The sequence below is a fragment of the Pantanalinema sp. genome (assembly GCA_036704125.1).
In the GTDB taxonomy this organism is placed as follows: domain Bacteria; phylum Cyanobacteriota; class Sericytochromatia; order S15B-MN24; family UBA4093; genus JAGIBK01.
The window spans coordinates 1-51,194 of the sequence record DATNQI010000079.1 but is presented as its reverse complement, the minus strand read 5'-3'; the positions used below and the strand labels follow the sequence as shown (position 1 = coordinate 51,194).

Annotated in this window: 50 protein-coding genes, 2 tRNA genes, 1 other RNA gene and 1 pseudogene; 24 read left to right on the top strand and 30 right to left on the bottom strand. The window is 68.7% G+C overall.

The window, feature by feature from the left end:
- Both V6D00_12780 and V6D00_12775 read right to left on the bottom strand, forming a co-directional pair.
- Positions 1-545, bottom strand: a 545-nt coding sequence (locus tag V6D00_12780; protein ID HEY9900048.1) for a carboxypeptidase regulatory-like domain-containing protein, incomplete at its 3' end; no start/stop codon positions are given.
- Positions 517-2,013: an S-layer homology domain-containing protein gene (locus V6D00_12775; protein ID HEY9900047.1), complete on the bottom strand. Its 1,497-nt coding sequence runs from the start codon at positions 2,011-2,013 to the stop codon at positions 517-519. The genes V6D00_12775 and V6D00_12780, both read right to left, overlap by 29 nt.
- 334 nt (positions 2,014-2,347) lie before the next feature.
- On the opposite strand from V6D00_12775, the gene V6D00_12770 reads away from it, so the two are divergent.
- From V6D00_12770 to V6D00_12745, 6 genes are all read left to right on the top strand, one after another.
- Positions 2,348-2,563 (top strand): hypothetical protein, encoded by a 216-nt coding sequence (locus V6D00_12770; protein HEY9900046.1) that lies wholly within the window; start codon positions 2,348-2,350, stop codon positions 2,561-2,563.
- Between the two features lie 79 nt (positions 2,564-2,642).
- Entirely contained in the window at positions 2,643-3,746 is a 1,104-nt protein-coding gene (locus tag V6D00_12765; GenBank protein ID HEY9900045.1) for a DUF1385 domain-containing protein, read from the top strand.
- 37 nt (positions 3,747-3,783) lie between these two features.
- The gene (gene rseP, locus V6D00_12760) at positions 3,784-4,881 is read left to right on the top strand and encodes an RIP metalloprotease RseP (protein ID HEY9900044.1); all 1,098 of its coding nucleotides are present in this window, start codon (positions 3,784-3,786) and stop codon (positions 4,879-4,881) included.
- A gap of 51 nt (positions 4,882-4,932) precedes the next feature.
- Entirely contained in the window at positions 4,933-6,219 is a 1,287-nt protein-coding gene (gene hemL, locus V6D00_12755; GenBank protein HEY9900043.1) for a glutamate-1-semialdehyde 2,1-aminomutase, read from the top strand.
- 11 nt (positions 6,220-6,230) lie between these two features.
- Positions 6,231-6,851: a M23 family metallopeptidase gene (locus tag V6D00_12750; GenBank protein HEY9900042.1), complete on the top strand. Its 621-nt coding sequence runs from the start codon at positions 6,231-6,233 to the stop codon at positions 6,849-6,851.
- Positions 6,852-6,985: 134 nt separating this feature from the next.
- Positions 6,986-7,963, top strand: a complete 978-nt coding sequence (locus tag V6D00_12745) for a hypothetical protein (protein HEY9900041.1) — start codon at positions 6,986-6,988, stop codon at positions 7,961-7,963.
- Between the two features lie 71 nt (positions 7,964-8,034).
- On the opposite strand, the gene V6D00_12740 is transcribed toward V6D00_12745, so the two are convergent.
- Positions 8,035-9,441 carry a phosphatidylserine/phosphatidylglycerophosphate/cardiolipin synthase family protein gene (locus tag V6D00_12740; protein HEY9900040.1) on the bottom strand — a complete coding sequence of 469 codons (1,407 nt, stop codon included), beginning with the start codon at positions 9,439-9,441 and terminating at the stop codon, positions 8,035-8,037.
- A 63-nt stretch (positions 9,442-9,504) separates the two neighbouring features.
- Positions 9,505-10,131 (bottom strand): type II secretion system protein, encoded by a 627-nt coding sequence (locus tag V6D00_12735; protein HEY9900039.1) that lies wholly within the window; start codon positions 10,129-10,131, stop codon positions 9,505-9,507.
- 131 nt (positions 10,132-10,262) lie between these two features.
- Between V6D00_12735 and V6D00_12730 the strand changes: the two genes are divergently transcribed.
- The 6 genes from V6D00_12730 (at position 10,263) to V6D00_12705 (ending at position 15,354) form a co-directional block, all read left to right on the top strand.
- Positions 10,263-10,736, top strand: coding sequence for a hypothetical protein (locus V6D00_12730; protein HEY9900038.1), 474 nt, complete (start codon positions 10,263-10,265; stop codon positions 10,734-10,736).
- 100 nt (positions 10,737-10,836) lie between these two features.
- Entirely contained in the window at positions 10,837-11,529 is a 693-nt protein-coding gene (locus V6D00_12725) for a hypothetical protein (GenBank protein HEY9900037.1), read from the top strand.
- Between the two features lie 112 nt (positions 11,530-11,641).
- Entirely contained in the window at positions 11,642-12,526 is an 885-nt protein-coding gene (locus V6D00_12720; GenBank protein ID HEY9900036.1) for a L,D-transpeptidase family protein, read from the top strand.
- Positions 12,527-12,639: 113 nt separating this feature from the next.
- Positions 12,640-12,713: transfer RNA gene (locus tag V6D00_12715), tRNA-Asp, on the top strand.
- Between the two features lie 148 nt (positions 12,714-12,861).
- Positions 12,862-15,210, top strand: a complete 2,349-nt coding sequence (locus V6D00_12710; GenBank protein HEY9900035.1) for a hypothetical protein — start codon at positions 12,862-12,864, stop codon at positions 15,208-15,210.
- A 70-nt stretch (positions 15,211-15,280) separates the two neighbouring features.
- Positions 15,281-15,354 (top strand) — tRNA-Met (locus tag V6D00_12705).
- A gap of 105 nt (positions 15,355-15,459) precedes the next feature.
- Here the strand turns inward: V6D00_12705 and V6D00_12700 are convergent.
- Together V6D00_12700 and ppc are read right to left on the bottom strand one after the other, a co-directional pair.
- Positions 15,460-15,960, bottom strand: coding sequence for a cytochrome c (locus tag V6D00_12700; protein ID HEY9900034.1), 501 nt, complete (start codon positions 15,958-15,960; stop codon positions 15,460-15,462).
- A gap of 97 nt (positions 15,961-16,057) precedes the next feature.
- On the bottom strand, positions 16,058-18,862 hold the full coding sequence (gene ppc / locus V6D00_12695) for a phosphoenolpyruvate carboxylase (protein ID HEY9900033.1): 2,805 nt from the start codon (positions 18,860-18,862) through the stop codon (positions 16,058-16,060).
- A gap of 73 nt (positions 18,863-18,935) precedes the next feature.
- Between ppc and V6D00_12690 the strand changes: the two genes are divergently transcribed.
- Positions 18,936-19,250 carry a hypothetical protein gene (locus V6D00_12690; GenBank protein ID HEY9900032.1) on the top strand — a complete coding sequence of 105 codons (315 nt, stop codon included), beginning with the start codon at positions 18,936-18,938 and terminating at the stop codon, positions 19,248-19,250.
- Here V6D00_12690 and radA read toward each other — a convergent pair.
- Genes radA through V6D00_12670 form a run of 4 tightly spaced genes read right to left on the bottom strand, consistent with a single transcriptional unit; the run spans position 19,247 to position 23,687 of the window.
- A complete protein-coding gene (gene radA / locus V6D00_12685; protein ID HEY9900031.1) occupies positions 19,247-20,653 on the bottom strand; it encodes a DNA repair protein RadA in 1,407 nt (468 codons plus the stop codon). The two genes, V6D00_12690 and radA, sit on opposite strands and share 4 nt — an antisense overlap.
- 40 nt (positions 20,654-20,693) lie before the next feature.
- Complete coding sequence (locus V6D00_12680; GenBank protein HEY9900030.1) at positions 20,694-21,557, bottom strand: sugar ABC transporter permease; 864 nt, start codon at positions 21,555-21,557, stop codon at positions 20,694-20,696.
- A gap of 1 nt (position 21,558) precedes the next feature.
- Positions 21,559-22,476 (bottom strand): sugar ABC transporter permease, encoded by a 918-nt coding sequence (locus tag V6D00_12675; GenBank protein ID HEY9900029.1) that lies wholly within the window; start codon positions 22,474-22,476, stop codon positions 21,559-21,561.
- Positions 22,473-23,687, bottom strand: coding sequence for an extracellular solute-binding protein (locus tag V6D00_12670; protein HEY9900028.1), 1,215 nt, complete (start codon positions 23,685-23,687; stop codon positions 22,473-22,475). The genes V6D00_12675 and V6D00_12670 overlap by 4 nt, the downstream gene beginning before the upstream one ends.
- 242 nt (positions 23,688-23,929) lie before the next feature.
- On the opposite strand from V6D00_12670, the gene V6D00_12665 reads away from it, so the two are divergent.
- From V6D00_12665 to V6D00_12635, 7 genes and pseudogenes are all read left to right on the top strand, one after another.
- Positions 23,930-24,682, top strand: coding sequence for a HAMP domain-containing sensor histidine kinase (locus V6D00_12665; GenBank protein ID HEY9900027.1), 753 nt, complete (start codon positions 23,930-23,932; stop codon positions 24,680-24,682).
- Between the two features lie 45 nt (positions 24,683-24,727).
- A complete protein-coding gene (gene trpC, locus V6D00_12660) occupies positions 24,728-25,492 on the top strand; it encodes an indole-3-glycerol phosphate synthase TrpC (GenBank protein HEY9900026.1) in 765 nt (254 codons plus the stop codon).
- Positions 25,489-26,139, top strand: a complete 651-nt coding sequence (locus V6D00_12655; protein HEY9900025.1) for a phosphoribosylanthranilate isomerase — start codon at positions 25,489-25,491, stop codon at positions 26,137-26,139. Before trpC ends, V6D00_12655 begins: the two co-directional genes overlap by 4 nt.
- A 21-nt stretch (positions 26,140-26,160) precedes the next feature.
- A complete protein-coding gene (locus V6D00_12650) occupies positions 26,161-27,240 on the top strand; it encodes an HD-GYP domain-containing protein (GenBank protein ID HEY9900024.1) in 1,080 nt (359 codons plus the stop codon).
- Between the two features lie 16 nt (positions 27,241-27,256).
- Positions 27,257-28,144, top strand: coding sequence for a 50S ribosomal protein L11 methyltransferase (gene prmA / locus V6D00_12645; protein ID HEY9900023.1), 888 nt, complete (start codon positions 27,257-27,259; stop codon positions 28,142-28,144).
- Between the two features lie 329 nt (positions 28,145-28,473).
- Positions 28,474-28,611 (top strand): annotated as a pseudogene (locus tag V6D00_12640) (transposase).
- A gap of 131 nt (positions 28,612-28,742) precedes the next feature.
- Complete coding sequence (locus V6D00_12635; protein HEY9900022.1) at positions 28,743-29,318, top strand: cupin domain-containing protein; 576 nt, start codon at positions 28,743-28,745, stop codon at positions 29,316-29,318.
- 197 nt (positions 29,319-29,515) lie between these two features.
- On the opposite strand, the gene V6D00_12630 is transcribed toward V6D00_12635, so the two are convergent.
- Positions 29,516-30,058: a hypothetical protein gene (locus V6D00_12630; protein HEY9900021.1), complete on the bottom strand. Its 543-nt coding sequence runs from the start codon at positions 30,056-30,058 to the stop codon at positions 29,516-29,518.
- A 288-nt stretch (positions 30,059-30,346) separates the two neighbouring features.
- Between V6D00_12630 and V6D00_12625 the strand changes: the two genes are divergently transcribed.
- Positions 30,347-31,711, top strand: coding sequence for a septal ring lytic transglycosylase RlpA family protein (locus V6D00_12625; protein ID HEY9900020.1), 1,365 nt, complete (start codon positions 30,347-30,349; stop codon positions 31,709-31,711).
- A 59-nt stretch (positions 31,712-31,770) separates the two neighbouring features.
- On the opposite strand, the gene V6D00_12620 is transcribed toward V6D00_12625, so the two are convergent.
- From V6D00_12620 to ffs, 4 genes are all read right to left on the bottom strand, one after another.
- Positions 31,771-32,526, bottom strand: a complete 756-nt coding sequence (locus tag V6D00_12620; GenBank protein ID HEY9900019.1) for a hypothetical protein — start codon at positions 32,524-32,526, stop codon at positions 31,771-31,773.
- Between the two features lie 68 nt (positions 32,527-32,594).
- Positions 32,595-33,278: a Crp/Fnr family transcriptional regulator gene (locus tag V6D00_12615; GenBank protein ID HEY9900018.1), complete on the bottom strand. Its 684-nt coding sequence runs from the start codon at positions 33,276-33,278 to the stop codon at positions 32,595-32,597.
- 1 nt (position 33,279) lies between these two features.
- The gene (locus V6D00_12610; protein HEY9900017.1) at positions 33,280-34,173 is read right to left on the bottom strand and encodes a J domain-containing protein; all 894 of its coding nucleotides are present in this window, start codon (positions 34,171-34,173) and stop codon (positions 33,280-33,282) included.
- A gap of 41 nt (positions 34,174-34,214) precedes the next feature.
- Positions 34,215-34,313: signal recognition particle sRNA small type (gene ffs / locus V6D00_12605), an RNA gene on the bottom strand.
- A gap of 172 nt (positions 34,314-34,485) precedes the next feature.
- Between ffs and V6D00_12600 the strand changes: the two genes are divergently transcribed.
- The 3 genes from V6D00_12600 (at position 34,486) to V6D00_12590 (ending at position 38,633) form a co-directional block, all read left to right on the top strand.
- A complete protein-coding gene (locus V6D00_12600; GenBank protein HEY9900016.1) occupies positions 34,486-35,595 on the top strand; it encodes a trypsin-like peptidase domain-containing protein in 1,110 nt (369 codons plus the stop codon).
- Positions 35,592-37,505, top strand: coding sequence for an ATP-dependent DNA helicase (locus V6D00_12595; protein HEY9900015.1), 1,914 nt, complete (start codon positions 35,592-35,594; stop codon positions 37,503-37,505). The genes V6D00_12600 and V6D00_12595 overlap by 4 nt, the downstream gene beginning before the upstream one ends.
- 102 nt (positions 37,506-37,607) lie before the next feature.
- Entirely contained in the window at positions 37,608-38,633 is a 1,026-nt protein-coding gene (locus V6D00_12590; GenBank protein HEY9900014.1) for a LysM peptidoglycan-binding domain-containing protein, read from the top strand.
- A 106-nt stretch (positions 38,634-38,739) separates the two neighbouring features.
- Here V6D00_12590 and V6D00_12585 read toward each other — a convergent pair whose 3' ends face one another.
- The 15 genes from V6D00_12585 to V6D00_12515 form a co-directional block, all read right to left on the bottom strand.
- The gene (locus tag V6D00_12585) at positions 38,740-39,027 is read right to left on the bottom strand and encodes a hypothetical protein (GenBank protein ID HEY9900013.1); all 288 of its coding nucleotides are present in this window, start codon (positions 39,025-39,027) and stop codon (positions 38,740-38,742) included.
- A 172-nt stretch (positions 39,028-39,199) separates the two neighbouring features.
- A complete protein-coding gene (locus V6D00_12580; protein ID HEY9900012.1) occupies positions 39,200-41,317 on the bottom strand; it encodes a flagellar biosynthesis protein FlhA in 2,118 nt (705 codons plus the stop codon).
- A gap of 5 nt (positions 41,318-41,322) precedes the next feature.
- Positions 41,323-43,233 carry a flagellar basal-body MS-ring/collar protein FliF gene (gene fliF, locus V6D00_12575; GenBank protein HEY9900011.1) on the bottom strand — a complete coding sequence of 637 codons (1,911 nt, stop codon included), beginning with the start codon at positions 43,231-43,233 and terminating at the stop codon, positions 41,323-41,325.
- 22 nt (positions 43,234-43,255) lie between these two features.
- On the bottom strand, positions 43,256-43,642 hold the full coding sequence (gene fliE, locus V6D00_12570; GenBank protein HEY9900010.1) for a flagellar hook-basal body complex protein FliE: 387 nt from the start codon (positions 43,640-43,642) through the stop codon (positions 43,256-43,258).
- A gap of 32 nt (positions 43,643-43,674) precedes the next feature.
- A complete protein-coding gene (gene flgC / locus V6D00_12565; GenBank protein ID HEY9900009.1) occupies positions 43,675-44,082 on the bottom strand; it encodes a flagellar basal body rod protein FlgC in 408 nt (135 codons plus the stop codon).
- A gap of 14 nt (positions 44,083-44,096) precedes the next feature.
- Positions 44,097-44,516 (bottom strand): flagellar basal body rod protein FlgB, encoded by a 420-nt coding sequence (gene flgB / locus V6D00_12560; GenBank protein ID HEY9900008.1) that lies wholly within the window; start codon positions 44,514-44,516, stop codon positions 44,097-44,099.
- Between the two features lie 182 nt (positions 44,517-44,698).
- Positions 44,699-45,424, bottom strand: a complete 726-nt coding sequence (locus V6D00_12555) for a sigma-70 family RNA polymerase sigma factor (GenBank protein HEY9900007.1) — start codon at positions 45,422-45,424, stop codon at positions 44,699-44,701.
- 15 nt (positions 45,425-45,439) lie between these two features.
- A complete protein-coding gene (locus tag V6D00_12550) occupies positions 45,440-45,787 on the bottom strand; it encodes a rod-binding protein (GenBank protein ID HEY9900006.1) in 348 nt (115 codons plus the stop codon).
- A gap of 12 nt (positions 45,788-45,799) precedes the next feature.
- Complete coding sequence (locus V6D00_12545) at positions 45,800-46,924, bottom strand: flagellar basal body P-ring protein FlgI (protein HEY9900005.1); 1,125 nt, start codon at positions 46,922-46,924, stop codon at positions 45,800-45,802.
- A 12-nt stretch (positions 46,925-46,936) separates the two neighbouring features.
- Positions 46,937-47,545 carry a flagellar basal body L-ring protein FlgH gene (locus tag V6D00_12540; protein HEY9900004.1) on the bottom strand — a complete coding sequence of 203 codons (609 nt, stop codon included), beginning with the start codon at positions 47,543-47,545 and terminating at the stop codon, positions 46,937-46,939.
- Between the two features lie 20 nt (positions 47,546-47,565).
- On the bottom strand, positions 47,566-48,309 hold the full coding sequence (gene flgA, locus V6D00_12535; GenBank protein ID HEY9900003.1) for a flagellar basal body P-ring formation chaperone FlgA: 744 nt from the start codon (positions 48,307-48,309) through the stop codon (positions 47,566-47,568).
- A 16-nt stretch (positions 48,310-48,325) separates the two neighbouring features.
- A complete protein-coding gene (gene flgG, locus V6D00_12530; GenBank protein ID HEY9900002.1) occupies positions 48,326-49,093 on the bottom strand; it encodes a flagellar basal-body rod protein FlgG in 768 nt (255 codons plus the stop codon).
- Between the two features lie 21 nt (positions 49,094-49,114).
- Positions 49,115-49,852: a flagellar hook-basal body protein gene (locus tag V6D00_12525; GenBank protein HEY9900001.1), complete on the bottom strand. Its 738-nt coding sequence runs from the start codon at positions 49,850-49,852 to the stop codon at positions 49,115-49,117.
- A gap of 3 nt (positions 49,853-49,855) precedes the next feature.
- Positions 49,856-50,098, bottom strand: coding sequence for a hypothetical protein (locus V6D00_12520; protein HEY9900000.1), 243 nt, complete (start codon positions 50,096-50,098; stop codon positions 49,856-49,858).
- Between the two features lies 1 nt (position 50,099).
- The coding region (locus tag V6D00_12515) for a flagellar hook-length control protein FliK (protein HEY9899999.1) at positions 50,100-51,194 on the bottom strand (1,095 nt) is incomplete at its 5' end.

Here is a 51,194-nt window from a genome sequence, read left to right as displayed (position 1 = left end):
GGCTTGGTGCCCGTGACGCCGCCGCTCACGTCGTAGATCTTGACCCGGTAGCTCGCGCCGTTGCGGTGGGTGGACCAGTGGAACGGCAGGGGCATGGCCGCGGAGTAGGTGTTGGACTTGCCGGACTCGGGATAGATGAGGCCGTTGTACGAGACGTCGAAGGCCGCCAGGCGCGCGCCGGCCATGCCGAGCCGGACGCCGTTGCTGGCCCAGGTGCCGACCTCTTTGGGGCCGATGGTGGTGCCTCCCACCGTCACGAGGCTCGGCTTCACGTCGAAGCGGACCCGGTACTCGCCGCCCTTGAGGTTCTCGAAGCGGTACTGGCCGCTCGCGTCGCTGACGGCGGTGCCGTTCGCGGTCACGTCCGTCCAGACGGTGCCGTTACCCGACTGGAGGGTGACGGTGACGCCCGGGGCGGGGCGGCCGTCGAAGCGCACCTCGCCCACGATCGTTCCCGCGGGGACCCCGCTGAGGAGGTCGCACCCCGCGAGGATCAGGGTGCCCAGTCCCAGCGCGCTAGAAATCCGTCGAGGTCGTGATCGCATAGCCGAACCCATCGTAGTCGCCGGCCAGGAGGTTGGATTGCATGTTCATCTCGAAGGTGAACGCGGGCAGGAGGGGGTTGGGGATGCCGAACTGGAGGGTCCAGCCGGCCTTGGTGCCTCGCACCGAGCCGGGGCCGGTGCTGCCGCTCTTGGTCGAGAGGGTCTGGGGCTCCTTGGCGCCGAAGAGGATCGAGGGCCGCCAGCCTTGCGAGGGAAGGAAGATGTAGCCCGTCGGGGTGAGCTCCTGGACGGTGCCGTCGAGATCGGTGTCGTAGGTGAAGCCCGCGCAGATCTCGGAGTCCCAGAAGGAGGAGATGATGCCGTTGACCCCCATTCTGGGTTGAAACTTGGTGCCGACCATCTTGAGGCCACCCTGGAGGCTCAATCCCAGCTTGTCGCTCCCCAGGTTGAGGGCCAGGGCTCCGTTGTAGTTCGGATCCGTCGCAAAAGTGACGTCGCCGACGGAGTTGTGCTCCATGTCGCCGATGAGGCGGATGTCGCCGAAGTTGCCGAGGTCGTAGGAGAGGCCCGCGAAGAGGAACCTGGTGTTGATCACGCCTCCGACCCCCAGCGAGCCGAACTTGCTCTTGGCGCCGACGCCGATCTCGCTGCTGTCTCCGGTGTTCGTCAGGTTTCCGCTCGGCGCTCTGAGCCCCGAGCCGATGATGCCGTCGTTGTAGTGGTGGGCGAAGCCGCCGAGCCCGATCATGGCGCCGGGGGCGAACTGGCCCACCCGAAAGCTGGAGATGCCGAGCTTCGGGTGCTTGGTGGTGATCGCGACGTTGCCGTTGAGCTCGATGGCGCCTTCGGGCTTGCCCTGATCCGATTTATCGCCGCGGGTGAACAGGGGGACGCCGCCGCTGGATTTCGCCGCGTTGCCGCCGCCGATCGAGGCCTTGTAGCTGGTGGTCTCGTCGATATCGCCGCCGAAGGCCGCCTCGAAGCTGGTGACGGCGTAGGGCTTGAGGCGGTCCTGGGGATCGTCCTGGATCGTGACGCCCACGTTGCCCGACACCTTGCCGCTGCCGCCGGCGTTGTTCTTCAGGTCCCGGACGGCGCCCTCGAGGGCGGTGGTCTTCTGCTCGACCGCGACCAGGCGCTTGTGGAGATCGAGCAGCTCGACCCGGAACTCGTCCTTGAGGCGCTCGACCAGCTTGGTGTCGCTCGGCGTCGCGGGGATGCCGCGGCCCTCGAGGCTGTCGAAGCGGTTCATCACCGCTCCGAGCACCGCGGCCAGTTCGTAGCGGCTGACGGCCTTCTGGCCCCGGAAGGTCATGTCGGGGTAGCCGCCCATGACCCGGTACTTGTCGACCAGCGACTGGATGGCGCCGTAGGCCCAGTGGTTGGGAGCCAGGTCGATGAGCTGGGCGGCCTTGACGGGCGCTTGCGCCCAGGCGGCCGAAGGCGCGAGCACGGCAGCGCCCGCCGCGGCGAGCGCGATCCAGTGGCCCAGGTACCTCGATCTCAATGAACTGCCTCCTAATCGGTCTTCGCGGGGGTGGCCCCAGGCTAATGCCCGGGCGCGATCGCGGTCTGTGACGCATGCCGCCAGTCGACGAGCGCGCCGGGGGCGCGCCGGGAAGCGAGGAGGCATGGGATCTTCGGCATTATTCCGCGCAACGCCCCGGTTATAACAGCAGGCTGAGGATCGCCCGCCATGGGCCAGCTTGCACGAAAACCCCCGCCCGCTTTCGGCGAATGCTCCCTACCCCCGTCAGGGGTCGGTTGTTACGCTTGGGGCGTCTAATCCCTCGAACGACGCCGCGCGCGGCGGCCGAATCTGGCTAGAGGAGCAGCTCGTCATGGAAGAGGACCTGATCTGGCTCGAACCCGACCTCGACACCATCGACGCCCCCGAAGACCACGAGTGGAGCCAGGAGTGCGAGCACTTCGTCAACGGCGAGTGCCTCCAGTACGGGGCGCCGTGCCCGGCCATGGGCAACGTGGCGAGCATCCACTGCCTGTTCGACGACGCCCAGGTCGTCGCGGGCGACCCCGAGTTCCTGGAGGCGTCCTAGGCAAGCCCCGGGCCAGGAGGTATCATGGCCCGGCCTCCCTTGCCCCCTAGCGCCTGCGGCTGTTCTCCTGGAGTGCGACTTGCTCGACGTTTCCACCGACGTGCGCCTGGGCGATCTGGCGCAGCGCGGGCCCACCCTGCATCCCGACGACCACCTGAGCAAGGCGCAGCACCTGCTGCGCCAGTCCCCCGGCCATGCGCTGCCGGTGGTCTCGGGCGATCGCCTGGTGGGCGTGGTCGCCGAGGTCGACCTGCTCAAGGCCCTGCGCCTGGGCCTCTCGGGGCCTGCACTCGAGTCCTTCCCGGTGCGCGCGGCCATGACCCCCGACGTGGTCACCGGCCAGGCCTCGGCGTCGATCGCGAGCGCCTGGGAGACCATGGCCACCGGCCGCCTCAAGACCCTGCCCGTGGTGGACGAGCAAGGAGACTTCACGGGCGTGGTCTTTCGCAATGACCTCTTGGCCGCCCTGCGGCGCGACCTGCGGCCGTCGCTGATCGGCGGGCTCGCCACGCCGCTCGGGGTCTACCTCACCACCGGCGACCACCGGGCCGGGGCGGGGGACTGGGGCCTGTTCCTGACGGGGGTGGTCATGGCCCTGTGCCACTTGGTCGTCCTCAACACCGTCGAGAGCCTGGCCATGACCCTTTCCGAGGTGCCGCCCCCCTGGGCGATCGCCCTGGTCGAGTTCGTCGCCTACCTCGCCCTCTTGCGCCTGACGCCCCTGACGGGCTTCCACGCCGCCGAGCACCAGGTGGTGCACGCCATCGAGCGCGGCGAGGCGCTCAACCCCGAGGTGCTCGCGCGCCAGCCGCGCGAGCACCCGCGCTGCGGCACCAACGTGATCGCCCTGGTCTTCGGGGCCCAGCTCCTCTGGCCGCTGGCCTCGCGGCCGGTGCTCGCGGCCCTCTCGGCTCTTTTGCTCTTCGCGGTGTGGCGCAGGCTGGGCTGGGCCTTCCAGCACCTCTTCACGACCAAGCCCCCCACCGAGCGCCAGGTCCTCTCGGCGATCGCGGCGGGCCGGTCGCTGCTCTCGGCCTACGGCCAGCGCCCCGCTTACCGGGCCTCGCGCCTGAAGCGCCTCTGGGCGAGCGGTTTCGTCCAGATGGTCGCGGGCTTCCTCGCCGTGATGGCCGTGGTACAATGGCTCAATTTGAAATTTCCCCAACTCGGCGTGCTCGCTTGATTTCAGGCGTGCCCGTGAAGAGTAACAAGGAGTCACGATGACCGATCTGCAGCGGTATCTCTTGGTGGCGGTGATCATCGCCTTCCTGATCCTCTTCCACGAGGCGGGCCACTTCTTCTGCGCCAAGGCCCTGCGCATCCCGGTCAAGGAGTTCGCCCTCGGCTTCGGTCCCAAGATCCTGGGCTGGCGCTGGAACGAGACCGACGTTCGCCTCAACGTGCTGCCCTTCGGCGGCTACTGCGCCTTTCTCGACGACGACCCGTCCGGGGAGTACGCCGACGACGACCGGCGCCTCCTGCGCAACCGGCCGGTCTGGCAGCGCTTCATCGTCGTCAGCGGCGGGGTCGCGGCCAACTACGCCACGGCCTTCCTCGTCCTGCTCTTCGCGGCGCTGACCGTCGGCTTCGTCCAGTTCAAGCTGGGCGACCTCCAGATCACCCAGGTCATGCCCGGCCAGGCGGCCGAGCAGGCCGGCTTCAAGGCCGGTGACCGGGTGCTGTCGGTGGACGGCACGGCGATCGCCGCTCCCGATTCCTTCATCAAGGAGATCGGCGCGCGCGCCGGCAAGGCGACGACCGTGGTGATCAAGCGCGGCGCCGAGCAGCTCTCGCTCGCCGTGACCCCCAGCGATCGCGGCAAGATCGGCGTGGGCATCCAGCCCAGCTCCGTCTCGCGCGAGTACCAGCGCCCCGCCAATCCCGTGCTGGCCGCCGCCCAGCAGCAGGGCGCCATGACCTTCCAGACCGTCGACGGCTTCGTGAAGCTCGCCACCGGCAAGATGAGCCCCAACGACCTGGGCGGGGTGATCGAGATCGGGCGCGCCGGCGCCTTCGTCGCCAAGAACGACCTGCGCGACATGCTCGCCTTCACGGCCCTCATCTCCATCGGCCTCGCGGTCATGAACGTCCTGCCCCTGCCGGCGCTCGACGGCGGGCACATGGTCTTCCTGCTCCTGGAGGCCATCCGGCGCAAGCCCGTGCCCCGGCGCATCGAGGAGCCCATCCAGCAGGGCGGCATGGTGCTCCTGATGGGCCTGATGATGCTGATGCTCATCAAGGACGTGGTCAAGCCTATCAAGTACCCCGAGCTTCCCGCGCCGAGCGCCTCCCCGAGCGCGCCGGCCCCCCACAAGTAAGTCCGAGCCCCCTCACCGTTGAAAGGATCCCGCCCCGTGACGCAAGCGACCATGAACACGACCCGCTCCCAGGCCCTGTGGGCCGAGGCCCAGGACCTGATGCCCGGCGGGGTCAACTCGCCGGTGCGCGCCTTCCGCTCGGTGGGCGGCGACCCGGTCTTCATCGACCGGGCCGAGGGCCCCTTCATGTGGGACGTGGACGGCAACCGCTACGTGGACTACATCGGCTCCTGGGGCCCGATGATCCTGGGTCACGGCCACCCGGCGGTCAAGGAGGCGCTGCACGCGGCCCTCGAGCGCGGCACCACCTACGGCGCGCCATCGCCGGGCGAGGTGACGCTCGCCAAGCTCATCTGCGAGGCCCTGCCCTCGATCGAGATGGTGCGCCTCGTCAACTCGGGCACCGAGGCGACCATGAGCGCCCTGCGCCTGGCCCGGGCCTTCACCAAGCGCGAGAAGATCGTCAAGTTCGTCGGCTGCTACCACGGCCACGCCGACATGCTCCTGGTGCAGGCCGGCTCGGGGGTCGCCACCCTGGGCCTCCCCGACAGCCCCGGCGTCACCCCCGGCACCGTCGCCAACACCCTCACCGTGCCCTACAACGACGAGGCTGCGCTCGACGCCCTGTTCGCGGCCAACCCCGACTCGATCGCGGCCGTCATCATCGAGCCGGTGGTCGGCAACGCGGGGACCCTTTCGCCCGAGCCCGGCTTCCTGGCGCACCTTCGCGCGCTGACCGAGCACCACGGCGCCCTGCTCATCTTCGACGAGGTCATGACCGGCTTCAGGGTCGCCTACGGCGGCGCGCAGCAGCGCTTCGGGATCAAGCCCGACCTGACCTGCCTGGGCAAGATCATCGGCGGCGGCCTGCCGGTCGGCGCCTACGGCGGCCGCCGGGAGACCATGGAGATGGTCGCCCCCGCGGGCCCCATGTACCAGGCCGGCACCCTCTCGGGCAACCCCCTCGCCACCGCGGCGGGGATCGCGACCCTCACCCAGCTCAAGGCCCCCGGGGCCTACGAGCGCCTCGAGGCCTCGGCCGCGAAGCTCGCGGACGGCCTGCTCGCGGCGGCCGCCGAGGCGGGCGTGCCGGTCCAGCTCAACCGGGTCGGGGCCATGTTCACCCTGTTCTTCACCGATTCCCCCGTCAAGGACTGGGAGACCGCCAAGCGCTGCGACACGGCGCGCTTCGGGCGCTACTTCCGCGCGATGCTCGCCGAGGGGATCTACCTGGCCCCCAGCCAGTTCGAGGCGGCCTTCGTGTCCATGGCCCACACCGACGCCGAGATCGCCTTCACGATCGAGGCGGCGAAGCGGGCCTTCAGGGCGATCGGCTAGGGAGGCTGCGCGTGGCGGGGAAGGTCCTCCCTTGGCTCGTCGTGATGGCCTTGCTCGCCGGGTGCGATGACGGGCCGACCGTGCCGCAGATCAATCCCCTGCCCGGAGCCCGGCTGACCTCGGACTTCGGGCAGCGCGCCAGGGACCCGGTGACGGGCAAGGCCCTCGTCGACGGCCACCACGACGGCTACGACCTGGCGGCCCCCATGGGGTCGCCGATCCGGGCCGCCAAGGCCGGGAAGGTGACCTTCGCCGGAGTGCGCGGCGGCTACGGCAACGCCGTGATCCTCGCGCACCCCGGAGGCTGGACGACCGTGTACGGCCACGCGAGCCGCCTGGCCGTGAAGGTCGGCCAGGCGATCGACGCCGGGCAGGTCATCGCCTACGTGGGCAGCACCGGTCACTCCACCGGCCCTCACCTTCACTACGAGCTCAGGCGCGACGGCCTGGCCGTCGATCCCAAGCTTGCCGTCGCCGCCGCCCTCCAGCCGGCTGTGCGCCCGGCCAAGGCCGCCGCGAAGCAGGCGCCTGCCTCCAAGGGTAAGCTCGCCCTTCGCACCAAGCCGATGGTCAAGAAAGCAACCCCGACTCGCGCCAGGGTCGCGCGGGCGATCGCCAGGCGTCGATCCTGAACGCGCACGCCTGCCGATCCGGCGGGGCCATGTCGTCCGGCGCGCAAGATCGTTAAGCCTCCCGCCGATAAAGGTATAGAACCCTCGGTCCCGGCGGCGTGCGCCGCCTTTTCGGGACGGCGGGGGGAGGTAGTATGAACGTCAACCGCACGTCGGCGGTGCAGCGCCCCCTGCGCGCCCCTCGAGTCGCATCCGCTCCCCAGCTCGCCGAGGACGCCGTCAGCACGGTCGGCCGGCTCATGGGCACTCGCGCCCGCAAGCACCTGTCCGCCGGAGCCTTGATCAAGGACGCCGCGGTGGGCGGCGTCGCGAACGTTCCTTTCGACGGTCTCTTCTCGAGCCAGGCTTACCGGCGCGGGGAGCTGAAGGCCAACGAGTACGTGGCCCGCCTCGTGTCGAGCTCCGTCGGCGGCGTCGTGTGGACGGCGGGCGGCGCCCTCGCCGGAGTCATGCTCGCGCCGCTGGGCCTGCCCGCCCTCGCGGTGGGGATCGCCGGCTTCGCGCTCGGCATGACGGCGCAGGGCCTCTTCGATCGCTTCATGGGGTACCCCATGGCCAAGAAGCTGGCCGAGCTGATCCCTGAGAAGGGCGTTCAGCCGATCGCCGACGCCTTCACCAAGTACGTCGCCAATCCGCTGAACGACTACGTCTGGCGCCCGGTGGTCGACACGGTCAAGGAGAACAAGGTGCTCGCGGCCGGTGTCGCCGGGGCGCTCGCGCTCAAGTTCCCGGGGGCTGCCAGGGCCATCGGCAAGGAAGCCCTCACCATGGGAGGCGGCATGGCCGCCGGGCTCGCCCTGGAGCTCGGCGTGATCACCCCGGCCCTGGGCGAGGCGCACGATCCCTTCGAGCGCCCCGAGCAGCAAGAGGCTGACGTCGATCCGCAGTGGCTCTCGCGCTACCAGGCCCTGCTCGACAAGGCCTCGTCCATGGGGGCCACCCCCGAGGAGGCCCGCCAGGCTGCGCAAGCCTATCTCGTCCGGACCCTCGAGAGCAACGGGGCCCCGCAGGAAGAGGCGATGGCCCTGGTGGCCGCGATGGATCGGGCCACGCAGGCTCGGCCTGCGAGCGAGGGCAAGTCCTTCCCGCCCGGCATGTTGATGGCGCGCTGATCCGCTCGAAGAATCGGCCCGCCCCTCGCGTGAGGGGCGGGCCGATTCTCTTGTCCGGTGAGAAGGGTGGCCTACAGCAGGAAGTCGAAGGCCTCGAGCACCTTGCGCTTGACCTTGGTCGTGAAGGGCGCGCCATCGATCGCCTCGAGCGAGGCGGGGCGGGCGCTCTCCCAGTCGGGCAGGGCCACCTTCTCCTTGAAGGCCGCGAGGGTCTTGGGGTCCGAGATCATGGTCACCAGCTCGTGGTTGGAGGCGTAGGTCCGCGCGTCCCCGTTGGCCGAGCCGACCGAGAGCAGCTCGCCGTCGATCATCATGCCCTTGAAGTGGCTGAAGCGCTGGACTTCCTTTCCGTCGATCTTGCCGCCGTCGAAGAAGCGCACGTCGATGCCCTCCTTCATCATCTGCTGGGCGTTCTCCTGGTTGAGCATGGTGTAGATGGCGCCCTCCCCGCCCGCCTCCCGGTGGCCGGGGAGGAGGACCTTGACCTTGAGCTCGGGCACCGCCTGGTCGATGGCCATGCGATCGTACTTATTCTGCGCGGCCCCCAGCAGCTCGGCGCGCTTGGCGGTGTTGGCGCGCTTGGCCGCGATCAGCTCCTGCACCAGCCCGTCGTCCGAGAAGTACGGGTAGATCGCCATGATCTCCTTCTGGGCGCCCTTGATCGCCTTGAAGTGGGCGTCGGCGATGTCGCGGGTGCCCGCGTGGGGATCGGTCACGAAGGACTGGACCCTGGCGCTGCCCTCGACCGGCGCCGGCTTGGGAAGGTCGGAAGGGGCCTTGCCGCCCACGCGCTCCCAGTTCTCGAAGAACTCGCGGTGGACGCGGTCGGTCTCGTCGCCCTTGACGGTGTAGAGCAGGTCGTGCCAGGAGGTCTCGACCTTGTCGCCGTTCTTGAAGGTCGGCTTGAGGTACTCGTTGCCGATGTTGCGGCCGCCGGTGATGAAGGAGTCGTTGTCGGCGATGTAGAGCTTGCGGTGGGTGATGGGGATGCCGACCGGATCCAGCGAGACCTTGTGGCGGTTGAACACGCGGACGTCGACGCCGTACTTGCGCATCTTGTCCATGAGCTTCGCGTCGCCGGCGCCGCCGGTGCCCTGGCTCAGGCCGAGCCCGTCGATGAGGACCTTGGCGTCGAACGTCTCGCCCTTCATCCGCGCGAGGCGCACCTTGGCCCCGAGGCGGCGGGCGATGTCGTTGCCGGCCTCGTCGTTGTGCCAGATGAAGGTCTCGATGTGGAAGGACTTCTTGGCGTTCTTGATCGAGTCCATGAGCGCCTGGTGCGCCTCGTCGGCGCCGACGTGCAGCGTCACCTGGTTGCGCAGGGTGGGGCTCGACAGGACCAGCTGATCGATCGACTTGGCGGCCTTCTGCAGGGCGGCCTTGCCCTGCTTCTCGATCACCGGTGTGCCGAGCTCGGCGAGCTTTCGCTTGACCTGCGAGCTGACGCGCTGCCCTTTCACGAGGTTGTTGGCGAGCATGGGAAGATCCTCCGGAACGCTTGCTTGTCCGAGGATCTTATACCCAGCCGAGCCAGGAATCGACTAGTTCGTGATCTTGCCGCGGATCGGGCCGCCCGGGCTCTGGGCGTCGGGATCCAGGGCGTGGGCCTTGCCGGTCACATCGTACCAGCGCTCGCCCTTGGGGCCCACGTAGGCGATGCCGTAGCCCTGCACCCGGATGGTGCCCGAGGCGCCGTCGGCTTCGCTGGCGAGGCTGAAGTCGTCGAGCCAGAAGGGGCCGTTCTGCGGATGGCGGAAGTAGTACAGCCGGCCGCGGTCGGCCACGGTGACCGAGGGGCTCGCCACCTTCTCGCCGTCGCCGATGACGATGGGGCTGCCGCTGTTGTCGAGAGTGGTCACGTCGCTCACGCCCGCCACCGGCTCGCCTTCCACCGCGCCGCCCCAGGGGTTCTTGCTGGCGTCGTCCGGGCGCCGGGCCTTCCAGAGGTTGTCGAGCTCCAGGACGGTGGGGTAGTTGCTGCTGCGGGCCGCGTGCTCCTCGGCCAGGGAGCCGAGGGCGAGGGCGCGGCTCTTGGCCTCGCTGTTGCCGGCGCTGGTCTTCACCTGGTTGTAGAGGGTGATGGCACCGCCCAGGACGATGACCCCGATGACGATGGCGAGGGATACCTCGATCAGGGTGAAGCCGCCGGAGCGCGCGTGGTGTGGCATGGTGGTTCCTTGGGGGTGGGAAGTGTCGCTCTTCCTCTTATACCCAGGATCTTGCCTCGCTCGGTCGATCTGCGCAAGCGCAAGCGGGTTTGCTAAGATGGCTGGGTCGCCCGCTGCACGGAGGTTGCCCGATGCGCCCTTTCCGCCCCGCCCTGCTGCTCCTGACCCTCTGCGTGATGGCATGCCAGACCGAGATCTACCCCGAGGCGCCGACCCTCGCCGCGCGCCCCACCCCCAACGCCTCGCCGGTCGTCGAGCCGGGGGGAGCGGACCAGACCGCCGGCACCGAGGGCGGGCGCTACCTCGAGTTCGTCGCCGCCACCAACAAGAGCAGCGTCTTCTACGCCTTCTACCCGCTCGACGAGGCGCAGGCGACCGTGCCGAGCGCCACCCGGATGACGGGGACCGTCCGCATCGCCGAGGGCTCGGGAGCCGGGAAGACCCTGACCCTGAGGACCAAGCCCGTCCCCGACCCGGAGCCCTTCCTCTACGCGTTCCCCGATCCGCAGCCGAAGGTGGGCAGCACCTACGCGATCCACGTCGAGATCACCGCGGGGGGGCACGCCTACGTCGCCGACTACACCTACGTCCACCGGGCGAAGTAGCGTTTTTGCGCGCGGGGTCGTGCAAAACGCCAAGCAGCGATCCACCCTCCGGCGTGCATGATGGCCGCGGAAGCGCGGATCCAGGACGGAGGTGGACCCCATGACCACGCATCGCGGGCGCTGGGCACTCTTCACGGGCCTTCTGCTGGCCAGCCCGGGCCTCACGTCTCCCGCCCAGGCCCAGGCCCCCACCGGCGAGGCCGCGCTCTCGGGCTATCAGCCGACAGGAGCCATCGGGACCTTCGCCTGGTACGCCAACGGGAGCTACTTCGCGGGCCCGAGCACCCTCTCGGCCAACGCCTTCATGCCGGGGATCGCCGTGAGCCTGGCCCTGACCCCCTCCTTCTCGGTCGGGGCCTGGGGGATGACCGGCCCCTTCGGGGGGGCGCTCGGCGGCGTGGTCGGTCCCTTCACCAACGCCGACCTGGAGGGCAAGTTCAGGCTGGCCCAGGGCCCGGCGGGCGCCCTGACCGGCGACGCGGGGATCGCCGTGCGTTCGATCGGGGTGGGCGATCTGTCCTCGCCGCGCCTGGTGGGGGTCTCGCCCAAGCTCGGGGCCATCTTCGACATGCGCCTGGCGGGCCCGGTCTTCATGCAGGTGCGGGGCGACTGGGCGCCCTTCATGTTCCTGGATGGGGCCCGGACCGACCTGTTCGACTACAAGCTGGGCTTCGGCTGGAGGCTCTTCCAGGGCCTCGGGGTGGACGTGGGGCTGAGGGGCCAGACGGCGATCGCGCCCACCAACACCCTCAGCCTCAACGGCCCCTACCTGGGCTTCGGCTACGTCTTCTAGGACGACGTTAAATCGAAGTTCAGCTTGATTGAAGCTTGAGGATCTGCCGCAAGGCCATGGCCTCCCGCTGGGATAACCCTCCTGTGATCGGTTTCTGAACGGGAGGCTCCTGATGCGCACCGGCTTGATCTCTTCGCTGTTCGGTTCGGCTCCGGCCCAGCGCCGCGGCGACGCGGTCACCAGGATCCTGGCGGGTGGCGGCGACACCGCCCCGGCGGGTCTTGCGGGCGATCGCCTCTCCCTGTCGCCTTCGCTGAAGAACGCGCGCTTTTCCGACTCTCCCGAGCTGCGCGCGGCCATGGCGGGCCAGCCCCTTCGCCTGGGTGCCAAGGGCGAGGGGATGAAGGCCGTCCAGACCGCCCTTCTCGACCTGGGCTTCGGCCTGCCGGCGGGCGCCGACGGCGCCTTCGGCGCGCAGACCGCCACCGCCCTCAGGAATTTCCAGGCGAGCCAGGGTCTTCCCCGGACCGGGGAGCTGGACGCCGGGACCATGCGCAGCCTCGACGAGGTTTCCCCCGCCCCCGGCCTCAAGGCATGGGAGGACCCGAACCTCTCCGCCAAGGCGTTCGTCGCCCCCGAGACGGTGAAGGGCAAGCCCAGCCGCGGGGTGGCCGCGATCGATCAGCACCGCTTCTTCCTCTACGACAAGCAGGGCAAGCTGGAGAAGATCTACCCCATCGCCAGCGGCAAGGGCGAGAACGCGACCGACCTGGGGATCAAGGTCGTGAGCGGCAAGCTCGCCGACCCCAGCAAGGTCGCCAAGGAGCTGTGGCCCGAGTCCGGCGGCCGCGCCTTCGGCACCCGCCTGGTGGATCTGTCCTGGTACGATCCCGCGACGGGCAAGGCCACGCGCAGCGGCGAGGAGCTGCACGGCACCTTCGACCGCAACTCCATCGGCAAGGACGCCTCTCACGGCTGCATGCGCTTCTTCAACGAGGACATCGAGGAGGTCTACGGCCGCCTGAAGGTCGGAGACGTCGTGGTGACCAGGGCCTGAAGCCGCGCGCCCGGCCTCGGGGCCACGTGATGCCCGGTCTAAAGCAATGTAAAGAATGAGGAAAGGGGTGTTGACTTTGCCCCGGCGATCGCAGTAGTATAAAGAGGTTCCGAGGGGTTGTAGTTCAGTTGGTTAGAATGCCGCCCTGTCAAGGCGGAGGTCGCGGGTTCGAGCCCCGTCAACCCCGCTCCTTGGAATCCAAGCCCGGCGCCGCAAGGCGTCGGGCTTCTTGCTGTTCGCCTCCCGCGCAAGGGAGCGCCCGGCCCCGGCGATGGTATCATGCGGCAAACGCCGACTTTCGCTCTTCTTCGTGGACGCCGCTCGAGGTTCGCTGCATGGATCGCCAATCGCCCGGCGCTAATGCCCCCCCCAACCGCGATCGCTTCCAGCGCAGCGGCCGGGGGCCCGTCTTCGCCGCTCGCCCGGCGCCCTTCGAGGCGCCGGCCTCGGCCGCCCTGCCCGACGAGCACGAGGCGCGGCTGGCGCTCGCGAGCCACCCGCTGACCACCAGCGCCCAGCTCGCGGCGCTGGCGCGCGACGCGCGCCCCGAGGTCCGCGCCATGCTCGCCAGGCGTCACGACGTGCCGCCCGAGGCGCTGCTCCTGCTCGCCTCGGATCCGGACGTGGGCCTGCGCGTCTCGATCGCATGCCGGCGCGACCTGCCGAGCTCGGTCGTCTCGCGCCTGGCCCGGGACGAGGCCCCCGAGGTCCTGCTCTCGCTGGCCGACAACCCGACCGTCCCCGAGCCGGTCCTCTGGGCCATCGCCGATTCGAGCGCCTGCGACGCCGAGGCGGCCTCGCTGCTCCTGGCGCATCCGCGCTGCAAGGGCCCTCTGGTCGAGCGTTTCGCCCGCTCTGCCGATGCCTGGGTGCGCCGCCTGGCGGCACATCATCCCCTGCTCTCGGCCCACGCGCTGCGCCTCTTGGCCCACGACGCGGATCCGGCCGTGCGCGAGGCGGCTTACCTGAACCCCAGGGCGGACGCCCAGGTGCTCTCGGCCTTCGCCAGCGACCCGGACCCGCGCCTGCGAGAGCGCCTCGCCCTCGATCGCCGCTCGGGCGAGGCGGTGCTCGCCCTCTTGGTGCACGACGAGGAGGTGGCGGTGCGCCTCGCGGTGCTGCGATCCGACAAGCTGACCGGGGCGCTGGTGCTGGCGCTTGCAGCCGACCATGACCCGCGCGTCCAGGAGGGGGTCGCGACCCATCCGCTCTCGGGTCCCGCGGCCCTCACGGCCCTCGCCAGGAGCCCCTTGCCGGAGGTGCGTCGCGCGGTGCTCGCGCATCCCAAGGCCAGCGCGGCGGTGCTCGAGATCCTCGCGCGCGATCCCGACCCCGGCGTGCGCGCGCGGGCGGCCCAGCACCCCTTGCTCGGCGCCTCGGCGCGCGAGGCCCTCGCCGACGACCCCGACGACGCGGTGGCCCGCGCGGTCGCCCTGGCCCCCCACCTGTCGCCCGGCGCCCTGGAACGGCTTTCCCGGCGCAGCGATCCGGCGGTGCGCGCGGCGGTGGCGCGCCACCCGGCAACGCCCGGGCGCTGCCTGGAGGCGCTCGCCCATCACGCCGAGCCCGAGCTTTGCGCGGCCGTGCTCGGGCACCCTCACGCCACCCCCGCCGCGGTGGCCGCGGTCCTCTCGCAGGGCCTTCTTTCGCCCGAGGCGCTGCAGGAGATCGCCCAGCTGCCCACCACCTCCCTGGCCGCGCTCGCCTTCTTGGCCCGCGACGCAGAGGACTCGCTGCTGCGCTACCACGTGGGCATGCACCCCCACACCGCCAGCGAGACCCTCGCGGTGCTCGCGCTCGACTGGGTGAGCGAGGTCCGCACCGCCGTCGCCTTCCACCCCGGCGTGACCTCCGAGATCCTGGGGCGCCTCGCCTCGGACGAGAGCGTCAGGGTGCGCTACGGCGTCGCGGCCCACCCGCGCGCGCCCGAGGAGGCCCTGGTGCTGCTCGCGGACGACCCCGAGCGCGACGTTCGGTGGGCGGCCCTGCACAACCCCCGGATGACCCCCGCCCTCCTGGAGGCGATCGCAGCCGACCCCGAGCTGAGCGACGGCGCGAAGTGGGATCTGCTCGCCGTCCACGCCGCAGGGCCCGGCATGCTGCTGGCGCTCCTGGCCGGAGCGGAGATCGAATTGAAACAGGCGATCCTGCGCCACCCGGCCGCCGACGCCACGGTCCAGCTCGCCCTCGCCTCGGCGGGCGAGGTCCGCGTGCGGGCCGGCCTGCTCGAGCTCGCGGGCCTCACGAGCTCGGCCCTCGAGGCCCTCGCCCGGGATCCCGACGCGCGGATCCGCGCCCGCGCGGCCATGCGCGGCGACCTGAGCGAGGCCGGCGCCTGCGCCCTGGCGCAGGATCCCTCCTCGGACGTCAAGCGCGTCCTCCTGGAGAACCCCCACCTGTCCTCCAAGGCCCTCCTCCTCTTGCTGGACGACCCGCGGGTGGAGGTGCGGTACGGGGCGATCACCCACCCGCGGGCCTCGGTGCAGGTGGCCGAGCGGGCGGCGCGGGACGAGAGCTGGGCGGTGCGCGAGGCCGCCGCGCGCAGCGGCCGCCTCGGACGCCGCCTGCTCGCGGAGCTCTCGCAGGACCCGAGCAGCTGGGTGCGCGCGGCGGCCAGGGGAGGCCGGGGCGGGTTGCTCGCCCCCCTGCGCCGGGCCCAGCTCGCCCAAGAACTTTCGCGGTAGCGAACTTTCGCGGTAGCAAACTTTTGCGCCAGCTAGTTTACTCCTGGCCCAAAGCTTGCTATATTGGATTTGCGGGGTAGAGCAGTCCGGTAGCTCGTCGGGCTCATAACCCGAAGGTCGTAGGTTCAAATCCTGCCCCCGCAACTCAAGTGCCGGCCCCCACTGGGGGCCGGCACTTTTTTTCGCTCCGGCGCGCCGAAAAAGCCTCCCCCTGAAAGGAGGAGGCGGAGGCAAAAGCCGATGACGGGGTTAGCGCAGGGCCTTGACCTGGTCGGGGGTGACGGCGCCGCCCTTGTTGCCCCAGCTGGTGCGCTCGAAGGTGACGACCGCGGCGATCTCCTCGTCGCTCAGCTGAGCGAGAGGAGGCATGGCGCCGTTGTAATCCACGCCCTTGACCTTGATGGGGCCCGACTTGCCCTTGAGCACCACGTTGATGTGGGCGGTGGGGTCGCCGTTGGGGATCTCGCCGCCCGCGATGGGCGGGAAGACGCCGGCCATGCCCTCGCCGTTGGCCTGGTGGCACGAGGCGCAGTTGGTGGCGTAGACCTGCTCGCCCTTCTTCGCGAGGGCGGCCTCGTCCACCGCACCGCCCTGGGTGGTGGGACTGGCCTGTTGGGCTTCGGGGGCGGGGCTCTCGACGGCGGGGCTGGCGCCCGTGCCGGTTTCGGCCTTCTTCTCCTCGCTGGGCTGGCAGCCGGCGAGCGAGAGCGAGAGGGCGAGGCCGAGCAGGATGACGGTGGGTTTTATCAAAGGGGATCCTCCTATCCAAGTGGGAACATGCTCGGAAGCATACCTCGCCTGAAAGCGACTTGTCGATCGCCTCTAGGCCAAAGCCGCTTGCGCTCGCTCAGCCCGTGTTGCGAAGCCCCGCGGCGATCCCGATGATGGTGAGGGCGAGCGCGCGATCGAGGGCCTCGTCCCCGCCCTGCTTTTCGCGCTTGCGGCGCAAGAGGTCCACCTGCAGGTGGTTGAGCGGGTCCACGTACGGGTTGCGCAGCCGGATGGAGCGCGCGAGCATCGGCTGGCGCGCGAGGAGCGCCGGCTGCTCCGAGATGGCGAGCACGGCTTCGCGGGTCCTTGCGTACTCCGCCTCGATCCGCCGGAAGAGCGCCGAGCCCTCGTCGCCCGCGAGCCCCGCGTAGAGCCGGGCGATCGTCATGTCGGCCTTGGTGAGGCTGACCTCCAGGTTGTCGATGAGCGTCCGGAAGAAGGGCCACCCCCGGTACCAGCCGCGCAACACGTCGAGACCGTCCGGCTCGCGCCCGAGGAAGCCTTCGAGGGCCGTGCCGGCCGCGTACCAGCCGGGCAAGAGGCACCGGCTCTGGATCCACGAGAAGACCCAGGGGATCGCGCGCAGCGACTCGATTCCCCCCTCTCGCCGGCGCGAGGGCCGCGAGCCGATCTTGAGGGATTCGATCTCGGCGATGGGGGTGACGCAGCGGAAGAAGCCCGCAAAGGCCGGATCGTCGAAGACCAGGGCCCGGTAAGCCTCGTAGGCCTCCTGCGAGATGCGCGAAAAGCGCGCGGCATTCTCCTCCATCCTTTCCGGTCCGGGCGTCCGGCCTCCCTGGGAAGCGAGGGTGGCCATCATGGTGGCGCTCACCATCTGCTCGAGGTTGCGGTCTGCGAGCGCGGCCTGGGCGTACTTCCAGGCGAGGACCTCGCCCTGCTCGGTGATCTTGAGGTCGCCCCGCACGCTGCCCGGCGGCTGGGCGAGGATGGCGCGGTGGGTCGGCCCGCCGCCGCGGCTGATGGAGCCGCCGCGGCCGTGGAAGAGGCGCAGCCGCACCCCCTCGGCCTCGGCGAGCTCGGTGAGGGCCTGCTGGGCCCGGTACACCTCCCAGGTGGCGCTCAGGAAGCCGCCATCCTTGTTGCTGTCCGAGTAGCCGAGCATGATCTCCTGCACGTCGCCGCGCGCGCGAAGGGCGGCGCGGTAGGCGGGGTGAGCGAGCAGGGCGGTCATGACCCCGGGAGCGGCGCGCAGGTCGGGGATGGTCTCGAAGAGGGGCACCAGGTCCAGCGCGCACTCGGCCGTGCCGTCGGGCCGGCGCCGGTAGAGCCCCGCGTCCTGCATGAGGGCGAGGACCTCCAGCAGATCGCTCGGGGCCTCGCTCATGCTGACGATGTAGGCGTCGATGGCGTCCGGGCCGAACTCCCGGATGACCCGCTCGAGCATCCTCACGGTCGATCGCGTCTCGGCGGGGCCCGCCTCGAGCTTTGCCTCGCTCGGCAGCAGCGGGCGCGAGGTCGCAAAGACCTGGTCGAGGGCGGCCATGCGGCCCGCCTCGTCCCGCGCGGCGTAGTCCGGGGCGACCCCCGCCTCGCGCAGGATGACGTCGAGGGCCTCGGCGTGGTTGCGGGAATTCTGCCTGACGTCCAACGACGCGAGCTGGAAGCCGAAGGCCTCCACCTGGCGGCGCAGGGTCGCGAGCTCCTGGTCGGCGACGATGCCTGCTCCCTGCGCGCGCAAGGCGTGATCCAGCAGGCGCAGGTCCGAGGCGAAGGCCCCGGCGTCGCGGTAGCGCTCGGGGGCCTGCGGGGTGGGGACGGCCCCGAGCCGCTCGCGCATCAGGGCGAGCATCTGCCGGTAGGGCTCGTGCGGGTTGCGGGCGCGGACCAGGGCCAGGCGCTCGGGGAAGAGCAGGCCGAGGTTCTCGATGGCCTCGTACAGCTCGGGTAGCGCCCCCACCTCGCGATCGCTGAAGGAGTAGCGGGTCCACAGGGCGTCGAGCGCGTGCGCGTACAGGTCGAGGGCCTCGGCGCGCAGGCGTCCGAGGGTGCGCCAGGTGGTCTCGGCGGTGACGAAGGGGTTGCCGTCGCGATCGCCTCCGATCCACGTCCCCAGGCGCACCGGCGCGTTGACGCGGAAGCGCTCGCCGGGGTAGGCCTCGGCGAGGGCGACTTCCAGGTCGCGCTGCAGGCGGGGCAGGGCCTCGAAGAAGGTGGTGCGGATGTAGTAGAGGGCGTTGGTCAGCTCGTCGTCGACGGTGGGACGCGCCTCGCGGGTCTCGTCGGTCTGCCAGAGGGTGGTGAGCTCCGCGCGGATGGCGTCGTCCTGGCGCGTGCGCTCGGACGGGGTCAGCGCGCAGGCGTCGCGCGCGTAGAGCAGCTGGCCGATGCGGGTCCACTTGCTGAGCACGCTCTTGCGGTTGGGCTCGGTGGGGTGGGCGGTGACGACCAGGCCGAGGCGAAGGCGATCGAGGGCCTCTTGCAGCGCCGCGGGGGTGACGCCGGCCGCGTGCAGCCCGGAGAGGGTGTGGAGCAGCGAGCCCGGCTGGGGCGGGGCGCCAGGCACAAGCTGGCTCTCGCGCCGCCGGCGCACCCGGTGGTGCTGCTCGGCGGCGTTGACCAGCCCGAAGTAGATGGAGAAGGCGCGCACGACGCCGGTCGCCTCGCTCACGCTCAGCCCCGAGATCAGGTCGCAGATGGCGTCTTCGAGCCTGGCGGTCGGATCCTGCCTGAAGCCCTTGGAGAGGGCGCGCAGGCGCTCTTCGAGCGCGAAGAGGCTCTCGCCGCCCTGGTGCCTGAGGGTCTCGCCGAGCAGCTCGCCCAGCCAGCGGATGTCGTGGCGAAGGGGGGCGTCCTTGTCCGGGCCGTCCTGGGAAGACGGCAGGAAGATGGGGGCGTGGGGCTGGACGATGCGACGTTTCATGGCGGCCCTCCCGGTCTGTAACGAATTGTAGCAGAGATCCGGCAGCCAGGCGGGAGCGCGTATCATGGAGGACATGAAGCGCTCACTTTCTTCTCACCTCGTGGACTGGATCGTCCTGGAGCCCCTGCTCTTCGCCGCGCTCATGGCGCTGATCGCCGCTCGGGGCCCCGCCTCGTCGGTGGATCTGGCCGTGTTCGTCGTCGTGGGGACGGCAGGCACGTTCATGAACCTTCTCGGGCTTTGGCTCTTCGTCTACATCGCCCTCTGGCGCATGGCGATGCCCGGGGCCCTAAAGGCGCTGTGGGCGATCGCGCTGCTGGTGCTCGCCCCGGTCGCGATCCCCGCCTTCCACTGGCGGTACCTGCGGCGCGACTTCCGGGTTGCTTAGCCGCGGGCGCCTTCCGGGGCGAGGGTCGCCTTGACGATGGCGTCGTAGAGGCGGTTGACCCCCACGACCTCCAGCCCCTTGGGTAGCCGCAGGCTCTTGTCGTCCAGGCTGTGCGCGGGCACGATGGCCTTGGTGAAGCCGAGCTTCGCGGCCTCCTTGAGGCGGGCCTCGAGCCCGTTGACGCCCCGGATCTCGCCGTTGAGACCGACCTCGCCCATGGCGATCGCCTCGGGCGCCAGCGCCACGTCCCGCATGCTGCTGGCCACCGCGAGCGCCACGCCCAGATCGCCCGCGGGCTCCTCGATGGAGAGGCCCCCCACCACGTTCACGTAGACGTCGTACTTGGAGAGCGGAAGGCCGACGCGCTTCTCGAGCACCGCGAGGATCTGCACCATGCGGTTGTGCTCGATGCCGGTGCTGGCGCGGCGCGGGCTCGCAAGGGTGCTCGGGCTGACCAGCGCCTGGATCTCGACCAGGAGGGGCCGCGTGCCCTCCATGGTGGAGACGATGGCCGAGCCGGTGGTCTCCTTGGTGCGCTCGGCCAGGAAGACCGCCGAGGGGTTGGTGACCTCTTGAAGGCCCGCCTCCTGCATCTCGAAGAGGCCCACCTCGTTGGTCGAGCCGAAGCGGTTCTTGACGGCGCGCACCAGCCGGTAGCTCTTGAAGCGATCGCCCTCGAAGTAAAGCACCGTGTCCACCATGTGCTCCAGCACGCGGGGGCCGGCGAGGGTCCCCTCCTTGGTGACGTGGCCGACGATGCACAGGCTGATGCCCTGGTCCTTGGCGAGCCGCATCAGGGTACCGGTGGCGCCCCGGACCTGGGAGACCGAGCCCGGCGCCGAGTTGAGGTCGGGATCGTAGATGGCCTGGATCGAGTCGATGACGGCCCACTCGGGCTGGACCTCGGAAAGGGTCGCCGCGATGACCGACATGTCGGTCTCGGCGAGCACGTAGAGGTGGTCGTTCTCGGCGCCGAGGCGCCGGGCGCGCATGCGGATCTGGCGGGCCGACTCCTCGCCCGAGACGTAGAGCACCCGCCTGCCGATCCCGGCCAGGTGCTGGGCGACTTGCAAGAGCAAGGTCGATTTCCCGATCCCCGGATCGCCCCCTAGAAGGACCAGCGATCCCGGCACCACCCCGCCGCCGAGCACGCGATCGAGCTCGCCGAGGCCGCTGCTGAAGCGCTCCTCGTCGTGGATGGAGACGTCCCTCAGGCGCTGGGGGGCTCGCCCGATGGCCGGGGACTTGAAGGTGCCTGGCTTGGCGGCGCCGGTGGGCGCCGGGGCCGAGACGGCCTCCTCCACCAGGGAGTTCCACGCGTTGCACTCGGGGCACTTGCCCATCCAGCGGGGCTGCTCCGAGGCGCACTGCTGGCAGACGTACTTGGTTTTGAGCTTGGCCATGGGGGTCCTCGACTCTCGATTAAATGTTCGAGATCCTATTCTACCCCTTCACGCCCCCGCTCGTCAGCCCCGACACGATGAAGCGCTGGAGCACCAGCATGACGATCACGACCGGCAGCGAGATGATGATGCTCATGGCCGCGAACTGGCTCCAGGGCTTGAAGGTCTCGTACTGGCCCACCATCCCGTACAGGGCCATGGCCAGGGTGAAGGTCTTCGGGTTCTCGAGCATGGTCCAGGCCAGGATGATCTCGGTCCAGCCGGTCATGAAGCCGAACAGGGCCGTCACCGCCACCGCGGGGGCCGAGAGCGGCAGCACGATCTTCCAGAAGGTCTGGCTCCGGGTGCAGCCGTCGATCAGGGCCGCCTCCTCGAGGTCCTTGGGCACCGTGTCGAAGTAGCCCTTCAGGTTCCAGATGGCGAAGGGCAGGGTGCCCGCCGCGTAGGCGATCATCAGGCCGATCAGCGAGGTCCTGACGTGCAGCGAGGACAACAGGACGTAGAGCGGGGCGATCGAGCAGACCGCTGGGAACATCTGCAGGACGATGAAGAGCATCATGCCGGCGCGCCGGCCGGGGAACTGCAGGCGGGAGAAGGCGTAGGCGCCCGAGGCCCCGAACAGGATCCCGAAGGCCGTGGTGCCCACCGAGACCAGCAGGCTGTTGCCCAGAAGCTGCCAGAACGAGACCCCGTCGATCTCGGTCGGGTTGCTCAGCACCTGCCGGAAGGCCTCGAGCGAGATCCCCCGCGGCAGGAGGTGGAGCTCGGTCGGCCGCGCCACCGAGGTCGGGTCCAGGGCCATGGAGACGACCCACAGCACCGGGAACAGGGAGAAGGCGCAGAACAGGACGAGCACCAGGTGGATCAGCCCCAGCTTGAGGGGGTGCTGCTTCTTGCCGTTCATATCAGACCTCCTCGGCCGCCCTGGTCAGGCGGAGGTTCAGGAGCGTGAAGCCCAGGAGGATGAGGAAGATGAGCACCGCGAAGGCCGAGCCCACCCCGTACATGCCGGCGTCCACCAGCTTGTAGGCCTGGGTGATCAGGATCTGGGTCTTGCCCAGCGGGTTGCCCTGGGTCACGAAGTAGATCACGTTGAACTGGTTGAAGGTCCAGATGAAGCCCAGCATGATGGCGGGCACCATGGCGGGCCTGAGCATGGGGACCGTGACCGTCCAGAACTGCTGGAAGGGGTTCGCCCCGTCCAGGTCCGCCGCCTCGTAGATCTCCGAGGGGATGGCCTGGAGAGCGCCCGAGGCCACCATCATCATGAAGGGGAAGCCGAGCCAGACGTTGACCAGGAGCACCGCGTAGAAGGCGAGCGGGAACTGGCCCAGCCAGTCGGTGTGGGTGGGCAGGAAGGGCAGCAACCTGCTCCAGTCCTTGAGCAGGAGGTTGATGGCCCCCGCCTCGGGGTCGAACATGTTCTTCCAGACCAGGCTCGTGACGTAGGTCGGCACCGCCCAGGGCAGGATGAGCAGGGCCCGGTAGATCTTGACGCCCTTGAGGCCCGGCGTGTTGATCATCAGCGCGAGCCCCACCCCGAGGCCCACGTGGAAGACCAGGTTCGCGAGGGTCCAGACGAAGTTGAAGCCCAGGACGTGAAGGAAGCTGAAGTCCAGGTACGGGGCGTGCCGGAAGATGTCCACGAAGTTCTGGAGGCCGACGAACTGCGGGTCCTGGTGCCGGATGTGGCGGGGGCTGAAGTTGGTGAAGGCCATCCAGATCCCGTACAGCAGGGGATAGAGCGTGATGGCGCTCATCACCAGCGCGGCCGGGGCGATGAAGCGGTAGGCGGTACCGGCGTCGGAGGCCTTGTTCTTCATTGCTTGCGTACCGCCTCGATCTTCGCCGAGATGACCTCACGGGCCGCGGAAAGGGCCGCTTTCGGTGGCGCCACGTCGGTCAGGACCTTCTCGATCGCCTCGTCCATGGGGGCCCAGACCTCCTTCATCTCGGGGTTCGGCGGCAGCGGCGCGCCCCAGCGGGCCTGCTGGGCGAAGGCCTCGAGGCGATCGCCCTCGGGGATCTTGGCGCCGCGCAGCGCCGGGATGTGGCCGGCCTCGCGCCGCATGCGCTCGCTGGCCTCGGCGCCGGTGAGGGCCAGGGCGAGCTCCAGGGCGCGCGAGCGCTGGCTGGGATCGGTGTTGGGGTTGAACATCACGCACTTGACGCCGACGAACGGCACCGCCGGGACCCCCTCCTCGACCATGGGCATGGGGGCGACCCCGAGCGCGTCGCCGAGGACCTGCCGGTAGCCGCCGAGGGCCCACGGGCCGTTGATGGTCATGGCGGCCTTGCCGTCGCGGAAGAGGCCGTCCGCGCGGCCGTAGTCGCTCTTGGCGGCGATGCGGGGGTGCCGCTTGAGGTCGCGCAGCAGCGTCAGCCAGCGCTCCGCGCCGGAGCCCGAGAGCGCCACTCCCCCCTTGGGGTCGAAGAGGCCTCCGCCCATCCCGAAGAGGTAGCCCGCGGTGAAGAAGAACTGGGTGTTGTAGGCGAGCAGGTAGTCGCCACGGTAGTAATCGCGCGAGTTGGCCAGGGTGAAGAGGTCCTGCACGGTGGCCGGCACCTGGCCCGTCACCAGGCGCTTGTTGTAGTAGAGGGCCAGGGTCTCGAGGCTCTCGGGCAGCGCGTAGAGCTTGCCCTCGTAGCGCAGGGCGTCCAGCGCGACGCCCAGGTATGGGGAAAGATCGCTCTGCTTGACGACCGCATCAAGCGGCATGATGACCTCGGACTGGGCGAACTTGCCCACCCAGTCGGTCGCCCCGAGCACCAGGTCGGGCCCGCCGTTGGCGGCCGTGGAGCGCAGGTACTTGTCCTGGAGCTTGTCGGAAGGGACCTGGAGCGCCACCACCTCCACGTCGGGGTGCGCGTCCCGGAAGGCCGAGAGGGTCTCTTTGAGGCCCGCGAGCTCGATTCCCCCCCAGGCGTGCCAGAGCGTGATCGTCGCGCGCCCAGCCCCTCGGTCGCACCCGACCAGGGCCAGAGCGAGAGCCAGGGCGGACGCCATGAGGACGGAAGGGAGTCGTCGGGACACGCGCGCTCCTGTCGATGCAGGGGGTGGGAAGATGGAGGTGATTGCCCGTTATATATCACGCTGGCTCGAAGGGCGTCAACGCAGGGCCGTCGCGGAAAGACGCCCCATTCGATCGCGCCGGTCGATCTCCAGAGGGGATAACCGTGCTATATAATTGAGAATCTTTCTAAAGACTTGTAACGAGTCGCCGGTGGATATCCGCCCGGATCTCCACCGGCGCAATCGTGAGGCGAGGTGTCGGAATGACCACGAACATGGATGCCCCGATGACGTCCCTGTCGGCGGCCGGGTCGGGAGTGAACGACGTGCTCGCCAACATCGGGCACGAGCTGCGCACCCCGCTGACCATCATCCAGGGCCTCTCCGAGATCCTGCTCGACGAGCTCGAGGCCGGCAACGTGGATGCCGACCAGCACCGCGACTTCCTGCGCCAGATCCACCGCGCCAGCGTCTCTCTGGGCAAGCTGGTGGAGACGAGCATCATGCTCACCAAGCTCAACGCCGGCCACCTCACCATCCACCTGCAGCCCCTGCACGTGGGCGAGGCGATCGAGCGGGTGCTCGGCCAGTACGCCGAGGAGGTCCAGGCCAAGGAGCTCGCGGTCGAGCTCTCGGTGGAGACCGACCTGCCCCTGGCCTGGGCCGACGGCCTCTGCCTGGAGCTCGCCCTCCAGGCCCTCCACGACAACGCCATCAAGTTCAACCACCAGCGGGGCCTCATCCACTGGCAGGCCCGCCCCGAGGGCGAGGCGGTGCGGGTGACGCTCGTCGACTCCGGCGTGGGGATCCCCTCCGAGAAGCTCACGTCCCTCTTCACGGTCTTCGGGCAGCTCGACAGCGGCTCGACCCGGCGCTACGGGGGACTGGGCCTCGGCCTCCCGCTCGTGCGCAAGCTCATCGAGGGCCTCGGCGGCGAGATCACGGCCGCCAGCCAGGGAACGAACCGGGGAGCCACCTTCACCTTCACCCTGCGGCAGGCCGCTGTGCTATCTTAGAAGGGCAATCGCCACTCGCGCATTTCCTTCAAAAGGGGGTCCCGCTTGACCATCCTCGACGAGATCCTGGCCTCCAAGGTCCGGGAGGTCGCCTCGCTTGTCGATGCGACGGGTCCTGCGCGCCGGACTCCCCCCCGCAGCTTCATGGGCCACCTGCGGGCGCACGGCCCGGTCGCCCTGATCGCCGAGATCAAGCGCAAGTCGCCAAGCCGCCCCTCGATCCGCGAGGCCTTCGAGCCCGCCGCCATGGCGCTGGCCTACGAGGCGGGCGGGGCCGCGGCCCTCTCGGTCCTGACCGACTCGCCCTACTTCGGGGGCTGCCTCGCGGACATGGCCGCCGCGCGCGCGGCGGTGAAGCTGCCGGTGCTGCGCAAGGACTTCCTGATCGACCCGCGCCAGGTGCGCGAGGCCCATGCCGCCGGGGCGGACGCGGTGCTCCTCATCGCGGCGGCCCTCGGTGACGATCGCCTGCGCGAGATGATGGCCGCCTGCGAGGAGCTCGGCCTGGAGGCCCTGCTGGAGGTCCACACCGCCGACGAGATGCGCCGGGCGCTCGCCCTCGAGGCTCCCCTGGTCGGGATCAACAACCGCGACCTCAAGACCTTCACGGTCGATCTCGGGGTCACCCGCGACCTGGCCATGCTGGCGCGCACGGCCGAGCGGCCGCCTCTGCTGGTCAGCGAGAGCGGCATCGCCACGGCCGAGGATCGCCGTTCGCTCGAGGCCTGGGGGGTCTCGGCCATGCTGGTGGGCGAGAGCCTCTTGCGACAGGACGATCTCGCGCTGGCCGCCCGCGAGCTGCTGACATGACCCGCGTCAAGATCTGCGGGCTGAAGCGCGAGGCGGACGTGGCCCTCGCCGTCGAGGCGGGCGCGCACGCGGTCGGGTTCGTGCACGTCGCCTCTTCTCGGCGCTTCGTGGACGCCGAGCGCCTCGGCGCCCTCTGCCACGCGGCGGGCCCCATGACCACGCGGGTCGCCGTCATCGCGGACCTGTCGCTCGACGAGGCCGTGCGCCTGACCGAGACGTGCGCCCTGGACGCCCTGCAGCTTCACGGCTCGGAGGGAACCTCGTACCTCGCGGCCCTGCGCGGCCGCCTGCGGCCTGGGGTGGCCCTGTACAAGGCCCTGAAGGTGACCAGTCAGGAGGCTGTCGCCGATGCTCAGGCCTTCGCCCCGCTGGTGGATGCGCTCGTGCTGGACTCCGGCGGCGGGACCGGGGAGGCCTTCGACTGGCACCTGGTCGAGGGCCTCGCGTGCGAGGCGCCGCTGGTGGTGGCGGGCGGCCTGCATCCCGGCAACGTGGCCGAGGCGATCCGCCGGCTCTCCCCCTACGGGGTGGACGTCGCGAGCGGCGTGGAAGATGCGAGCGGCCTCAAGGATCCCGTGCGCCTGGACGCGTTTTTCGCCGCGGTGAAAGAGGCCGAGGCGTTTGCGCCCAGGCGAGCACGGGTATAGGCCTTACCGGAGGTAACCCCCTTGCGCGCCATCGACATCGACAAAGCACAGCCCGGCATGGTGCTCGCCAAGAGCATCTACGCCGCTGACGGACGCCCGCTCCTCCGGGAGGGGACGGCTCTCACCGAACGCTACCTGACGGCGCTCAAGTCGATGAAATTCGGCTTCGTCTACGTGGTGGACCCGCGCGCCCCCGAGGCGCGCCCTCGCGACACCATCTCGGACGAGCTGCGCCAGGAGGCGATTGGCGTCATCCGCGACACCTTCGGGGTGCTCGAGGGCAACGGAGCCTCCAAGATCGGGGTGCAGCTCAACGCCGTCGCGCAGGTCTCGCGGCAGATCGTCGAGGCGATCCTGGCCAGCCGGGACGTTTCGATCCAGATGGCGGACCTCAAGAGCCACGACAGCTACACCTTCGCCCACTGCGTCAACGTCTGCGTGCTCGGCACCATCCTGGGCCAGCGCATCGGCCTGGACGAGTCGCGCCTCAGGGACCTGGCCCTGGGCCTCATCCTTCACGACATCGGCAAGATCGGCATCCCCCGCGAGATCCTGGAGAAGCCGGGCAAGCTGACCGAGCCCGAGTTCGACCAGATGAAGGAGCACTGCCGCATCGGCTTCGACACCATGCGCGGCCTGGCGAGCCTTTCGGCCCAGGCCAAGATCGTGGCCCTCCAGCATCACGAGAAGTTCGACGGCACCGGCTACCCCAAGGGCCTCCAGGGCGACGACATCCACATCAACGCCCAGATCGGCGCCATCACGGACGTCTTCGACGCCCTGACCTCGGATCGGGTCTACCGCAAGCGCTTCATGCCGCACGAGGCGATCGAGTACCTCATGGCGGCCGCCGGCACCCAGTTCAGCCTCGATCTGGTGACCACCTTCGTGGCCAACGTGGCGCCCTACCCCCCGGGCACCCTGCTCAAGCTCTCGACGGGCGAGACGGCCATCGTCATCGACGTGGACATGGGCCTGGCCAGCCGCCCGATCGTCAAGATCGTCCAGGACACCAAGGGCCAGCCCCTCGAGTTCGCCCGGATCTTCGACCTCAAGCGCGATCGCACGGTCATGATCGCGAAGGTCCTCACCGACGCCTAACCGCGCAAAGGAAGCCATGAACTACCTCGAAGTCGCCTTCACCGTCCCCGCCCCCGCAGCCGAGGCCGTGGCCTGGGCCCTCACCGAGCACGGCCTCCCCGGCGTGGTGGTCGGCGAGCGCCGCCCCGATGAGCCCGTCGCCGAGACGGCGGTGCTCAAGGCCTACCTGCCCCAGCTGGAGGCCGCCCCGGACCTCGCCGGGCTCGAGGCCACGGCGGTCCAGGCGATCGCCTCGGTAGGCCTCGAGGGCCCGGTGGCCCTCGCCACCTGCCTGGTGCCCGAGGAGGACTGGGCGACCAGCTGGCAGCAGTACTGGCACGTGCAGCGCATCGGCGAGCGCCTGGTGGTCCGCCCCTCCTGGGAGGAGTACGCCCCCGAGTCCGGCGACGTGGTGATCACCCTGGACCCCAAGATGGCCTTCGGAACCGGCACCCACCCCACCACCCGGCTGTGCATGCGCGCCCTGGAGCGGCTGGCGGCCAAGGGTCCCCTCGGCCACGTCTACGACGTGGGGGCGGGCTCGGGGATCCTCGCGATCGCAGCCCTGCTGCTCGGGGCCCCCGACGCGGTCGCGGTGGACACCGACCCGGTGGCGGTGGCCGCCAGCGAGGAGAACGGCGTCATCAACGGGGTCGGCGATCGGCTGATCAACCGGGTGGGCAGCGCGGGCGACCTGCCGGCCCAGGCCGAGGTCGTCTTCGCCAACATCCTGGCCGAGGTCATCGTGGAGCTCGCCGAGGCCCTGTACGCCGTCACGGCGCCGGGCGGCACCCTGATCGCCTCGGGCATCATCGAGCGCAAGGCCGACATGGTCGCCACGGCCCTCGTTGGCGCGGGCTTCGAGGTCGCCGAGCGCGAGCCCGAAGGGGAGTGGGTCGGGATCACGGCCGTCCGTCCCGCTTGAGCGGGGGCGCGATGAGGGCGACCATTTCTCCGCGCTTGGCGGGAGACGTGGTCACATTGGCGGGCGAGTGATTGTTAATCACCAGGTCGCTGGCTCGAGTCCAGCACGCGGAACCCAGTCAAGTCTTGGGCCTCGGGATTTTCCCGGGGCCCAAATTGCTCCGTACTTCGGCTTTGCTTCTGTTGCATTTCTTGAATGAGGATGGTGTCCAAAAATCCCCTGGCTGCTTGAGGCGCGCGTAGCGATGAACGATGGCTTGCCCGATGCAAAGCGAAACTCGGACGATGTCGTCTCAAAGCGGCCTTCCTGACCTCCTTTTGGCCGTCATGCTGGAGGAGCTGGACCGCAAGATCACCAAGCGAGTGGACGTGGAAGGTATCTTCCCGAACCGCAACTCGGTCGCGAGACTGGTCGGAATGGTTCTGGTCGGGCAGAACGAAGAGTGGCAGGCTGAGAGGTGCTACTTGAGGACGGCGGCGATGGTCTTTCAAGAGGAGATTGACGGGGGATATCCTGCCCGAGACGGTGACGGCCTTGCCGTCGGCGGCACGGGGGCTGCCGCAGGTATACGCTCGATTGACCTTAGGAGGTGAATGCCATGCAAAACCCGGGGATTCGTCTGGCTGCCAGCGCGGCATTAGTCGCCTACCTCGTGGGTACGGGTTGCACCGCCAAGCCACCGATTTCGGAAGGGAGGAGGGGAGGTGCGTCCATCTCAAGGTTCGTGCAAGCGATTTCGCCGAGCGCCCTGGCACAGACCAGCGCACCACCCAGTCTCAAGAAGGGGTTTGTCGACAACATCGATCGGCTCACCGTATCGAACGAGAACTACCGCCGGGTTCTTTACACGGGGCAGCACCTGCAGCTCGTGCTGATGGCGCTGAAGCCCGGCGAGGAGATTGGGGAAGAGGTGCATAAAGGCGACGACCAATTCTTCCGCATCGAAGCGGGCGAAGGCGAGGTTGTCGTCAATGGCGTCAAGCACCGCGTTTCGGCGGGCTTCGCCATCCTGGTGCCCGCGGGAGCGCGCCATAACATACGAAACATGGGCACGAAGCCGCTCAAGCTCTACACGCTGTACGCGCCCCCGGTGCACCGGCACGATGTGGTACAGCGATCCAAGGCCGTAGCCGAGGGGCAGCATGAGCAGTTCGACGGGAAAACCAGCGAGTGATGCCGTCTCATAAACGCCTGGGCAGGACGAGGTACGTCCCTAGGGGGGCTGTTCGGCCCCGGTATGACCGTTGATCCCCGGGTCGCCGGTTCTTGTCCGGCACGCGGAGCTGGACAAGAAGCGGGCTTCAGCCGAGAGGCTGAGGTCCGCTTCTTCATCATCGGGGAGGCCGTCGCCCACCTCTCGCAGCGACGCGGCTAAATCTCTGCCGGTATGAGGCGGACGGGCGTCACCACGGGCTGCGGAGCGCTGGCCAGCGCCAGGAACAACTCGTTCTTGCCGAAAGGATTGAGGCCCTTCCATTTGACTTCGAAGTGGCTGCCGGCATCCAGCTGGAAGTCGATCGCGTCGAGCACCTTGGCCTGCGGCTTGCGCTTGAAGGTGCCCACCTGATAGCAGCGGGCATTCGCTCCAAGGGGGGCGTTGTTTTCCGCCAGGTAGATTCCGCCGTCCTGACCGAGGTACAGGTCGCTGACGATGCTGGCGCCACCAGGGGCGATCGCCTTGACGGTCGAGGCCGCGAAGCTCTTCTTGCCGAGCGTGACGCCGACGCTGAGGACCTCGACGTTGACGGTGGGGTCCGCGGTCATGTTGAGGCCAATGAGCCCATCGAACGTTTCGCCCGCCTGCCTCCGCACGGTCGTGCTCACCGACCTCGGGGAGACGGAGGAGCCAGGGGTGGGCAGGCCGCATGCCGTCAGGGACGACAGAGCCAGGGCGACGAGGGCGAGCTTTTTCATCATGAGGCCTCCCTGTAATATGCGATAGGGTGGTTAGTGCTTTTTTGATGTCATGATTATGGGGGTGAATAGTTAAAGGATGGTTATATCCTGGCGGAGGAATGGTTAAGTTGATCGAGCCGAACGGAGCAAGTCGGACGCCGTCGTTGCCAGGGTACGGCTCGCGAGGGGCATGGCCCTGTAAGCCTGGCGTGCTGCCCGTTGACGCAGGGCGATAAGGCCAAAAGGCACGACATAACACGCCTGTTTTTTGACTTTCAAGCAAGGGATGTGATAACCTTCACACTTATGAAGGATTTAACCATTCGGTGCAGTCTCTCGCTTGCGATCGGCCTCCACCTGGTCCTCCTCCCGGCTCCGGGCCTCGCCGAGCCCGTGTCCGATGCGCCGCAAGCGCCCGCGTCGACCACCGCGACGCCCCAGCCCTACGCCACCTTCGAGGCCACCAAGGGCCGTCCCGGCACCTCTCGCGTCTGGATCGACGGGCGCGCCATCCTCACCTTCGACGAGTCAAAGGACCTCACCGCCCGCGCCGTCAGCGAGCGTCTCAATGCGCTGCATGTGCGAGGCGCTCTGAACCCCGGCCTCGTGCGCTACGAGCACCGGGGCGATCGCTACGCCGTGCTCGTCGGCAACCAGGACGTCGTCGTCTTCGGCAAGCGCTTCGCCCTTCGCCAGGACGAGAAGCCCGAGGTGCTCGCCCAGCGCTATGCCCGCCAGCTGCGCGAGGGGCTCGCTCTATCTCCGCTTGCCCAGGCGCGGCCTTTGTCCGCCGAGCTGCGCTCCGTCGTGCCGGCGCGCCAGGCCCACCAGGCTCCTGCGACGGCGCTCCAGCCTTCCGTCGCGCCCGTCCAGGAAGAGCCTCGCCCCGCCATCGCCCCGATCGTCGTCGAGGTGGCCGCGAGCGTGAGCGCGCCTGTCGCCGAGGCGAAGCCCGAGGTATTTTCCGGTGCGTCGCAAGCGCGCGCGGCTTCTGGCTTCGCCACCTACGAGACCACCGAGGGCCGCCCGGGCACTTCCCGCGTCTGGATCGGGGAACGGAAGGTCTTTTCCTTCGACGGCGACGACGGCACCCTCGCCAAGCGCGTCAGCAACAGGCTGATCGCCCTTGAGAAGCAGGGCGTGCTGCGCGCGGATCGCGTGATGCCGGGCCGCCGCAAGCAGGAGAAGCTCTTCGTCGTCAGCGTCGGCGGCGAGGACCTCCTGACCTTCGATCAGGCCTTCGCGAACCGGCAGGGCACCCCGCCCACGACCCTCGCGCTGCACTACGTCTCGCAGCTGCGCGAGGCCCTCGGCGGCCGCTCGCTCCAGCAGCAGATCGCCCAGACCGCCTCGCGCGGCGGCTACGGGCGCCAGCAGGTCGGCGTCGCCTCCTGGTACGGGGGCTTCTTCCATGGCCGGCGTGCCGCCGACGGCTCGCGCTTCGACCAGAACGACTTCACCGCCGCCCACAAGACCCTGCCCTTCGGGACCCTGTTGCTGGTCACCAACCTCAAGAACCAGCAGAGCACCCTGGTGCGGGTCTCGGATCGCGGGCCCTACATCCCGGGCCGGATGATCGACCTCAGCCGCGGTGCGGCCAAGGCCATCGGCATGCTGGGGTCCGGGGTGTCCAAGGTGCGGGTGACGATCTTCAAGCCCAAGCAGTCGTAGTCGAATCGTCAAAAAAACGCGGGCCCGGTTGGAAAACCGGGCCCGCGCTTTTTTCGATGTTAGGGGAAGCTGATGGTCGCCGGGGCGTCGATCGAGGCGATGTCGAAGATGGTCGCCTTCTCGAGCTCCGCGTTGTCCGCGCGGATGGCGGTCACGGTGTAGAAGTAGATCGTGCCCTTCACCAGGCCGCCGCCCTTGAGCTGGGGGTATCCCGGCAGCTTGAGGCCCTCGTCGGGCAGCGAGCCCACGGTGGCGGCGGTCGTCTTGGTGAGCGCGGCGTAGACCAGCTTGCCGTTCTTGCCGCTCTGGTTCTCGTTGACGGTCACGTAGTAGGCGGTGGCGCCGGCTCCCTCGCCCCAGGTCAGGGTGGGCTTGCCGGTCTTGGTGACGAAGGAGCCGCCGGAGGCTGCGGCGCCGTCGAGCATCAGGGCACCCGGCTGGCCGACCTGGGAGGCCGAGACCTTGACGGGGCCCGTCTCGACGTTCGCCTTCTCCTCGCCGCTCGCCGAGAAGGCGGTGACGACGTAGGCGATCTCGTGGCCCGGCTCGACCCGGTCGGTGAGGGTGGTCTTGTCCGTCGAGACGATGAGGCGCGGGGCGCTGCCGTCCACCTTGCGCGAGACCTGGTAGGTGGCGGCGTTGGTCACGCCGTCCCAGGTCAGGGTGATCGAGGCGGTGGTCATGCCCTGCTCCTTGGAGGTGACGGCCAGGATCTTGGGATTCAGGTTGGTGTTGCCCGCGAGGCCCAGAAAGCCGGGGCAGCCGGTCAGGGCCAGGGCGACGGGGAGGGCGAGCAGCAGTCTCGGTAGGCGCAAGTCGAGTCTCCTTCGGGTCGGTGGGGGCCAGCTGAGATGAGGTTACGGCCTGGCGGTAACAGGGGCGATCACACCACCAGCTCCTTGAGCTTGCCCTCGTTCACGAGGGTGAACTGGTTGCGGTCGATGGCGACCAGGCCCCGGTCCTGGTAGTCCATCAGGACGCGGGTGAAGGTCTCGCGGCTGGTGCCGGTGAGGTTGGCCATCTCCTGGCGGGTCATGCGGGTGGAGAAGGTGGGCTTGCCCTCGGGCGAGGTGCTCCCGTCCTCGCGTGCCAGCTCGAGCAAGAGCCGGGCGACGCGCCCCGGGGCCGAGAGGAAGGCGAGGCTCTCCACGTGGGCGTCGGTCGAGCGAAGGCGACGCGAGAGCACCGTCAGGAGGGTGAGGGGGATGCCGGGCAGCTCGCGCAGGATCTTGGCGAACTCCTCGCGCTGGATGGTGAGGACCGAGGTCTCCTCGACGGCGATCGCGGTGGCCGAGCGAGGCTGGCCGTCCAGCAGCGACATCTCGCCGAAGAGCTCGGCGGGCCCGACGATGCCCAGGATGTGCTCGCGGCCGTCGCCCGAGTTGACGACGATCTTGACCTTGCCCTCGACGACGATGTAGCACGCGTTGCCCGGGTCGTCCACGTAGAAGACGATGGACCCCTTCGGGACGTTGCGCTTGCGCGTGATCGCGGCGATGGCCTCGAGCTCGGCGGGCTCCAGGTCTCCGAACAGCACGGTCTGCTTCAAGAAGGGGGGGACGTTCAACTTATCCTCCTCGCCGCATGTGGGCGCGCGGGTTGTAGGGGGCCATGGTGCCGAGGCGCCGCCAGAGGGCGAGCGCCTGCTCGTCGATGTCGGGGGGCAGGTGGAGCTGGACCTTCACGAAGAGGTCGCCGCGTCCCTCGCCCCTGAGGTGCGGCATGCCCTTGCCCTTGATGCGGAAGGTGCGGCCGCCCTGGGTGCGGGCCGGGATCTTCATCTTGATGGCGCCGTCGAGGGTGGGGACCTCGATCTCGGCGCCGTCGATGGCCTCCCAGAAGGTCACCGGCAGATCGAGCCGCAGGTCGTCGCCCGTGCGCTCGAACAGGGCGTGGGGCTTGAGGGTGACCTCGACCAGCACGTCGCCGGCGCGCACCTTGGACCCGGTGTCGACCCCCGCGGGGATCTTGACTCTCAGCTGCTTGCCGGTGCGGGGGTTGGAGACTTCACGGGAGGTGCCCGAGAGGGCCTCTTCGAGGGTGACGTGGACCGGCACCTCGACAGGCTCGCTCGCCGGCGCTCGCGCCGAGGCCCCGCCGAACATGGCGTCGAGGATGTCCTCGAAGCCGCCGGCCGCAAAGCCGCCACCCATGCCGCCCTGGCCGCCGAAGGGGGATCCCGTCCGGCGCGAGGAGCGGCCGAAGGGGCCCTGCTGAGCGCCTGGCTGGAAGCCGGGGCCGAACTGTCTTAGCTGGTCGTAGGACTTGCGCTTCTCGGGATCGCCCAGCGTGTCGTAGGCCGCGCTGATCTCCTTGAAGCGGGCCTCGGCGGCCTCTTTGCCGGCGCCCTGCACCCGGTCGGGATGGTACTGGCGGGCGAGCTTGCGGTAGGCTTTCTTGATCGCATCGTCCGGGGCGTTCGAGGGGACGCCCAGGACCTCGTAGTAATCGCGCGTCGCCATGGGGCCTCACAAAAAATTACCAGGGCCTCCCCGATGGCCGGCAGGATCAGGCTGATCCATGACACCCGTGCTCTCCGCTTACCGCTGCTCCCTTCCGGGCCTGACGGGGTTCACGGCGCGACGCCGCATGGGACCCGACCCCGCGATCATCGGGGCGCTCTGGCAAGAACGAGTATACCAGATTCCCAAGAATCGGTCACTCGCTACCCTCCAGGGGGCGCGACATTGGCGGGCCGGGGGGTGGGCGGTATAATAGTCGTTTCTAGGGCTTTGCGACCGCTTTGCCGCCCCCACTCCCTCAAGGAGGCCTCGATGCCGAAGCGAATCTTCGCCGCCACCGTCCTGCTGGCCACCCTTTCGCCCGGCGCGATCGCATCACCGATCGGCCGCGCGGCCTTCGGGCCCGACACCATCGCGGACCTCGCCGAGAAGGCGGCCCCCGCGGTCGTCAACATCGACACCGTCCGGCGCCAGAAGAACCCCATGGCCCAGATGGATCCCTTCTTCCATCGCTTCTTCGGCTCCGATCTCAGCCGCCTGCCCCAGTACTTCGAGCAGAAGGGCGTGGGCTCGGGCTTCGTCATCGACGCCTCGGGCCTGATCGTCACCAACCACCACGTGACCCAGGGGGCCACGACCATCAAGGTGACGCTCAGCGACGGACGAACCTTCGACGGCAAGGTGATCGGCAAGGACCCCGGCTCGGACCTGGCCCTGGTCAAGATCGAGGCCAAGGGCCTGAGCGTGCTCAGGCTCGCCGAGGCCCCGCGGGTCCGAGTGGGCGAGTGGGTGGTGGCCATCGGCAGTCCCCTGGGCCTCTCGACGACGGTCACCGCGGGCATCGTCAGCGCCCTCAATCGCGACGTGGCCATCAACGACCGGGTGAGCTTCATCCAGACCGACGCGCCCATCAACCCCGGCAACTCGGGCGGCCCCCTCTTGGGCCTCGACGGCCGGGTGATCGGGGTCAACACGGCGATCGCCGCAAAGGCCCAGGGGATCGGCTTCGCCATCCCGGTCGAGACGGTGCGCTTCGTGGTCTCCGAGCTGCGCGAGAAGGGCAAGGTGGAGCGCCCGTGGCTGGGGGTCGCGATCGCCGAGCTGACCCCCGAGCGCGCCGCCCAGCTCTTTCGCAAGACCGACCCCGGCGTGCTGGTGCGCGACGTGGTCGAGGGCAGCCCCGCGGCCGAGGCCGGCCTCATCGAGGGCGACGTGATCGTCCTGGTCGACGGCAAGAGCGTCACCGAGCCGAGCCACGTGACCCACATGGTCGCCAACCACCGGGTCGGCGACAAGCTCAAGCTGCTCGTCAGCCGCGAGGGCCAGCGCAAGGAGCTGACCCTCACCCTGAAGGCCATCCCCGCCAAGATGCAGGAGGCCGCCGAGAAGCCTCCCGAGCCGGAGCCCGCCGAGGACCAATGACCCAGCCGACCAAGACTTTTCTCGACCGCTTCCAGGAGGTCGTCCAGCAGCTGCCCATGTACGAGCCTCGGCCCGGGCAGCTCCAGATGGCCGAGACCATCCACCAGGCCTTCACCGAGAAGCGCCACGCCGTCATCGAGGCCGGCACCGGCAGCGGCAAGAGCTTTGGCTACCTGATCCCCTTGCTTGAGGGGCAGGGCCCCTACGTCGTCTCGACCGGCACCATCGCCCTTCAAGAGCAGCTGCTCAAGAAGGATATCCCCTTCCTCCAGAAGGCCACCGGCAACCAGTTCAAGGTCGCCCTGGCCAAGGGGCGGGGCAACTACCTCTGCAAGCAGAAGTTCTGGGAGGTGGATCGCCGCCTTCCCGCGAACGATCCCCTGCGCGCCGAGTTCGACCGGATGTCGGCGTTCCTGCAGGACTACGAGTGGGACGGGGACGTGGCGGGGCTCGGCTGGGTCCCCAGCCAGCGCCTCTGGGAGGAGGTCGCCTCGGACGCCGACGACTGCCTCGGGGCCAAGTGCGAGTTCTACGAGGTCTCGCCTCAGCGCCAGGCGCGGGTGCGCCAGGCCCACGCGGACCTCATCATCGCCAACCACTCCCTCTACTTCGCCGATCTGGCGGCCGCCGGGGGGATCCTGCCGAGCCACGAGGCCGTCGTCTTCGACGAGGCCCACCACCTGCCGGCCTCGGCCACCCGCGCCTTCTCGGCCTCCATCGGCCGGTACGCGATCGCCAAGCTGCTGCAGAAGATCCGCCGCCGGCTGGGGGCCATCCCCGACGAGATCGCCTTCTCGCTGGTCGGCCACGAGAGCCGCCTCTTCGACTGGGTCTTCAAGAGCGAGCGCCTCCAGTACCGCCTCTACCCGGATGCGGTCTTCATCGAGATCCTGGACGGGATCCTCGAGGACCTGCGCCTCTTGCGCGCCTGGCTCGAGCGGGACTCGTCGCTCGGCGGCGGCATGCTGGATCCCGAGATCGCAAAGAAGGCCCCCCTGCACCGGCCGCGCCTGATCAACCAGCTCGAGGGCCTGATGGCCCGCTGGGAATTCTTCGGCATGCAGGCGGATGCGACCCTGTCCGAGCGGGTCAACTGGGTCGAGCTGGACCGCAACCGGGGCTACTTCGAGCTCAAGAGCGCGCCCCTGGACGTCTCGAAGGACCTGCACGAGCTCCTGTGGAGCCAGCGGCCGACGGTCTGCGCCTCGGCGACCCTGGGGGTCGGGGGCGACTTCAGCTTCTTCAAGCAGAAGGTGGGGATCGAGGAGGCCCTCGACCTGGAGCTGCCCAGTCCCTTCGACTACCAGCGCCAGGCCACCCTCTACGTGCCGCGCTACCTGCCCGAGCCCAACGCGCCCGAGTTCGCCCTCCACGCCCGCGAGGCCATCAAGGACATCCTGAAGGCGACGCGGGGCCGGGCCTTCGTGCTGTTCACCAGCTACCGGGCCATGAACGCCGCCTTCAACGTCCTCTTCGAGACCCTGCCCTTCCCGGTCAAGAAGCAGGGCGAGCTGCCCCGCAGCCAGCTCATCGAGTGGTTCAAGACCACGCCGGGCGCCGTCCTCTTCGCCACCAGCTCGTTCTGGGAGGGGGTGGACGTGCCGGGAGATGCCCTGTCGTGCGTCATCATCGACCGCCTGCCCTTCTCGGTGCCCGACGACCCGGTGGTGCAGGCCCACGTGGAGCGCCTCAAGCTCCAGGGGCGCGACTGGTTCCGCGAGTACACCCTGCCCGAGGCCATCATCCGTCTCAAGCAGGGCTTCGGCCGCCTGATCCGCACGGCCACCGACCGGGGCCTGGTCGCCATCCTCGACAACCGGCTCTACACCAAGAACTACGGCCATACCATCCTGACGGCCCTGCCGGACTGCCCGCGGGTGCGCGACCTCGATCGCTTCCAGCTCGAGTAGGGATTTTACTCAGTCTTTGCTCAAGCTTTAGCTTTTGATTACCGGCTCGCGCGACCAAGGGGCGATAACTCCCTTGCCCTTTGGACGCACGAGGAGCCCCGGATGGAACTGAACACCAACGTCATCGCCGCCTATCCCACCCTCGCGCGTCGCATGGAGGCCATGCAGGCCGCAGCCGCTCAGCCCGCGTCCTCGCAGGGCCTCGGCCAGGACGTCTGGATGCCGACCACCCTGCCGAAGGCGCTCGACACCCGCATGCAGGACATGGTCAAGCGCCTGCACACCCTCCTGAACCAGACCAAGTCTCCGGCTCCCGCCGTCGAGCCCGCCCCTGCTCCGGTCGTCGAGCCTGCCCCGGCGCCCGTCCCCACGGCCTACACGGTCCAGAAGGGCGACTCCCTCTCCAAGATCGCGCAGGCCGTGCTCGGCGACGGCAGCCGCTGGCCGGAGATCTACGCCGCCAACCGCGACGTCCTCTCGGACCCCAACCGCATCTACCCGGGCCAGCAGCTCAAGATCCCGGGCGCCAAGGGCCAGGCCGCACCCGCCCAGGCCCCGGCGAGCCCCGCGCCTGCCGCCTCCGGCAAGGGCGCTCTCGCCGGGCTCGGCATCCCGCTGAGCGACGAGGAGATCGCCAAGGCCCTGAACGTGCCGCTCGAGAACATCAAGGCCAACCTGCCCGACATCGTGGACGCCCTCAAGGAGCAGGGCATCACCACCGAGGACGCCGTGATCGCGGTCCTCGCCACGGTCGCGGTCGAGACCGGCAGCTTCAAGCCCATCACCGAGTACGCGAGCGGTCAGGCCTACGAGGGCCGATCGGACCTCGGCAACACCCGGGCCGGCGACGGCAAGCGCTTCAAGGGGCGCGGCTACATCCAGATCACCGGCCGCTACAACTACGAGAAGTACGGCAAGCAGCTCGGGGTCGACCTGGTGGGCAACCCGGAGCTCGCCCTGGACCCCAAGATCTCGGCCCAGATCCTCGCGCGCTACTTCAAGGACCGCAACATCGCGGCCAAGGCCGAGCGGGGCGACGTGGAGGGGGTGCGCCGGGCGGTCAACGGCGGCACCAACGGCCTCGCGCGCTTCGAGGCGGCGGTCAACAAGCTCGAGGCTTACGCGTAGCCAATCAAGACGAAGGGGCGGTGCCACTGGCACCGCCCCTTCGTCTTGATTGTGCCCTTCATGCAAAAACGCCCCCGCGCTGGGCGGGGGCGTCGAAGTCAGAGCGCTAGCGGAACTGGCGGGTGGTCGCCTCGTAGGTCTCGGAGAGCTGCCAGGCGAGCTCGGCCAGGCGGCGCTCGCGGTTCGTCAGCAGCAGCCGGGCGTAGCGCCGCAGGATCCGCGCCTTGTGGAGGCCGTCGCGATCCTTGTCGAAGATCAGGCGCTCGATGCCCTCGAAGAAGCGCTCGCCGCGCGCGTCGAGCTCCTCGTCGAGCGACACGGGGAGCGAAAGGACCGGGGACAGGGGGCGAGCGAAGGCTGGCGTCACAGGGGCGTGCTGGATGGCGGTCGTCATCGTGGCTCTCTCTTCGGGTGCGAGGGGCGCTGTGGGGTTAAGCCAAGGTTAATTTCGATATCCCTATCTTAACCGATCCTCCGGAGTTTGTCGCCGCGTTCGTTGCTGGAGTTTTGTTAAATCTTCGCTAAAACTTAGTCATGGCTTCATTTGTGATGGTCGTCACCGGGGATCAGCTGACGCCAACCGCGATCGAGACCTGGCCGACCGACTGCACCTTGAACTTGGCGTTGATCTCGGCGTACGAGATGACGGCCATGGTCGGGAAGTTACGCTCGATGAGGCCCTTGACGTGCGGCCGGATGGTCGGGTTGGTGAGCAGCACGGGGTTGGAGCCGCGGGCGACCGCCTCCTGCTGGACGGCGGCGAGGCGCGCCAGGATGAGCTGCATGATCTGCGGGTTGACCGCCGCCTGCGGGCCCAGGGGGGTGTTGGTGATCGAGCCCTGGATCGTGTTCTCCACGCCCGGATCCAGCGTCACGACCTCGATCACGCCCTCCTCGGTCGCGAGGCTGGCGCAGATCTGGCGCGAGAGCTGCTGGCGGATCATCTCGTTGAGCAGGAAGATGTCCTTGGTCATCTTGCCGTAGTCGGCGAGGCGCTCCAGGATGGTCGCGAGGTCCCGGATGCTGACGCCCTCGCGGATCAGGCCCTGGAGGACGCGCTGGACCTCGGACAGCGACAGGATCTCGGGCACCAGGTCCTTGACCGTGACCGGGGCCTTCTCCTTGAGGCGGTTCAGCATCATCTGGACCTCCTCGCGGCTGAGGATCTCGTGTGCGTACGAGCGGACCGTGTGCTCCATGTGGGCGGTCAGCACGTTGGTGGGGTCCTGGATCAGGTAGCCGAGCTGCGCAGCGCGCTGGGCCTCGGCGCCCGCCACCCACACCGCGGGCTTGCCGAAGGCGGGATCGGTGGTGGGGAAGCCCACGAGCTCCTGGCTGGTGTCGCTGGTGCTCTGCTGGATGGCGAGCATGTAGCCGACCAGGAGCTCGCCGGTGGCGACGACGTTGCCCTTGACCAAAAGCTGGTAGGCGTTGGGGCGCAGGTTGAGGTTGTCCTTGAACTGGATGCCCGGCATGACGAAGCCCAGGTCCAGCGCGATGTTGACGCGCATGGGCACCACCCGGTCCATCAGCTCGCCGCCGAGGCCCGGGTCCACCAGGGGCACCAGGTCCAGCCCGAGCTCCAGGGTCAGGGGCGGGACGCCCAGCATCTTCATGACGTTCTCGGGGTTCTTGAGGTCCTCCTCCGACTCGGGGGCATAGTCGTCCATCATGTCGTCCATGGGCATGCCGAAGTCGTCGCCCGCACCGCCCGCGGGCATCATGTTCTTGCGCATGGCGAGGAAGGCCGCCGCCCCCAGCCCCAGCGCGATGGGGATGAAGAAGATCTTGGGGAAGCCCGGCACCCAGGCGATGAGGAAGGTGACGGCCGCGGCCACGCCCATGCTCTTGGGGTTGGAGAAGACCTGCTGCTTGATGTCGGCCGCGAGGTTCTGGTCCGAGGCCGACCGGGAGCTGACCAGACCCGCCGAGATCGAGATCAGGATGCCCGGGATGAGGCCCACCAGGCCGTCACCGACCGTGAGGATGGCGTACCGGGACAGGGCCTCCATCACGTCCATCTTCTTCATGAGGATGCCGATCAGGATGCCGCCCACGATGTTGACGACGATCAGGATGATCGAGGCGATGACGTCGCCCTTCACGAACTTGTTGGCGCCGTCCATGGACCCGAAGAAGTTGGCCTCGCGGACCAGGTCCTCGCGCCGCTGCTTGGCCTGGTTGCCGTCGATCAGGCCGGCCGCGAGGTCCGCGTCGATGGACATCTGCTTACCGGGCATGGCGTCCAGGGTGAAGCGGGCCGCGACCTCGGCGATGCGCTTGGCGCCCTCGGTGATGACGATGAAGTTGACGATGATCAGGATGATGAAGATGATGATGCCGACGATGTAGTTGCCGCCCATGACGAACTCGGCCATGGTGTGGATGACGTTGCCGGCCTCGGCGTGAAGCAGGATCGAGCGCGAGGTGGCCACCGAAAGGGCCAGGCGATAGAGGGCCGTCAGCAGCAGCAAGGACGGGAAGCTCGCGAACTCCAGCGGCTTGACGATGTACAGCGCCACGAAGACGATGATGATCGACATGACGATGTTCAGGACGATCAGCACGTCCAGCATCCAGACCGGGATCGGCAGGAACAGGATGCCGAGGATCGCGACCATGAGGCCCGCGATCACGAAGTCCCGGATCGGAACCCCCTTGCCTGCTCCCATCGCGCCGACCATCTAGGCTACCCGACGTTCGCGCCGAGCTTGCGCTTGAGGTTCTGGCCGGCCATCCGCGCGGTCATGGAGGGCAGGGTCGCCCCCTGGTTGACCCGGTTGAAGACGTCCTCCTGGATGCCGGGATCCAGGTACTGGAGGACCTGCTCGGCGTAGCTCGGGTCCAGGGTCGCGAGCACGCCGGCGATGGTCGCCGGCCGCTCTCCCTCGAAGGCCGCGGCCGCGGCATCCGGCGAGACCTCGTACATGAAGTCGAAGGCGCCGCCCGCCTGGGGGGCCTGGGCGCCCGCGTCGGCGTAGCCCTGCTGGGGGTAGCCGGCGTCGGCGAAGCCCTGCTGGCCTCCGAACTGATCGAGCCCCGGCTGCTCGAAGCCGCCCTGGCCCATGTCGAGCCCGGGGAAGGCGTTGGGGTCGAAGCCGCCCAGCGCCTGCTGGTCGAACATGGGCAGCGCCTCGGCCTCGCCGCCCAGAGAGGCGGTGAGGGTGTCGAGGGGGTTGGCCTCCTTGCGGGTGGCGCGGCGCAGGAGCGCGAGCAGGAGGAAGATAAGCAGGAGCGCCCCGCCGATCCACCAGACAATGGCCCACGAGACGGCCTGGCCCTTCTTGCCCGTCTTCTCGGCGGTCTGCTCCTCCTCGAACTGCTTCTTGAGGTCGTCGTAGGTGCTCGAGTCGAACCGGACCCGCTCGACCGAGACCTGGTCGCGGCGGGCGGCGTCCGCGCCCGCCGCGGTCGCGACGATGATGCGGAGCCTGTCGGCGCTCTCCTGCTTGAGGGTGTCGGGGACCAGCACCGCGATCGACATGCGCTTGATGTTGCCGCTCGACGGCTGGATCAGCTGGGTCTGCTCGTTGAAGGCGGGCTGCTCCTTGAGGTTCTTCTTGGTGACCTCCTTGGAGCCGCCCGGCGTCGAGGGGATCGCGGGGTAGGTGGGCACGTTGGCGGCGGTGCCGGGTGCGCCGCCCTCGCCGCCGCCCTGCACGGTCTCGGTCTGCTCGCTCTTGGTCAGAGGCACGCTCTCGCCGTTGCCGTTGGTGACCGCGGCCTTGAGGACGTTGCGCTCCAGGCGCTTGTTGAAGTCCAGCTCCAGGCTGACGCGCACGACGGCCTTGCCCGAGCCCACGACCTTGTCGAGGAGGCTGGTGAGCTTCTGCTCGATCTCCTGCTCCTTCTGGCGCTGGAGGCCCATCTGCATGTTGAGGACCCGCGAGATCATGCGGTCCTCCTTGTTGCCGGCGTTGGCCTCCATCCCCGAGGTCAAAAGGTTGCCCAGGTCGTCGGTGATGGTGACGTTGTCGGTCAAGAGGCCCGGCACGGAGCTTGCGATCAGGTGGGTGAGGCCCTCGACCTGGCTGGGGGTCAGCGATCGCTTGGGCTGCATCTTGACCATGACCGCTGCGGTGACGGGCTTCTTCTCGGTCTGGAAGAGGCTGTCCTCCGGCATGGTGACCATGGCGCCCGCGTCCTCGACGCCGTCCACCTGCTTGACCAGGCGCTTGATCTCGCCGTTCATGGCGCGCAGCAGCTTGATCTTCTTGTCGAAGTCGGTGGAGATGAAGTCGCTCTTGTCGAAGAGGCTGAAGCCGGGATCGCCGTCCTTGGGGAGGCCGGCCGCGGCGAGTGCCACGCGGGCCTTGTCGGACTTGTCCTTGGGCACCGAGATGGCCGTTCCGTCCTCGACCAGCTTGAAGGGGATGCGCTCCTCCTCGAGCTTGGCGGCGGCCTCGCCGGCGGCCAGCTGCGACATGCGGCGGTAGAGGATCACGTCGTTCTTGTTGAGCTGATCTTCGGTGGGTTGCTTCTTGCCGCCTCCGCCGATCGCCATGCCGATGAACAGGGTGATCACGATCAGCAAGACCGGCACGCCGGCCATGATGCCGATGCGGACCGGTGGGGGGAAGCGGTTGAGAAAGTCGAGCATGGTGGGTGGGCGCCTCTGAGGGTCAGATCTGCATGTTCATCAAGGTCTGGTAGCTGGACGCGACCTTGTTGGTGACGGCGGACATCAGGTGGAGCTGCGATTCGGCCTTGGCCTGCTCGATCATCACCTGGTGGACGTCCACGTCGTTGCGCCCGAGGGCGAAGTCGAGGCCGGTCTGCACGGCCTTGTTGTCCTGGGCCGAGACCCCGTCGATGGCCTCGGTCAAGAGGTCGGCGAAGCTGCGGCCGTTGTTGGCGTCCGCCTTCTGGCCGAAGCCGTCGATCGCCGCGTCGCCGAACTCGGGGTTGGTGTCGATCGAGAAGTCGAGCGAGGGGAACTCGGGGAAGCCCCCGCCGATGCCGGGCGCCTGGCGGTTGAGGCCGGGCATGAAGTTCTGGTTGACGAGCATGAGGGTTACCTAGCTTTCTGAGCCGCAGGCGCTTATCGGCCGATCTCGAGGGCCTTCTGGTGCATGTTCTTGCCCGCGTTGAAGGCGGTGACGTTGGCGTCGAAGGCGCGCTGGACGGTGATCATGTCCACCATCTCGGTGACGATGTTGACGTTGGGCATCCGCACGAAGCCGTTGGCGTCCGCGTCGGGGTGGCCCGGCTTGTAGACCAGCTCGCCCGGCGTCGCGTCGCGCACGGTGCCCGAGACCTGCACCCCCTTGCCCAGGCCCGTCTCCTCGTCGAGGATCTGCTGGAACACCGGGATCTGGCGCTGGTAGGGCCCGCCCTCGGCGGTGCGCGTCACGTTGGCGTTGGCCATGTTGTTGGAGATGGCCTCCAGCCAGAAGCGGTTGGCGGTCATGGCGCTCGCGCCGGTGTCGAATACCTTTTGAAGGCTCATCTGCTCCTCCTACCCTACTTCTGGTCGGTGATGAACTTGAAGGTGCGGTACTGGGTGGCGATCTGGGTGGCGAGGGTGTTGTACTTCTCGACCGACTGGACCATCTGGCTCATCTCGTGCTCGAGGGAGACCCCGTTGCCGTCGCGGCGCATGCCCTGGCCCTTGGCGACGGTGATCGAGGGGTTGAAGGTCTCGAGCATGTCGTCGGTGGGGCGCGCCGCCGAGCCGAACAGGTTGGTGAACGGATCCTGCGCCTGGTCCACGCCGGGGGCGGGCTCGGAGTCCATGGCCGAGACCAGGGCGTCCTCGAAGCGCACGTCCTGCCGCGCGTACTGCGGCGTGTTGATGTTGGCGATGTTGTTGGCCTGGGCGGCGAAGCGGGCGGCCAGGCCGTCCATGGCGCGCTCGAGGCCGCGGACCTCACGGCTGATCACGTGGCTACCTCCGTTCGGGGAGCGTTCCCCAGTCTCAGTATGGCGCAAGCGACCGGGCGCTTCCGTGCGTTATGTACATGAGCGAGCCCCTGTCTGGTTTGTACCCAGACAGGGGGCGGATCGTTGTAAACCTTGGATTAAGCTTGTCAGGCCGCTTTACGGCTACCAGCTAGCGCCTGCGGCTACCAGCTGATAAAGTCGTCGAGGCTCTTCTTCTTGCCGAGCTTCTGGCGCAGCTGTTCCAGGGCGCGGCGGTGGATGCGACTCACCCACGACTCGGAGAGGCCCAGCTTCTGGCCGATCTCGTTGAAGGACATCTTCTGGAAGTAGTAGCAGCGCAGGGTGGTGCGCTCCTGCACGGGCAGCTGCTCGATGGTCAGGCGCAGGAGCTGCTGCAGCTCCTCGAGCTCCATGTCGTGCTGGATGGTGTCGGCGGCGCCCAGCTGGTTGAGCAAAGAGAAGCTCTCCTCGCCGTCGGATCCCTGGGGGGCGTCCAGCGAGAGGATGTACGAGTAGGTCAGCTGCTGGATCTGGTTGACCAGGACGGTGGCGTCGGATTCGGCCTGCTCGCCCTCGTTGAGGATGGCCTCCTCCTCGGCCTGGGCCATGGCCGCCTGCACCCGCTGGCTCTTGGGAACGGTGGGCAGCTTGGGCAGGTTGTCGAGGATGGCGCCCTTGATGTAGTAGGTCGCGAAGGTCTCGAACTTGACGCCCCGCTCGGGATCGAAGCGCTCGGAGGCCGCCATCAGGCCCATCACGCCGTCGGAGATCAGGTCCTCCATGTCGTAGTGACGTGGCAGCTTGGTCGAGATGCGGCGCGCGATCGCCCGGACCATCGGCATGTACTGCTTGATGGCGGCGTTGTCGAGGCTGCGCTTCCCCTCTAGCGAGACAGGCTTTTTTAACACGACCACTCCACTGTCTTACTCTCGGGCGCTCTGCCCTTGCTGGCGCGTCATCTGTGCCACCAGTTGCTCAACCAGGGCGTTCCCGCCGTTCGTGGCGTAGTGCTTGCCGAGCGCCTGATCGAAGAAGTCCATGAACATGCCCGCCTGCTCGCCGGAGAACATCCCGCCCTCCTCGCCGGAGTCTTCGGGCCGCATCTGGGAGAACACCTGGGCATAGAGGTAGCTCGCGAAGCTTTCCGCCGCTTCCCTCGTTTCATTCTGTTGTACCTCGCCGGAGGCCGAAGGTAACCTCCCCTCGCCAGCTACTCCGGAGATCGGCGCGAAGGGCAGGCGAGGCGGTTGCGGCAAGCCGTTGATGTCCATGACGCCTTTCTCCTAGATGATCTCGAGCTGGGCGTTGAGGGCGCCGGCGGCCTTGACCGCCTGCAGGATGGAGATCATGTCGCGCGGGGTGGTGCCCAGGGCGTTGAGGGCCCGCACCAGCTGGCCGAGGGTCGTTCCGGACTCGAAGACCACGGTCTTGGCCTTCTGCTCGTCCGCGGTGACGGTCGACTCGGTGGTGACGGCGGTGCCGCCGCCCGAGAGGGCATTGGGCTGGGAGACGGTCTGCTTGGTGTCCACCCGCACGATCAGGTTGCCGTGCGAGACCGCCACGGCGCCGATCCGGACGCCGGATCCCAGGATCACCGTGCCGCTGCGCTCGTCGATCACGACCTTGGCGATCGCGTCCGGCAGCACCGCGACCTGCTCGATGCGGGCGATGAGGTCCACCAGGTTGTCCCGGTACGAGGTGTTGACGTAGACCCGGACGGTGCCGGCGTCCACCGCCTGGGCCATGCCGAGCTGGGACTTGGTGATGGTGCTCGCGACGCGCGAGGCGGTCACGAAGTCGGGCTGCGCCAGATTGACGTACATGAAGCCGTTGGCGTCCAGCATGGTGACGGGCACCTCGCGCTGGACGATGCCGCCGTTCGGGATGCGGGCCACCAGCGTCTGGTTCTTGCGGACCTGGCTGCCGTTGGCCTCGACGCCGAAGCCGCCGGTCGAGAGCGCGCCCTCGGCGGTGGCGTAGACCTTGCCGTCGGGCCCGCGCAGCTCGCCGCCGATCAGGACGCCGTCGGCGAGGCTCTTGGCGTCGCCGATCGAGGCGACCGTCACGTCGATCTTCTGGCCGGGCTTCACGAAGGGGGGCAGGTTGGCCCGCACCGCCACGACCGCCACGTTCTTGACGCGGATCCGCTCCTGGGGGATGTAGATCCCGGCGTTCATGATGAAGTTCTTGAGCACCCGGTCGGTGAAGCCGGTCGAGACGGTGTCGCCGGACTGATTGAGGCCGATCACGAGCCCCATGCCCTGCAGCTGGTTGTCGGTGGCCCCCTGGATGCTGGCGATGTCCTTGAGGCGCAGGGGCGTGCCGCCCCTGAGGGCCTGGGCGCCGCTTGGGGCGCACAGGCCGAGGGGGAGGGCGATCGCGAGGATGAGGACGAGGATCTTTCGCATGAGGCTTCCTGCTTAGAACAGCCAGTTGAACAGGCGGGATAGGATGCCGGGGGTCGCCTTGGACGAGGCCGAGCCGGCCCCGCGGAAGTCGACCTTGAGGTTGGCGACCTTGGTGGACTGGATCTGGTTGGCGCCGTCGATGTCGTAGGGGCGCACGATGCCCGAGATGACGACGGTGCTCTCCTCGTCGTTGACCCGGAGCTTCTTCTCACCTGCCAGGCGCAGGCTGCCGTCGGGCAGGATCTCCTGGATGGTGGCCGCTACCAGGAGGGTGATGGTGTCGGCGCGCTTGGTCACGCCGTCGCCCTGGAAGTCGTTCTTGCCGTTCATGTCCCAGGTGCCCTTGCCTCCGGCGCCCCCGATCAAGGAGCCGAAGTCCCAGCTGGCCTGGGTCCGGGCCTGCTTGGAGGCCTTGGTGGTCGCCCCCGAGCTTGCGACCATGTTCTCGGTGACGAGCACCGTCACCAGCGCTCCGGGACCCAGGGTGGAGCGGCGATCGCCCAGGCGATCGGTGAGGAAGCCGCCCGAGTCCTCGGTGTAGAGGCTGTCGGCCATGGCCGGCGCGAGCGCGCCGGGCGCAAGCAGCAGGGCAGCCGTCAGGGCTAAAACCATCCGTCGCATGTCGAACCCTTTTCCTTGCCCTAGGGGGCTTCCTCGAGGCGAACCTCGACCTGGTCGATTCCTGTCACCCGCGCCACGTAGTCCTTGCGGGAGTCGGGGTTGAACACCCGGACCAGCTGGCCCATGGTCCCGTCGGCCACCGCCTGCGCGCGCGTCACGATGACCAGCTCGCCGCTGACCAGCTTCACCGTGACCTCCTTGCCGGTCTTGACCAGGGCGGGCAGGTCGAACATCTCGTTGACCAGCACCGCCCCGGCGGGCACCTCGCGCTTGACCACGGCCCCCTCGAGGGTGGAGAGCGAGGTTGCGGGCGCGCCCATCACCGTCTCGAGGCTGCGGCGCTCGGCGCGGCCCAGGGACGGTGCGAAGAGGCGGCCCCGGTGCAGGGTCTCGGTCGAGACCCACACGTCCTGCCATACCTTGATCTCGACGCGCGGGTACACGGTCTTGAGCTTCTTGCCGTCGATCTCGATCGAAATCGGTACGGCCGTTCGGCCCAGCAGGCGCGGCGTGCCGACGATCGCGAAGCGCGCGGTGCCTTCGGGCAGGGGCCTGCTGCCCATAAGCGAGGCGAGGCTCGGGCCGTTCCAGTGGACCTCGACCCGCTTGGGATCGGCTTGCTGGCGCAGGGCGACCTGCTCGCCGATGAAGCCGAGCAGGTCCGCCTCGCGGACGGGCGCGGCCCAGGCCGCCGAGGGCAGCAGGCACCCCCAGACGGCGCAGAGCGCCGCGACGCGGGACAGGATAGCGACGAAACGGGCCAAGATTCCTCCCTTTGGGCTAGCGCTGGAGCTGGTTGGCGGTCTCCATCATCTTGTCGGAGACGGTGATGGCCTTCGAGGACGTGTCGTAAGCCTTCTGGGTCGCGATCATCATGACCATCTCGCGCACCAGCTCGACGTTCGAGGCCTCAAGAGCACCTTGACGCAAACCGCCGTAACCTTCAATGGCCGGCTGCCCTTGCCGGGCCGGTCCCGAGGCCGAGGTCTCGACCGCGAGGTTGTTGCCGATGGCCTGGAGTCCCGCCGGGTTGGTGAACTGGGTCAGCTGGATCTGGCCGATGATCTGCTGCTCGGTGGCGTTGGGCGGGGTGCCGAAGACCGCGCCGTCCTTGCGGATGTAGAGGTTGGAGGTCCCGGGGGCGATGGTGATGGGGGGATCCAGGGGCTGGCCGGTCGAGGTCACCAGGCGCCCGGTGGCGTCCAGCTTGAAGGAGCCGTCGCGGGTGTAGGCCACCTGCCCGTTGATCTGGGTCACGGCGAAGAAGCCGTCGCCGTCGATGGCCAGGTCGAGGGGGTTGTTGGTGACCTGGAGGTTGCCCTGGTCGTAGATCTTGGTCACCGCCACCGGCCGCACGCCGAGGCCGATCTGGACGCCCGCGTTGTCGGTGCCGGGCTGGTTGATGGTCTGGTACAAGAGGTCCTGGAAGTCGACGGCCGAGCGCTTGTAGGACGTGGTGTTCACGTTCGACAGGTTGTTGGCGATGACGTCGATTCGCATCTGCTGCGCCTGCATGCCGGTCGCTGCGGTCCAAATGCCGTGGATCATGGCGGGCTCCTTTCCGCTTGTTTACGAGATGCGGCCGAGGTCGTTGGCGGCCTTCTGGAGGATCTGGTCGTGGGCGCTGATGACCTTCTGGCCGAAGCCGTAGGCCCGGTTGGCGGTCATCATCGAGACCATCTCGGTGACGACGTTGACGTTGGAGTGCTCGAGGAAGCCCTGCTTGATCGAGACGTTGGTCGAAGGGGGCAGGCCCGGGGGGGCGAGGGGGAACTGGGTCTCGAGGGCGATCTTGGGCGGCTCGACGACCATGAGGGTGCCCAGTTGCTGATCGCCCACCGTGATCCGGCCGTCCTCGGCGATCTGCATGTTGTGGAGGTCGCCGGTGAGCAAGATCGGTCGGCGGTCGGTGCCGAGCACCAGGTCGCCCGAGCGGGTGGCGAGGCGGCCGTTGGTGTCGGGCTGGAAGTCGCCGTCGCGGGTGACCTTCTCGACGCCGTCGGCGCCCCGGGTGAGGAAGTAGCCGGTGCTTGCGATCGCCACGTTGAAGCGGTTGCTCGTCTGGACCAGGTTGCCCGGGGTCTCGTAGCGGGAGATGCCGTCGGTCTTGACCCCGGTGCCGATGACGTTCTCGGTGCCCGGGGCCTGGTCGGTGAACTGGACCAGCAGATCGCCGAACGAGGAGCCCATCAGCTCCTTGCGCTTGTAGCCGTTGGTCTCGACGTTGGCGAGGTTGTTGGCGATGGTGTTGACCTGCTGCATCTGGAACATCATGCCCGTGGCGGCCGAGTAGATTCCTCTGAGCATGGGCTACCTCCTCTGGATCTGCTTGCGCTTCTCGGCCACGTCGTCCATCTGGTAGATGTAGGTCAGCATCTCCGAGATGGCGGGCATCAGCTCGGTGGGTACGGCCTGCTGGACGGCGAGCCCCTGAAGGATGTCCGCGACGGCGGGGTGGGTGGGCTTCGGGCTGCCGGTCACCGGCGCCTGGTCGGGGGCCTGGCCGGTCCTTGCGGGGAGCCTGGTGAGTCGCTTGCGCTCCTGGTCGGCCATTCTAGATCACCCCGATCGCGCGGCCGAGCTTGCGCAGGTCGCGTCGCTTGGGCAAGAGGACGCTGGTCGCGCGCTCCTGGCCCGTGGGCACGCACATGATGGTGGCGACCTGGTAGGGCGTGCGGAAGGTGAGTCGGTGGCGCAGGTCGGGCAGCCCCCGCTCGAGGAACTGCTTGGTCGCGATGTCCTGGACCTCGAGCTTGACCGTCAGGTGGCCGCGGACGGTGGTGAAACTGACGGTCATGCGGCCCATGTTGCGGGTCTCGACCGCGAGGGTGACCTGGGCGAAGCCCGCCGCCTGGAAGCTGGGGTTGTCCTCGGTCTCGACCAGCAGCTCGCCCGGCATGGGCTGCTGGTCGCGCCACTGGTAGAAGGGCACGTAGACCGAGTTCTGGGGGTTCTTGAGCAGCATCTGCTGGGCGTGGAGCAAGTCCTTGAGCTGCGAGAGCTCACCGATGAGCTCGCCGGGGACCTTGGTCGGGTCGAGGCCCGCGAGCATCCGGGAGAGCTGCTGCTTGAGCTGCTGGAACTGAGCGAGATCGGCTCCGAGCTGGTCGGGGCTGGTGCCGAGCTTCCAGAAGGCGTTGAGCTGGGCCTTGATCTCCTGGAGCTGGGGGCCGAGGGTGGTCTGGTTCTTGAGGGCCATGGTGAGCTGGGCGAGCAGGTGGCTCATGGGGCCGCCGTTGAGCAGCTGGGTCATGGCGGCGACGTTCTGGGGGGCGGCCTCGATGCCCTGGGTGAAGAGGGCCAGAAGCGCCTCCAGCTCGACCAGCGAGGCGCTGCCCATGCTCTGCCACATCTGGCGGAACTGGTTGAGGGCGTCGGCTCCGAGCGGGATGCCGTAGCGCAGCATCTGCTGAGCGAGGCGCAGGTTGACGGGGTTGGGGGCGATGCCCTGCTGGGCGAGGCGGGCGGCGATCGAGGCGTCGTTGTGGTAGCCGAAGTACTGGGGGCCCGAGGGGCGCTCTTTCGCGGCCTGTTCCAGGTTGGGGGCGGTGGGGCCCGTGACGCGGGGCGCGCTCTGGGCACCGCCCTGCGCGCCGGTGCGGATGTCCGGGCTGTTGTTCAAGTTGCGACCGATGTTGATCCCGGCCAT

Excerpts from the sequence above, each read along its gene's own strand:
- prmA (HEY9900023.1), top strand. The coding sequence starts at position 27,257 with ATGAACTACCTCGAAGTCGCCTTCACCGTCCCCGCCCCCGCAGCCGAG.
- V6D00_12630 (HEY9900021.1), bottom strand. The coding sequence starts at position 30,058 with ATGAAAAAGCTCGCCCTCGTCGCCCTGGCTCTGTCGTCCCTGACGGCA.
- V6D00_12525 (HEY9900001.1), bottom strand. The coding sequence starts at position 49,852 with ATGCTCAGAGGAATCTACTCGGCCGCCACGGGCATGATGTTCCAGATG.
- V6D00_12655 (HEY9900025.1), top strand. The coding sequence starts at position 25,489 with ATGACCCGCGTCAAGATCTGCGGGCTGAAGCGCGAGGCGGACGTGGCC.
- V6D00_12520 (HEY9900000.1), bottom strand. The coding sequence starts at position 50,098 with ATGGCCGACCAGGAGCGCAAGCGACTCACCAGGCTCCCCGCAAGGACC.
- V6D00_12545 (HEY9900005.1), bottom strand. The coding sequence starts at position 46,924 with ATGCGAAAGATCCTCGTCCTCATCCTCGCGATCGCCCTCCCCCTCGGC.
- V6D00_12580 (HEY9900012.1), bottom strand. The coding sequence starts at position 41,317 with ATGGTCGGCGCGATGGGAGCAGGCAAGGGGGTTCCGATCCGGGACTTC.
- V6D00_12610 (HEY9900017.1), bottom strand. The coding sequence starts at position 34,173 with ATGGCGACGCGCGATTACTACGAGGTCCTGGGCGTCCCCTCGAACGCC.
- V6D00_12635 (HEY9900022.1), top strand. The coding sequence starts at position 28,743 with ATGCAAAACCCGGGGATTCGTCTGGCTGCCAGCGCGGCATTAGTCGCC.
- fliE (HEY9900010.1), bottom strand. The coding sequence starts at position 43,642 with ATGCTCGTCAACCAGAACTTCATGCCCGGCCTCAACCGCCAGGCGCCC.
- radA (HEY9900031.1), bottom strand. The coding sequence starts at position 20,653 with ATGGCCAAGCTCAAAACCAAGTACGTCTGCCAGCAGTGCGCCTCGGAG.
- flgC (HEY9900009.1), bottom strand. The coding sequence starts at position 44,082 with ATGAGCCTTCAAAAGGTATTCGACACCGGCGCGAGCGCCATGACCGCC.
- hemL (HEY9900043.1), top strand. The coding sequence starts at position 4,933 with ATGAACACGACCCGCTCCCAGGCCCTGTGGGCCGAGGCCCAGGACCTG.
- V6D00_12690 (HEY9900032.1), top strand. The coding sequence starts at position 18,936 with ATGAAGCGCTCACTTTCTTCTCACCTCGTGGACTGGATCGTCCTGGAG.
- V6D00_12550 (HEY9900006.1), bottom strand. The coding sequence starts at position 45,787 with ATGGACATCAACGGCTTGCCGCAACCGCCTCGCCTGCCCTTCGCGCCG.
- V6D00_12600 (HEY9900016.1), top strand. The coding sequence starts at position 34,486 with ATGCCGAAGCGAATCTTCGCCGCCACCGTCCTGCTGGCCACCCTTTCG.
- V6D00_12675 (HEY9900029.1), bottom strand. The coding sequence starts at position 22,476 with ATGAAGAACAAGGCCTCCGACGCCGGTACCGCCTACCGCTTCATCGCC.
- V6D00_12740 (HEY9900040.1), bottom strand. The coding sequence starts at position 9,441 with ATGCTCGCCAACAACCTCGTGAAAGGGCAGCGCGTCAGCTCGCAGGTC.
- V6D00_12665 (HEY9900027.1), top strand. The coding sequence starts at position 23,930 with ATGACCACGAACATGGATGCCCCGATGACGTCCCTGTCGGCGGCCGGG.
- V6D00_12680 (HEY9900030.1), bottom strand. The coding sequence starts at position 21,557 with ATGAACGGCAAGAAGCAGCACCCCCTCAAGCTGGGGCTGATCCACCTG.
- V6D00_12745 (HEY9900041.1), top strand. The coding sequence starts at position 6,986 with ATGAACGTCAACCGCACGTCGGCGGTGCAGCGCCCCCTGCGCGCCCCT.
- V6D00_12720 (HEY9900036.1), top strand. The coding sequence starts at position 11,642 with ATGCGCACCGGCTTGATCTCTTCGCTGTTCGGTTCGGCTCCGGCCCAG.
- V6D00_12770 (HEY9900046.1), top strand. The coding sequence starts at position 2,348 with ATGGAAGAGGACCTGATCTGGCTCGAACCCGACCTCGACACCATCGAC.
- ppc (HEY9900033.1), bottom strand. The coding sequence starts at position 18,862 with ATGAAACGTCGCATCGTCCAGCCCCACGCCCCCATCTTCCTGCCGTCT.
- fliF (HEY9900011.1), bottom strand. The coding sequence starts at position 43,233 with ATGCTCGACTTTCTCAACCGCTTCCCCCCACCGGTCCGCATCGGCATC.
- V6D00_12590 (HEY9900014.1), top strand. The coding sequence starts at position 37,608 with ATGGAACTGAACACCAACGTCATCGCCGCCTATCCCACCCTCGCGCGT.
- V6D00_12625 (HEY9900020.1), top strand. The coding sequence starts at position 30,347 with ATGAAGGATTTAACCATTCGGTGCAGTCTCTCGCTTGCGATCGGCCTC.
- V6D00_12595 (HEY9900015.1), top strand. The coding sequence starts at position 35,592 with ATGACCCAGCCGACCAAGACTTTTCTCGACCGCTTCCAGGAGGTCGTC.
- V6D00_12585 (HEY9900013.1), bottom strand. The coding sequence starts at position 39,027 with ATGACGACCGCCATCCAGCACGCCCCTGTGACGCCAGCCTTCGCTCGC.
- flgG (HEY9900002.1), bottom strand. The coding sequence starts at position 49,093 with ATGATCCACGGCATTTGGACCGCAGCGACCGGCATGCAGGCGCAGCAG.
- V6D00_12730 (HEY9900038.1), top strand. The coding sequence starts at position 10,263 with ATGCGCCCTTTCCGCCCCGCCCTGCTGCTCCTGACCCTCTGCGTGATG.
- V6D00_12540 (HEY9900004.1), bottom strand. The coding sequence starts at position 47,545 with ATGCGACGGATGGTTTTAGCCCTGACGGCTGCCCTGCTGCTTGCGCCC.
- V6D00_12735 (HEY9900039.1), bottom strand. The coding sequence starts at position 10,131 with ATGCCACACCACGCGCGCTCCGGCGGCTTCACCCTGATCGAGGTATCC.
- V6D00_12725 (HEY9900037.1), top strand. The coding sequence starts at position 10,837 with ATGACCACGCATCGCGGGCGCTGGGCACTCTTCACGGGCCTTCTGCTG.
- V6D00_12710 (HEY9900035.1), top strand. The coding sequence starts at position 12,862 with ATGGATCGCCAATCGCCCGGCGCTAATGCCCCCCCCAACCGCGATCGC.
- rseP (HEY9900044.1), top strand. The coding sequence starts at position 3,784 with ATGACCGATCTGCAGCGGTATCTCTTGGTGGCGGTGATCATCGCCTTC.